Origin of the sequence: Pseudomonas sp. YL2, from assembly GCF_023063025.1 — a bacterium.
Classification (GTDB): Bacteria; Pseudomonadota; Gammaproteobacteria; order Pseudomonadales; family Pseudomonadaceae; genus Aquipseudomonas; species Aquipseudomonas putida_A.
Map to the genome: position 1 here is coordinate 1 of NZ_JAJSLU010000008.1, position 56072 is coordinate 56072.

Genomic DNA, 56072 nt, shown 5'->3' on the forward strand with positions numbered 1-56072 from the left:
TGACCGGGGATGCCCCCTGCCCCCCCGCCTCCGCGGCCACCCCCACCCCCACAGGGATTTTTGGCGTCTGAATGATCTCCGGATATGTCCTGGGTTGGGCCAACCGCCGCACCTGGCCTATGCTGCACCCCATCGCTTTCTTTCCCGGTCGATTTCATGGGTCGCACCTTTCTCTACATCCTGCTGCTGATCGCCCTGCCCGCCGCCGCGCAGATCTACAAGTACACCGATGCCAATGGCAACACGGTTTACAGCGATCACTCGCCGGACGGTGTTCAGGCGCAGCCGGTCGAGTTGCCGCCACTCAACCGTGTCGAGCCACAGGCACCGAGCGCGCCAGCGCCTTCAAGCACCGACACACGCCCCGCGGCACGCAGTGCCTACGAGGTGCTGGAGCTGACCGGCCTGCCCAGCGAAGAAGCGCTGCGGGCCAACAACGGCACCTTCACTGTCAATGTGTTGATCAAGCCGCGCCTGCAGGCGCCGCACCAATTAAGGCTGGTGCTGGACGACGCGCCTTACGGCCAGCCGAGCAACGTGCCGATCCTGCAATTGGTGAATGTCGATCGCGGCGAGCATCGTCTCGCGGTGCAGGTGATCGACGGCGAAGCGATCATCCAGCAGAGCCCGGCGGTGGTGTTCACCGTACAGCGGGTGCACAAGCCGTGAGAAATTTCTGGCTGATCCTGTGCCTGTTCGCCCTGCCCGTTTCGGCAGAGGTCTTCACCTATGTCGACGCGCAGGGCAATCGCGTCTACACCGACCAGCCGCGCGGCAACGCCAAGCGCGTGCCTATCGCCACCAGCAATCGCATGTCGGCCAACCCCACGGCTGCAGCACCGATCAGCGCTGTAAAAAAGGTCGCGGAACAACCACCGTTTCACTACGACATGCTGCGCATCCTGATCCCCGAGCCGGATGCGACCCTTCGCAGCAGCGCGGGCGAGGTGATCGTCAGTGTCACCAGCGAACCTGGCTTACAGCAGGGCCATCGCTATCGCCTGCTGCTGGACGGCCAGGCCACTGGCGAGCCGGGACTTAGTCCGGTATTCCCGCTGAGCAACATCGACCGCGGCAGTCACAACCTGTCGGTGGAAATCCTTGATGAGCAGGGTCGCACTGTCGAGCGCACCGCCAACCAGCCATTCCACATGCTGCGCATCTCGCTGGCGCAGAAACGCCAGGTCAAACCCTGCGTCAGCGAGGACTACGGCGTGCGCCCGGAATGTCCGCTGAAAGACAAACCCGCCGAAGAAAAAAACCCCTTCCTGCGCTTCTTCTAACGCCATTCAGCTTTACGCACTATATTGGTGCAATAGACTGCACCGTACCCAGATTCCAACCCATTTTGGTTCGAAACTTCCCGTTCGACCTGGCACCCTGCCACTCAAACGAGCGTCAAACGCCTGTTTCACGGGTTGAACGCTTCTTTTCGGAGCCTTGGTTTGGTTTTTGCATTTTCCGTTTAACGACGCCTGCTTCTTGCGCACGCTCCGCCCCCAAAAGAGGCTCCGATGACTATTAGCGACGCAATCCACCGTTTGCTGCTCGACAACCTGACCACCGCCACCATCCTGCTCGACGCCGAACTGCGCCTCGAATACATGAACCCGGCGGCCGAGATGCTGCTGGCCATCAGCGGTCAGCGCAGCCATGGGCAGTTCATCAGCGAGTTGTTCACCGAGTCCACCGAGGCGCTCAACTCGCTGCGTCAGGCGGTCGAACAGGCACACCCTTTCACCAAGCGCGAAGCGATGCTCACCGCCCTCACCGGCCAGACTCTGACCGTGGACTACGCAGTGACACCGATCCTCAGCAACGGCGCGACCATGCTTCTGCTTGAGGTGCACCCGCGTGATCGCCTGCTGCGGATCACCAAGGAAGAGGCGCAACTGTCCAAGCAGGAAACCAGCAAAATGCTGGTGCGTGGTCTCGCCCACGAGATCAAGAACCCGCTCGGCGGCATCCGGGGCGCCGCGCAGTTGCTGGCCCGCGAACTGCCGGAAGACAGCCTGCGCGACTACACCAACGTGATCATTGAAGAGGCCGACCGCCTGCGCAATCTGGTCGACCGCATGCTCGGCTCGAACAAGCTGCCGTCGCTGGCGCTGTGCAACGTCCACGAAGTGCTGGAGCGCGTCTGCCAACTGGTCGAAGCGGAAAGCCAGGGCTGCATCACCTTGGTGCGCGACTACGACCCGAGCATTCCCGACGTATTGATCGACCGCGAACAAATGATTCAGGCCGTGCTGAACATCGTGCGCAACGCGATGCAGGCGATCAGCAGCCAGAACGAGCTGCGTCTGGGCCGCATCAGCCTGCGCACCCGGACCATGCGCCAGTTCACCATCGGCCACGTCCGCCATCGCCTGGTGACCAAAATCGAGATCATCGACAACGGCCCGGGGATCCCTGCAGAACTTCAGGAAACCATCTTCTTTCCCATGGTCAGCGGCCGCCCGGACGGTACCGGGCTGGGCCTGGCCATCACCCAGAACATCATCAGCCAGCACCAGGGCCTGATCGAGTGTGACAGCCACCCCGGCCACACCACGTTCTCGATCTTTCTGCCACTGGAACAAGGAGCCACATCGACATGAGCCGTAGTGAAACCGTGTGGATCGTCGATGACGACCGTTCTATCCGTTGGGTTCTGGAAAAGGCCTTGCAGCAGGAAGGCATGACCACGCAGAGCTTCGACAGCGCCGATGGCGTGATGAGTCGTCTGGCCCGTCAGCAGCCTGATGTGATCATTTCCGACATCCGCATGCCGGGCGCCAGTGGCCTCGACCTGCTGGCACGTATCCGCGAACAGCACCCACGGCTGCCAGTGATCATCATGACCGCGCACTCCGACCTCGACAGCGCCGTTGCGTCTTATCAGGGCGGCGCTTTCGAATACCTGCCGAAACCGTTCGACGTCGACGAGGCGGTGTCGCTGGTCAAACGCGCCAACCAGCATGCGCAGGAGCAGCAAGGCCTGGAAGTGGTGCCGGCTCTCACCCGCACGCCGGAAATCATCGGCGAAGCGCCAGCGATGCAGGAAGTGTTTCGGGCCATTGGCCGCTTGAGCCATTCGAACATCACCGTGCTGATCAACGGTGAATCCGGTACCGGTAAAGAACTGGTGGCCCACGCCCTGCACCGCCACAGTCCGCGCGCGGCCTCGCCGTTCATCGCGCTGAACATGGCGGCGATCCCCAAGGACCTGATGGAATCCGAGCTGTTCGGCCACGAGAAAGGCGCGTTCACTGGCGCGGCCAACCTGCGTCGCGGCCGCTTCGAGCAGGCGGACGGCGGCACGCTGTTCCTCGACGAAATCGGCGACATGCCGGCCGACACCCAGACCCGTTTGCTGCGGGTGCTGGCCGACGGCGAGTTCTATCGCGTCGGCGGGCACGTGCCGGTCAAGGTCGATGTGCGGATCATTGCCGCGACTCACCAGAATCTGGAAACCCTGGTGCACGCCGGGAAATTCCGTGAGGACTTGTTCCACCGCCTCAACGTGATCCGCATCCACATTCCGCGCCTGTCGGACCGTCGCGAAGACATCCCGACCCTGGCCAAGCACTTCCTCAGCCGCGCCGCGCAAGAACTGGCGGTGGAGCCGAAGCTGCTCAAGAGCGAGACCGAGGAATACCTGAAGAACCTGCCATGGCCGGGCAACGTGCGGCAGCTGGAGAACACCTGCCGCTGGATCACCGTGATGGCCTCCGGGCGCGAAGTGCACATCAGTGACCTGCCGCCGGAACTGCTGAGCCTGCCGCAGGACTCGGCGCCAGTGACCAACTGGGAGCAGGCGCTGCGCCAGTGGGCCGATCAGGCGTTGGCCCGTGGCCAGTCTAGCCTGCTCGACAGCGCGGTACCGGCGTTCGAACGGATCATGATCGAGACTGCACTGAAGCACACGGCCGGTCGCCGTCGTGATGCGGCGGTATTGCTCGGTTGGGGACGTAATACCCTGACGCGCAAGATCAAGGAATTGGGGATGAAAGTGGACGGTGGGGATGATGATGAGGGGGATGAGGGCTGATCAACCACACCCTCTGTGAGAGTGGGCTTGCTCACGAAAGCGCTGCTCATGAAACGTATCAGTGACTGACGCGACGCCTTCGCGAGCAAGCCCGCTCCCACAGTGGTCCCGCCGTGCACCAACCTAATGCACTTTGACCCGTGATCGGGCATCGCAACCTGTGCAAAAACCATCCAGGCAAGACTGAAAAACCCAGCCAGTAAAAACACCAAAGCCCCGATTTTCGGGGCTTTGGTGCATTTGAGGGATTTTTCTGTTTCCAAATACTAAAACTGGCACGCCGCCTGCAACAACCCTCACAGGTGATTCGATTCACCACCCGTTTCGGGGACCTTGGTACAGGCAGGCCGGGGATTCCCCTCTTTACACCGGGTTCAAACCGCAACGCGGCGAACCCACCCTTTTGGGATCCTTGGTACAGGCAGGCCGGGGGTTCCCTCTTTACACCGGACCGACGCTCTCAGCGAAGTCCACCCCGTTTTGGGAACCCTGGTACAGGCAGGCCGGGGATTCCCGCTTTTATTGCTCCCGGAGATGGATCTCCAGCCGCCAGCGGTCATCGACCTTGCTCCCGGCCCACTCCCCTTGCAGCGGCCGCGCCGCCAGCACCGTCAGCAACAGCCCACCGTCACTCACGCGCGTTCGCCAGTTCACGTCCTTGCCGTTGAGCTTCAGCTGACCCTTTTGCGCCTTGCCCTCTGCCTGAAACAACAGGGCCACGGTGCCATCGATGATTTCACCGTGCAGCTTCGGTTCGTTGCTGAACCACACCACCAGGCCGTCACCGGTCACGTCGACCTGCTGCAGCACACTGGGGTCCGGCGTGGTCAGGCGACCGATCATCAAGCCGACCATCACGCCGACAATCGCCAGCGAACCGATCACCCGCGGGAATAGTTTCGAACGCGGGTCGGCTTGCGGCGTAGAATGCGCGTCATCTTTACCTTCGGAGCCGTGCATGTTTCACGTCATCCTTTTTCAACCAGAAATTCCGCCGAACACCGGCAACGTTATCAGGCTGTGCGCCAACAGCGGCTGCCACCTGCATTTGATCGAACCGCTGGGTTTCGAGATGGACGACAAGCGCTTGCGCCGGGCCGGTCTCGACTACCACGAATATGCCACGTTGCAGCGCCACGCCGACCTCGCCAGTTGCCTGGAAAGCCTCGGCAACCCACGGCTGTTCGCGTTCACCACCAAGGGCTCGCGGCCGTTTCACGACGCCGCGTTCGTCCCGGGCGATGCGTTCATCTTCGGCCCGGAAAGCCGTGGCCTGCCGGCGGAAGTGCTCGACGCCCTGCCCGCCGAACAGCGCCTGCGCCTGCCGATGCGTGAAGGCTGCCGCAGCCTGAACCTGTCCAACACCGTGGCGGTGGCCGTGTACGAAGCGTGGCGGCAGAACGACTTCAAATAACACCGGATAACAAATGTGGGAGCGGGCTTGCTCGCGAAGGCGTCGGATCAGATGACATTGATGTCGCCTGACACTGCGCTTTCGCGAGCAAGCCCGCTCCCACATTGGACTTGCGTCGTCGCTCAGATACTTACTGAACGGTCGGCGTCTCGCCAGCTTCCTGCATGCGCTGCAGCTCTTGCGCGTACAGGGCGTCGAAGTTCACCGGCGCCAGCATCAGGGCCGGGAAAGAACCACGGGTCACCAGGCTGTCCAGGGTCTCGCGAGCATACGGGAACAGGATGTTCGGGCAGAACGCACCCAGGGTGTGACTCATCGAAGCCGCGTCCAGGTTCTTGATCAGGAAGATACCGGCCTGTTGCACTTCAGCGATGAAGGCCACTTCGTCGCCGTTTTTCACGGTCACGGACAGGGTCAGTACCACTTCGTAGAAATCACCTTCCAGTTCTTTCTGACGGGTGTTCAGGTCCAGGCCGACGGTCGGGTCCCACTGCTGGCGGAAGATCGCCGGGCTTTTCGGGGCTTCGAAGGACAGATCGCGTACGTAGATGCGCTGCAAGGAGAATTGCGGTGCGGTTTCTTCTTCGCTGGCTGCAGTGTTCTGTTGGTCAGTCATCTCAGATCCTTTCTGATCTTGGGTCTTTTAGGGAGTGCTGTACGTGGGTGCAGCCGTTCAGGCCTTGAGCAGCGCGTCGAGCTTGCCGGCGCGCTCCAGGGCATACAAATCATCACAACCGCCGATGTGCTTTTCGCCGATCCAGATCTGCGGCACGGACGTGCGTCCGGCCTTCTGACTCATGGCAGCACGAATCTGCGGCTTGCCATCGACCTTGATCTCTTCGAAGGCCACACCTTTGTTCGCGAGCAATTGCTTGGCTCGCATGCAATAAGGGCAGTAGTCGCTGGAGTAGACGATGACTTCGCTCATATCACTTCACCAGCGGCAGGTTGTCGCCTTTCCAGCTGGAGATCCCGCCGGACAGCTTGGCGGCAGTGAAGCCGGACTTCATCAGCTCGCGAGCGTGGGTGCCAGCGGTCTGGCCCAGGGCGTCGACCAGAATGATGGTCTTGGCCTTGTGCTTTTCCAGCTCGCCGGTACGCGCAGCCAGTTTGTCTTGAGGAATGTTGATCGCGCCAACGATATGGCCGGCGGCGTAATCTTTCGCCGGACGGATGTCCACCACCACGCCTGCGTCCTTGTTGACCAGTGCGGTCAGTTCGCCGGTGCTCAGGCTTTTACCGCCGCCCTGCATCGTGTGCGCCAGCAGCAGAGCCAGCAGTACGACGAAGATACCGACAAGAATGTAGTGGTTAGTGGCAAATTCAATCAGGTGAGCAACCATCGAAGGAGGTTCCAGGGCGTTAAAATGTCGGCCAGTATACACAGCCACTATGGTGGGCCAAACCCCGTCCGGCGGTGACGTGGTCGGAACTAAGCATTAAACTCGCCACTCCCTTTTCCATCGCCCTCTTCTTTATTAGCCACGAGTGGATTCCATGACTACCACGCCTAAACCTTTGGTCCTGATGATTCTCGACGGCTTCGGTCACAGTGACAGCCACGAATCCAATGCCGTGTATGCGGCGAAGAAGCCTGTGCTCGATCGTCTGTGGGCCACGGTGCCGAACGGCCTGATCTCGGGCAGCGGCATGGACGTTGGTCTGCCGGACGGCCAGATGGGCAACTCCGAAGTCGGCCACATGAACCTCGGCGCCGGGCGCGTGGTGTATCAGGACTTCACGCGCGTGACCAAAGCGATCCGCGACGGTGAGTTCTTCGACAACCCGACCATCTGCGCTGCCGTGGATAAAGCCGTGGCCGCCGGCAAAGCCGTGCATTTCATGGGTCTGCTGTCCGATGGCGGCGTGCACAGCCACCAGGATCACCTGATCGCCATGGCCGAACTGGCCTTCAAGCGCGGCGCCGAGAAAATCTACCTGCACGCCTTCCTCGACGGTCGCGACACGCCGCCGAAAAGCGCCGCTTCGTCGATCGAACTGCTCGACGCGACCTTCCAGGCGCTCGGCAAGGGCCGCATCGCCAGCCTCATCGGTCGCTACTTCGCGATGGACCGTGACAACCGTTGGGACCGCGTATCTCAGGCCTACAACCTGATCGTTGACGGCAACGCCGAATTCAACGCCGCCACCGCTCAGGAAGGCCTCGACGCCGCCTACGCCCGTGGCGAGAGCGACGAATTCGTCAAAGCCACCACTATCGGCGAGCCGGTCAAGGTCGAAGACGGCGACGCCGTGGTGTTCATGAACTTCCGCGCCGATCGTGCCCGCGAGCTGAGCCGAGTATTTGTCGAAGACGATTTCAAGGAATTCGAGCGCGCGCGCCAGCCAAAAGTGCAGTACGTGGGCTTGACCCAATACGCCGCCAGCATTCCAGCCCCTGCAGCCTTTGCTCCGGGCAGCCTGGAAAACGTGCTTGGCGACTACCTGGCAAAAAACGGCAAGACTCAGCTGCGCATCGCCGAAACCGAAAAATACGCGCACGTGACCTTCTTCTTCTCCGGCGGCCGTGAAGAACCGTTCCCGGGTGAAGAGCGCATCCTCATCCCGTCGCCGAAAGTCGCCACCTACGACCTGCAACCGGAAATGAGCGCACCCGAGGTCACCGACCGCATCGTCGACGCCATCGAGCATCAGCGTTACGACGTGATCGTGGTCAACTACGCCAACGGCGACATGGTCGGCCACAGCGGCGTGTTCGACGCTGCGGTAAAAGCCGTGGAATGCCTGGACACCTGCGTCGGGCGCATCGTCGAGGCGCTGGAAAAGGTTGGCGGCGAAGCGTTGATCACCGCCGACCACGGCAACGTCGAAAAAATGGCCGATGAAGAAACCCATCAGGCGCACACCGCGCACACCACCGAGCCGGTGCCGTTCATTTATGTCGGCAAGCGTGACCTCAAGGTCCGTGAAGGCGGCGTATTGGCGGACGTCGCGCCGACCATGCTGATGCTGTTGGGCCTGGAGAAACCGGCGGAAATGACTGGTACCTCGATTCTGGTCTGACCGAATCCATCAAACGCCGCAAAACCCTGTAGGAGTGAGCCTGCTCGCGATAGCAATCTGACAGTCAACTACTCTGTTGAATGTGAGAACGCCATCGCGAGCAGGCTCACTCCTACATTGGTTTATGGTGGTTTCAAAGATTATTTGATGCTGTATCTCCAGCCAGTTATCACACAAGCCCAATTGGGCGTTTTTTTTGCAGCCTCGGGCGGGCATACTAGGCCGTCCATTACCCTGGTGCCGCCCGCCTCTATGCTCCGCGTCCTGATCGCCCTCGCTCTGACCTGCCTGCTCCAACCGGCCTTCGCTGACGAGCGCGCGCAAACCCAACAGCAGCTGGATGCCACGCGTCAGGACATTGCCGAGCTGAAAAAGCTGCTGGGCAAGCTGCAGGAAGAAAAATCCGGTGTGCAGAAAGAGCTCAAGGGCACTGAAACCGAGATGGGCAAGCTCGAGAAGCAGGTCGATGCCCTGCAGAAAGAGCTGAAGAAAAGCGAATCCGAGCTGCAGCGGCTCGATGCGGAGAAAAAAAAACTCCAGAGCGCGCGCACTGAACAGCAGCGACTGATCGCCATCCAGGCCCGCGCGGCCTACCAGAATGGCCGTCAGGAATACCTCAAGCTGCTGCTCAACCAGCAGAATCCCGAGAAATTCGCCCGCACCCTCACCTATTACGATTACCTGAGCCAGGCCCGCCTGGAGCAGTTGAAGAACTTCAACGAAACCCTGCGCCAACTGGCCAATGTCGAAAAAGACATCGCCATGCAGCAGGCGCAATTGCTGGTACAGAAAAGCAGCCTCGACACCCAGCGCGACGAACTGGAAAAGGTCCGCAAGGAACGCCAGCAAGTCCTCGCCAAGCTCAACGATGACGTAAAGGCCCGCGACCAGAAACTGGCCGCCCGCGAGCAGGATCAGGCAGACCTGTCTAAAGTCCTTAAAACCATTGAAGAAACCCTGGCCCGACAGGCCCGTGAGGCAGAAGAAGCGCGGCAGAAAGCGCTGATCGCCCAGCAGGAAGCGGAAAAAAAGCGTTTGCGTGAGGCGCAGGCTGACAACAGCGACGCCCCACGAAAACCCGTCAAATCAACCCCCGGCGCACTGGTGTCCAGCAGCGGCGAGACCTTCGGTGGCCCTTTTGCTGCAACCCGGGGAAAACTTCCATGGCCGGTTGATGGTCGATTGCTGGCACGCTTCGGCGAAAGCCGTGGCGACGATGCCCGCACCAAGTGGGATGGCGTGATGATCAGCGCCGCTGCCGGCAGCCAAGTGCATGCCGTGCATGGCGGGCGCGTGGTGTTCGCCGACTGGTTGCGTGGCGCCGGGCTGCTGGTGATCCTTGATCACGGCAATGGTTATCTGAGTCTTTACGGTCACAACCAGACACTGCTCAAGTCGGCCGGTGACGTGGTAAAAGCCGGTGAGTCGATCTCCACTGTGGGTAACAGTGGCGGTCAGGACACACCAGCGCTGTATTTCGCAATTCGTCAGCAGGGTCACCCGAGTGATCCGGCGCAATGGTGTCACGCGCAAGGATAAGCGCGTCGCCTAATTCAGGAGTTCGTTCGACATGCTGCATTTGTCCCGCCTTACCTCGCTGGCCCTGACGATCGCCCTGGTGATCGGCGCGCCTCTGGCGTTCGCCGCTCAACCGGCCCCGGCCGTCGCTCCGGCAGGCACTGCCGCGACCGCCAAGGCCCCGTTGCCGCTGGAAGAGTTGCGCACCTTTGCCGAGGTCATGGACCGGATCAAGGCGGCGTATGTCGAGCCGGTGGATGACAAGACCCTGCTGGAAAACGCGATCAAGGGCATGCTCAGCAACCTCGATCCGCACTCCGCGTATCTCGGCCCTGAAGACTTCACCGAACTTCAGGAAAGCACCAGCGGCGAATTCGGCGGCCTGGGCATCGAAGTCGGCTCCGAAGACGGTTTCATCAAGGTCGTCTCGCCGATCGACGACACCCCGGCGTCGAAGGCCGGCATTCAGGCCGGTGACTTCATCGTCAAGATCAACGGTGCGCCAACTCGCGGCCAGACCATGACCGAAGCCGTGGACAAGATGCGCGGCAAGATCGGTCAGAAAATCACCCTGACCCTGGTGCGCGACGGTGGCACGCCGTTCGACGTGACCCTGGCCCGCGCCGTGATTCAGGTGAAGAGCGTCAAGGCGCAGCTGCTGGAGTCGGGCTACGGCTACATTCGCATCACCCAGTTCCAGGTCAAGACCGGCGAAGAGGTCTCCAAGGCGCTGGCCAAGCTGCGCAAGGACAACGGCAAAAAGCTCAACGGCATCATCCTCGACCTGCGCAACAACCCGGGCGGCGTGTTGCAGGCGGCAGTGGAAGTGGTCGACCACTTCATCAAGAAAGGCCTGATCGTCTATACCAAAGGCCGGATCGCCAACTCCGAACTGCGCTTCTCCGCCACCGGCAAAGACGAAAGCGAAGCGGTGCCGATGGTCGTGCTGATCAACGGTGGCAGCGCCTCCGCTTCGGAAATCGTCGCCGGCGCCCTGCAGGATCAGAAACGCGCGGTAGTCATGGGCACCACCAGTTTCGGCAAGGGCTCGGTGCAAACCGTGCTGCCGCTGAACAACGACCGCGCGCTGAAGATCACCACGGCACTGTACTTCACGCCGAACGGCCGCTCGATCCAGGCCCAGGGCATCGTTCCGGACATCGAAGTGCGCAAGGCCAAGATCACCAACGAAGCGGACGGCGACTACTTCAAGGAAGCCGACCTGCAAGGTCACTTGGGCAACGGCAACGGCGGCGCAGACAAGCCGACCGGTTCCGGCACCAAGGCCAAGGCCATGCCGCAGGATGACGATTACCAGTTGGCCCAGGCCCTGAGCCTGCTTAAGGGCTTGAGCATCACGTCCGGCCGTTGAGGATGTCTTTGCGTTTGCTCTTCGTCCTGCTGTGCTATCTGGCGGGTGCTGCTCACGCAGAACCCGCCAGGACGCCACCGCCAAAAGCCTACCTGACGCTGATCATCGACGACCTGGGGCAGAACCTGCCCCGGGATCGCCGTGTGCTGGCTCTGCCCGGCCCAGTGACCACGGCGATCATGCCCGACACCCCGCACGCCACCGAATTCGCCCGCGAAGCCCATCGCGCCGGCAAGATCGTGATCCTGCACATGCCGATGGATCCGGCCACCGGTCCGTACGCCTGGCACCCCGAACTGCCGCTCGAAGAGCTGCAAAAGCGCCTCGACGCCGCGTTCAAAATGGTCCCCTACACGGCGGGCATCAACAACCACATGGGCAGTCGCATGACCGCCCAGCCGGTGGCGATGGCGTGGCTGATGGGCGAGTTGCAGCGTCGGCACAAGTTCTTCGTCGACAGCCGCACCAGCGCCCAGACCGTGGCGGCGCAGCAAGCACAGAAGATCGATCTGGCGAGTGTTTCGCGCGATGTGTTTCTCGATGACGAACGCACCGAAGCCGCCATTTTCAACCAGCTGCAGACGGCGATCAGCCTGGCCCGCAAGCAGGGCTCGGCAGTGATGATCGGCCACCCTTACCCGCAGACGCTGGCGGTGCTGGAACGTGAATTGCCGAAGCTCAAGGCGCAAGGCATCGAGTGGATCGATATCAAGCAGATGATCAGCGTGCGGAGTAACAAAGCGACAGCTGCACACGGGAAAAATGGAATTTATCGTTAAGCTATCAACTTATTAAATTCTCATAAGCCTCTACGTCCAAAATAAGCAGCAATAACTTATAGAACCGACTCAAACCTAACTGTCTTATTCTGCGCCAGTCTTACACCCATATATTAGCCAAGGACTGGCCATGAACTTTAAATATATCCACCCAAGCTTTTTATTACTGACTGCCTTCTCACTTCCTGCCTGTTCCAGCCCTGTCGATTACGGCAAGGGCGCTGAAAACTTCTCACCGTCGCAACACCTGACTAACAAAGATGGCGAAAATAACCACTGGATGGGAATCGGTGAGTACAAAAGCCGCGAGCACGGTTCCTGCACCGCCTTCCTGATCGACACTAACAGCTCTCGACCGTCCGATTCCGCCTATGCACTGACCAGCGCCCACTGCGTGGGCAAGGAAAACGGGGTCATGCGAATAGATGACCCTATCGAAGCCAGCATTACCTTCAACAACTTCATCGATACGACTGCTGCCTCCAGGACCGTTTCTCTGCAGAAAGTAGCCTGGAGCAGTATTCAGGGTGTCGACCTGGCTCTGTTGGAGCTTGGAGTGTCACAGGGTGAACTTCTGGCTCAGGGCATCACGCCCATGAAACTGGCCCGGCAGGCGCCGGCAGAAGATAGCGACATTCTGATTGTGCACAAACCCGTTGGCTCTCCATTACAAATGTCCGCCTGCACCCACATGCCCTCCCCGGCGATTTTCGAAAAGCCCTGGGTTTGGCGGCATACCGTCAGCAACCAATGCAAAGATATTGCTTCCGGAAGCTCGGGGAGTCCGGTCATCGTTCGAGCGACCAACGAGGTCTATGGCGTCCTCGGGACCTTGGCTCACCATCTGACGCCGCTGCCTGGATACGGTCAGATGCCGAGCGGCAGTTACGGCAGTCCCACCTCGGTTTTCAACAACTGCTTTTTCGATGGCAAACTCAATACGGATCCGCAGGTGTGCGAATTATTTCCGGCAGCCTCTATCAGACTGCCTGCCCAACTGCCAACGCATGCAAAGATCAGCGTAAGCGCTCAGGGCAACTACGTTTATCCAGAATGGAACTTCGAAATAACCGCCAGCACCCGGTTTATCCGGACTAAACGGACGGCTGACCCGGTCGACTGCGAAGTTCCGCAAGACTACAGCCAGCCAATCACCACCGGCACTGCGCCGACTCGATTAAATGTTCCGATGGGACCTGAAACCGGGCCTAGCAACCTTTGCATCATCGCCACAAACAGTACTGAGGACATATTACCCGCAGGCACTTATCGCAATGCCGTCACTGTTCCCACTTATCTGGTTGATGCGGGCCCGACGCCTGTTCCGACCATAGAGACTTCGTTTAACAAAGAGATAAACAGGGCACTGATTCTGTGGCCGGAACGCAAGAACGAGGGTCTTGATCGATACGAGGTAAAAGGCGGCCTTGCTGAAAAAGTCAGTTGCGAAGACCCGCAGGGTTATAGGCATGTGACCTCCAATTGGCTACGCCCGCAAAGCAACTTCCCCCTCAAACTCTGCGTTTACGCTGTCGACCCCAACAATCAGCGCTCAGAATTGAAGGAATACATCCTGGAATGGGAAGCGCTCAAAAACAGCGCCCCCTGAGCTGACCAGTAACGTCGGCCTTGTGCTTCTGCATCAATAGGCAAAACAGGAGCGCAAGGCTGCCCATGGCAAGGAACGGTTTTTTGGAAATAACTGGTCACGACGTCATACATAGTTACCGCCAGAGACCGGTTGCGATTACCGATAGTGAGACCTGCAACAGGTCGCGACCCCCTTGAGTCGCCGTTCAACTATCAGGAGTGACCATGACCATTCATGACCAGGCCGCAGCGCCATCCAGGCAAATCGAGCCGATCCGACACGACAATCTGCTGATCCATTTCACCACGGAATTTCACCGGATCTGGGACAGTACCGGCTCACGGGCTAAACCCGCGACCTTCTGGCGCCCGACTCCGGCGCCGGATGTATTGCCGGGCTATTTCCCGCTCGGCGACGTGTTCGTCGCCGGGCACGACAACATTAACGGCAGCACCGTGGTAGCTGTGGTTTGTGAAGCCGATGCACCCAGTGCAGATCCGGCCAGGGGCCCGGCATTAAGGCGCCCGGACGATTTCGAGCTGATCTGGAAAGATTCCGGCTCAGGCTCGAAGAAAGACGGGGCCGTATGGCGACCGATCGCCCCGCAAGGCTATGTGGCCATGGGCGCGGTCTGCTCCAATGATCACGAAAAACCTTCACTCAACGCGGTTCGCTGTGTACGCGCCGATCTGGTGATCGCCTCGGACGTTGGCGAACTGATCTGGAATGACAAGGGCAGCGGTGCCAGACAGAGTTTCAGCGCCTGGAGCGTCACGCCGACGAATGCGCCGCCGGGAGAGATTCATTTCGCACCAGGCACCTTTGTTGGGGCAAGCAGTTTCAACCGGCCAGAGAGCAATGTCGGTGCCTATTCACTACGGATGCAGATCGCGCCATTGATCCAGTCATCGCCACAGCTGCCGACGCTCTCCGCAGCGCGAGCCCCAGAGACCAAGGGAGTGGCTACGCTCGCCCAAGTCATCGAGCTGCCATGGTTCGTGGTCAAGGATGACTTGTCGCCAATTGATCAATTACGCACCACGCCGTTTTATCGTTTGGAAAGAACCGACCAGTACTATTTGGTTGGGAGCGGACACAACACAGGCGAGGAGGCACGGGCTTTCAAGTGGACTGCGCAGCGGCTGCAGAATCCGAAGACGCTGCGTCTGTTCACTCAACTTACTGCGATCAGTTTTGTGAGCCCGTGGGCAACGAAGGCAGACGCTCCTGTGTCACTCCCATTCTCGGCAAGACTGGACAGCCAGTTCACTCACAGCGAGACGTCAACCAGTGGTTGGCAGACTCCATTTGCTACCTATGTGATCGCCATGGCCGGCAAAGGCAAATTCGTCGCGGTGTATCAGCTGGAGAGTTTCTACGAGCTGCGTCGTGCTGACGGCTCGCAAGCGGGGATCAATCTGGCTTACACCCAGAACGATAACCTGAGTCTGCTGCAGTATCCGCCGCAAGAATGCACCCACCAGGCAACAGACAAGTCGTTGCCGACGGCTACAGATAGCGCCCCATGATCTCGTCGACAACCCCGTCCTTGCGCATCTGATCCAGCGCCGCCTGCAGCCTGGCGACCGTTGCGTCCGACACATCCTTGTTCAGCGCCAGATATAACTCGGCGCTGTTGAAGCGCAACACGGTCTTGAGTCCAGTGACCCCGTCCTGCCGCGCCAGATAACGCCCGGCAGGATCACCCGTGGCCCACAGGTCGATCTGGCCATTGACCAGTTTTTTCGCGTTGTCCTGATCGCGCAGAACGACCGAAGGCTTCAAGCCCTGCTTGGCCAGCGTCTCGGCAATCGCATCGCCTTTGTAGGCACCGATCTTGTATTTGCGTGCATCGTTGAGGGTGTCGAGGGTGATCTTGCTGTCGGCCCTGGCCAACATGATCCAGTCGTCCGGACCGATCGGACCGACCCATTTGAACAGGTTTTCGCGATCCGGCAGGCGGGCCATCACGAAGGCGCCATAACCGGGGTTTTCCAGCGCCAGTTTGTAGACGCGCTCCCATGGGAAGCGCAGGGTCAGGCTGTAGGTGAGCCCGGCGCGCTTGAACATTTCGCGGACGATGTCGGCGGCAATGCCGTTGATGTTCTCGCCCTTGGCGAAATTCTTGCCGTCTTTCGCCATGTTGTAGGGCGGAAAGTTTTCGGTGAGGAGCACCAGATCGGTGTCGGGACTGTTTTCGGCCCGCGCCGTGTTGAGCAACAACACAGAGGCACTGGCGAGAACAAGAAGCAGGCGTTTGATCATGTCGGGCTACCGGAATCCATGGCGTGCCCAAGAGTGCCTTGGGTACGCCATGCTGTCCACTGGCCTGTACGGTTTAGCGCATCACGATGCCGCGTTTAGCCATATACGCTTTCGCTTCCTGCACAGTGTATTCGCCGAAGTGGAAAATACTCGCCGCCAGTACCGCGCTGGCGTGGCCTTCGAGGATACCGTCGGCCAGATGCTGCAGGTTGCCGACGCCGCCGGAGGCGATCACCGGAATGCCCAGCGCATCGCTGATCGCGCGAGTCACGCCGAGGTCGAAGCCGTTTTTCATGCCGTCCTGATCCATACTGGTCAGCAGGATTTCGCCGGCACCCAGGCCTTCCATCTTCTTCGCCCATTCGACCGCGTCGAGGCCGGTCGGCTTGCGCCCGCCGTGGGTGAAGATTTCCCAGCGCGGGGTTTCGCCCGGGCCGGAGACCTTCTTCGCGTCGATGGCGACGACGATGCACTGCGAGCCGAAATGCTGCGCCGCTTCGCCAACAAACTCCGGATTGAACACCGCTGCGGTGTTGATCGAAACCTTGTCCGCACCAGCGTTGAGCAGGTTGCGAATGTCCTGCACGGTGCGCACGCCACCGCCGACGGTCAACGGGATGAACACCTGGCTGGCCATGCGCTCGACGGTATGCAGCGTGGTGTCGCGGCCATCGACGCTGGCGGTGATGTCGAGAAAGGTAATCTCGTCGGCACCCTGCTCGTCATAACGACGGGCGATTTCCACCGGGTCGCCGGCATCGCGGATGTTCTCGAACTTCACACCTTTGACGACCCGGCCGTTGTCCACGTCCAGGCAAGGGATGATGCGTTTGGCCAGCGCCATGGTCAGTCCTCAGCCTTGGTACGCATCGCAGAAAGCTTGCGCTTCGGCGACGTCGAGGGTGCCTTCGTAGATCGCCCGGCCAGTGATTGCACCGATGATGCCCGGCGCCTTGGCGTCGAGCAGCGACTTGATGTCACCCAGATTGTGGATACCGCCGGACGCGATCACCGGGATCTTCGTCGCTGCCGCCAGTGCAGCGGTGAACGGTACGTTGCAGCCCTGCATCATGCCGTCTTTGGCGATGTCGGTATAAACGATCGAAGACACGCCGTCGGCTTCAAACTGCTTGGCCAGGTCGATGACCTGCACGGTGCTGATTTCAGCCCAGCCGTCGGTGGCGACGAACCCGTCTTTGGCATCCAGGCCGACAATGATCTTGCCCGGGAACGCGCGGCAGGCCTCAGCGACGAACGCCGGATCTTTAACGGCTTTGGTGCCGATGATCACGTAGCTGACGCCCGCCTTGACGTAGTGCTCGATGGTTTCCAGCGAGCGGATACCGCCACCGATCTGGATCGGCAGGTTCGGGTAGCGTTTGGCGATCGCGGTCACCACTTCACCGTTGACCGGCTGGCCTTCGAACGCGCCGTTCAGATCGACCAGATGCAGACGGCGGCAACCGCCCTCCACCCACTTGGCAGCCATGCTCACCGGGTCATCGGAGAACACTGTGGAATCTTCCATGCGGCCCTGGCGCAGACGTACGCAGGCACCGTCCTTGAGATCGATAGCGGGAATAATCAGCATCTGGCAAACCTTCAAATTTGAATGTTCAGCTTGGCTCGGAAATCAGTTTTTCTCGAGCGCCCACAGGTCGCTTTCGATGCTTTCAAACCGCTCTTTGAGGTGGGTCTGCACATCGAAAATCGCCCTGTTGTAATAGTGCGGAGCAATTTCGCGGGTAAACAGCTCAAGAATTTCCGCCGCTTCGAACGAACCCAGGTCAAGTTCGAACCGATCCTCCATGAACCGCTGGATCTTGCGGTTGGCCTCGTTCTCCTGTTCGGGAGTGAGGGTCAGGATCGGCGGTTTGGACTTCTTGGCAGCCATTTACCAGCGACCGTCCCACGCGGCGAAGTTCTGCAGCAATTGCAGGCCATGGGTATGGCTCTTCTCCGGGTGGAATTGCACGGCGAAACGCGAGCCTTCGGCCAGCGCGGCAGCGAAATCGACTCCGTAATGACCGCTACCGACTACCTGCCGCGCATTGGCGGCAGCGATGTAGTAGCTGTGCACGAAGTAGAAACGCGCCATGTCCGGAATGTCGTGCCACAGCGGGTGACTGACCTTCTGCTGCACTTCGTTCCAGCCCATGTGCGGGACTTTCAGGTGCTCGCCGTCTTCATGCAGGTCTTTGCCGAAGAACTTCACGGCGCCCGGGAACAGGCCGATGCAGTCGACGCCGTCGTTCTCTTCGCTGCTGTCGAGCAGGGCTTGCATGCCGACGCAGATGCCGAGGAACGGACGATCCTGGCTGACTTCACGCACCAGCGCGTCGAAACCGAGACGACGGATCTCCGCCATGCAATCGCGAATCGCACCAACGCCGGGGAACACCACGCGGTCGGCTTCGCGGATCACGTCCGCATCGCTGGTGATCAGCACCTTGCCGGCGCCGACGTGCTCGAGGGCCTTGGCCACCGAGTGCAGGTTGCCCATGCCGTAGTCGATAACTGCAACCGTCTGCATTACAGAACGCCTTTGGTCGATGGCATTTGCCCGGCCATGCGCTCATCCAGCTCGACGGCCATGCGCAGCGCGCGGCCGAAAGCCTTGAACACGGTTTCGATCTGGTGGTGGGTGTTGGTGCCACGCAGGTTGTCGATGTGCAGGCTGACCAAGGCGTGGTTGACGAAGCCCTGGAAGAATTCCTGGAACAGGTCGACGTCGAAGCCGCCCACGGTGGCGCGGGTATACGGCACGTGCATCTGCAGGCCTGGACGGCCGGAGAAGTCGATCACCACACGCGACAGCGCTTCATCGAGCGGCACGTAAGCATGACCGTAGCGACGGATGCCTTTCTTGTCGCCGATGGCTTTGGCGAAGGCCTGGCCGAGGGTGATACCGACGTCTTCCACGGTATGGTGGTCGTCGATATGCAGATCGCCCTTGCATTCAATATCCAGGTCGATCAACCCGTGACGGGCGATCTGATCCAGCATGTGCTCAAGAAAAGGAACACCGATATCGAATCGGGCCTTTCCGGTGCCATCAAGGTTGATCGAGGCTTTGATCTGGGTTTCCAGAGTGTCGCGCTCGACAGACGCCTTACGTTCGGCCATCACCAGCTCCGCAAAATCATTGGGCGAAAAAGGCAGCCATTATAGGCACGCGAGGCCGAAACAGAAACACGCGACGTGAGATGGCTGACGGATAGAACGCCCGGCTGTCGCGGGTAGACATGTCCATACAAGCCATTACAGGCACCCCGAAAACAACTGTAGGAGTGAGCCTGCTCGCGATGAGGGCGTGACAGCCAACATTTCCGTGACTGTCAGACCGCTATCGCGAGCAGGGCTCACTCCTACAGGGGTACTAGGTTTTGTTTAGTGAAACAGTACCGCCGTCTTCTGCAGGGTCACCCACACGCCCCACGCCAACGGAATACCCACCACCAGCCATGCAGCGATTGCCAGCGGCTTGCTGCCCGGTGCGGCTTTCCACTCCAGCACGGTGCTGGCATCAGCACCTTTGTCGTGACCCAGCGCCTGTTCGGCGGCCAGTTCAGCGTCGGTCATGAAGTACTTGTCGGCCACCGGACGCACCATCAGGTTGCACAGGAAACCCAGCACCAGCAGGCCGGCGAGGATGTACAGGGTGATGTCGTAAGCGGCAGCGCGTTCAACGCCGATGCTCAACTGATACTCACGCAGGTAGTTCACCAGCACCGGGCCGAGCACGCCGGCGGCGGCCCAGGCAGTCAGCAGACGACCGTGGATCGCACCGACCATTTGCGTGCCGAACAGGTCGGCCAGATACGCCGGAACGGTCGCAAAACCACCGCCGTACATCGACAGGATGATGCAGAACGCCGCCACGAACAGCGCAACGTTGCCCAGATGGCCCATGTTCGGGATCAGCGCGTACAGGGCAAAACCGAGGGCGAAGAACACGAAGTAAGTGTTTTTGCGACCCAGGTAGTCCGAGAACGAAGCCCAGAAGAAGCGGCCACCGATGTTGAACAGGCTCAGCAGACCGGTGAAGCCGGCAGCGATCGCAGCGATCGAAGCCAGTTGCCCGGCATCCAGTTGACCGAACGGCACGTCAACGCCCAGCAACTTGCCGCCGAACACTTCCTGCAGCAGTGGCGAAGCCATGCCGAGAATGCCGATACCGGCCGACACGTTCAGGCACAGCACCAGCCACACCAGACGGAACTGCGGGGTTTTCCACGCCACATTCACGTGCACGTGACGGTGAGTGATCATCGCGTTCGAGGCTTTCTTTGCCGGAGCGGTCCAGCCTTCAGGCTTCCAGCCGGTTGGCGGCACGCGGTAAGCCAGGGCGCCACCGATCATGAACACGAAGTAGATCGCAGCCATGGCCACGAAGCTCTGCCACACGCCGACACCGGCAGGCGAAGCGAAGTGGCTCATCAGCGCAGTCGCCAACGGTGCACCGACCATCGCGCCGCCACCGAAACCCATGATCGCCATGCCGGTCGCCATGCCGCGCTTGTCCGGGAACCACTTGATCAGGGTCGAGACCGGCGAAATGTAGCCCAGGCCCAGACCGATACCACCGATCACGCCAGAGCCGATCCACATCAGCCAGATCTGGTGGGTGTAGATACCCAGCGCCGAGATCAGCAGACCGCCGCACCAGCACAGTGCCGATACCACACCGGCCTTGCGTGGTCCGGCGTGTTCCAGCCAGCCACCCCAGATCGCTGCCGAGCAGCCGAGGAAGATGAAGAACAGGGTGTAGATCCAGCCGAGCATGGAGATCGGCCAGTCGCATTGCGAAGAGAAGACCTGAGCGATGAAGCTCATGTCCGGTGCGCAAGCCACCGGAGCGGTGACGCCCAGCGCCTTGGACAGCGGCAACCAGAACACCGAGAAACCGTAGGCCATGCCGATGCACAGGTGGATGGCCAGAGCGGCCGGTGGAACCAGCCAGCGGTTGAAACCGGGCTTGGCGATGATGCGTTCCTTGGACAGGAACGCAGGCTGGTCGGCGCGAAGGCCGTCCGCCGTGATGCTCGTGCTCATTGTGTATCCCCCAATTATTAGTATGGTTCGCCAGCCACTGCTCACCCTCGGCCTTTATGCACGCAGGCATGACCGTTTTTTCGGGTGAAGCTCCTTGAAGGCGCGACGTTAAGTCGCAGAAGGACGGACGAACCGGCGAAGGTTACCATTTGCACGTGACAGAAAAACCAAACTGATATCACCTTTTTCGTGTCATCTGATCTCGTCCCCACAGGAAAAAGCCATGCCGATCGCTGTCCAAGCGCTGAACGATGCCAGTTACCAGGATCAACAGGACCTGCAAAAAATCTATCGTGACGCTCCGCAATGGCTGTTCGCACCGTATTCCGGGGACGCTCAACTGATCGAAAACAGCCTGGCTGACGGCTCTTTGATTGCAGGACGTTTCAACGATCGCCTGCTCGGTGCAGCACGCCTGACAAGGCACGACAGGATTTGGTACTTGTCACATTTGTGTGTACGAAAAGTCACCCGGCGCCGTGGGGTAGCCGAGAGACTGGTGAACCAAGCACAGAAAATGGCGTCGCAAGCGGGTGCCCAACTGCGCCTGCTGGCACCGGCCGGACACCTTGAAATCCAGGCGCTGGCCGCCAGATTGCAATTGCCGCTGGACGTGATCGCGACATGACAGCGCCCCGAACCGGGCGGATGCAGCGCTATACTCCCCGGCTAAATTACGAATTCGACTAACTACAAGGACTCGCCCATGAAAGCGTTCGGCAAAATCCTGGGTCTGGTACTTCTCGGGCTGTTGCTGATCATTGTGGCGGCGGGCTTCGCCCTGACCCACCTGTTTGATCCCAACGACTACAAAGACGAGATCCGCCAGATAGCCCGCGACAAGGCCCACATCGAGCTGACGCTCAATGGCGATATCGGCTGGAGCCTGTTCCCGTGGCTCGGCCTGGAACTGCATGAGGCCAGCATCGCCACCCTGATCAACCCGACCGAACCGTATGCCGACCTGCAGATGCTCGGCCTGTCCGTGCGCGTGCTGCCGCTGTTGCGCCGCGAAGTGCAGATGAGCGATGTGCGCGTCGAAGGCCTGAACCTGCGCCTGAAACGCGACAAGAACGGCCACGGCAACTGGGAAGACATCGGCAAGCTGCCACCTCCCGCCACGCCTGCCGGCAGCCCGACACCTGCCAGCCCGCCTGTTGCAGAGGCCCCCGTCCAGCCGGAAAAACCGCCGCAGCCGATCCGCCTCGACATCGACAGCCTGACCGTCAACAACGCCCGGGTTGAATACACCGACGAGCAGACCGGCAAGCAGTACAGCGCCGAAAGCATCCAGCTGAGCACCGGTGCAGTACACGACTCGACCAACATTCCGCTGAAAGCCACGGCGTTCCTCAGCACCAATCAGCCTGTGCTGCGGGTGCGCACCGAGCTCAACGGCGAGCTGCGCATCGAACGCGCCCTGCAACGTTACAAGTTCGAAGACATGAAACTGTCCGGCGAACTGACCGGCGACCCACTACAGGGCAAGGCCATGACCTTCTCCGCCCAAGGCCAGATTTCCCTGGACAAGGCGGCGAACGTCGCCGAATGGACCGGGATCAAGATCTCCGCCAACCAGTTGCGTGCCCTCGGTGAGCTGAAAGCCAACGACCTCGACAAGACCCCGCAGATCACCGGCGGGATCTCGATCGCCCAGTTCGATCTGGCGAAATTTGTCGACAGCATCGGCCAGACGTTGCCAGCCATGGCGCCCGGCAGCCTGAGCAAGGTCGAACTGGTCAGCCGCGTGGCCGCCACGCCAACCAGCGTCGCCTTCGACAACATCAACCTGAAACTCGACGACAGCAGCTTCAGCGGGCGCATTGCCGTGGAAGATTTCGCCAAGCAGTCGCTGCGCGCGATCCTCAAGGCTGACACGTTCGACGTCGACCGCTACCTGCCGCCGAAATCGGAAAAAGCCAAAAACGCCACGCAAGTGCGTCAGGCCGAAGTCGCCAGCACCGAAGCCGATGCCATGGCCGGCGCCGGCAGCACACCGTTGCCGGACAAACCAAGCAAAAGCGCCTGGAGCACCGAGCGTCTGCTGCCGGTCGAGCGTCTGGCCAAACTCGACGTCGATGCCGACCTGACCTTCGGCCAGCTGACCCTCGACAAACTGCCGATCCAGAACGCCGCGCTCAAAGCCACTGGCCAGGGCGGCCTGCTGACTCTGGAAAACCTGCGCGGCGGGCTGTACAACGGCGACTTCGAAGCCAAGGGCACCCTCGACGTACGCCCAAGTGCGCCGGTGCTGAACCTGCAAACCAGGATCAACCGCGTGCCGGCCGAGAAAATCCTCGAAAGCCAAGGCAAGAATCCGCCGGTCAAAGGCCTGGTCACACTGACCAGCAGCCTCACCGGCAGCGGCAACAGCCAGCAGGCGCTGATCGAAACCCTCAACGGCAACGCCAGTTTCGTGATCAACAACGGCGTGCTGCTCAACGCCAACCTTGAACAGCAACTGTGCAAAGGCATCGCCACCCTCAACCGCAAAACCCTCAGCGGCGAGCCACGGGGCAAGGACACGCCGTTCCAGGAACTCAAGGGCAACCTGACCTTCCGCAACGGTATCGCCAGCAACCCCGACCTGAAAGTGCGCATCCCCGGCATGACCGTCAACGGCGATGGCGACATCGACCTGCGGGTGCTGGGCATGGATTACCGCGTCGGCATCATCGTCGAAGGCGACACCAGCGCGATGCCGGATCCGGCCTGTCAGGTCGGCGAGAAATTCGTCGGCATCGAGTGGCCCCTGCGTTGCCGTGGCCCACTGGAGCTGGGCGCCAAGGCCTGCCGTGTGGATAACGAACGTCTCGGCCAGGTCGCGACCAAAATGGCCGGCGACAAACTCAGCGAGAAGATCGATGAAAAACTCGGCGACAAGGTCAGCCCGGAATTGAAAAACGCATTGAAGGGGCTGTTCAAGCGATGACAGCGGAGCAGTTTTCCACGGCGGTGCTGGAATGGTTCGACCGCCACGGCCGCCACGATTTGCCTTGGCAGCAAGACATCAACCCGTATCGGGTGTGGGTGTCGGAGATCATGTTGCAGCAGACCCAGGTCAGCACCGTGCTCAATTACTTCGACCGCTTCATGACCGCGCTGCCAACGGTGCAAGCTTTGGCCGAAGCGCCGGAGGACGAAGTGCTGCACCTGTGGACCGGGCTCGGTTACTACACCCGCGCGCGCAATTTGCAGAAGACCGCGAAGATCGTCGTCAGCCAGTACGGCGGTGAATTTCCGCGAGACGTCGAAAAGCTGACGGATCTGCCGGGGATCGGCCTGTCCACCGCCGGCGCCATCGCCAGCATCAGCATGGGCCTGCGCGCGCCGATCCTCGATGGCAACGTCAAACGCGTTCTCGCGCGTTTCACTGCGCAAGAGGGTTACCCGGGTGAACCGAAGGTCGCCAAACAGCTGTGGGCCAACGCAGAGCGTTTCACGCCGCACGATCGGGTCAATGCCTACACCCAGGCGATGATGGATCTCGGCGCCACGCTGTGTACGCGCAGCAAACCGAGCTGTCTGCTGTGCCCGCTGGAAAAGGGCTGCGAGGCGCACATGCTCGGGCTGGAGACGCGCTACCCGATCCCCAAACCGCGCAAGGCCATCCCGCAGAAACGCACGCTGATGCCGCTGCTGGCCAACGGCGAAGGCGCAATTCTGCTTTATCGCCGCCCGTCCACGGGGCTTTGGGGCGGCTTATGGAGCCTGCCGGAACTCGACGATCTCGACGACCTGCAACATCTGGCCGACCAGCACTCGCTGACCATGGGCGAGCAGCAGGCGCTGCCAAGCCTCATCCACACCTTCAGCCATTTCCAGCTGTCCATCGAACCCTGGCTGGTTCAGGTGCAGGAGGCCGGTCAGCACGTGGCCGAGGCCGACTGGCTCTGGTATAACCTCGCCACCCCGCCGCGCCTGGGCCTTGCCGCCCCGGTCAAAACCTTGCTCGAGCGCGCGGCCGCCGTATTGAACGCAGGAGAGTCGTCATGACCCGCACCATCATGTGCCGCAAGTACAAAGAAGAACTGCCCGCGCTGGAACGCGCTCCTTTCCCGGGCGCCAAAGGTCAGGATATTTTTGACCACGTCTCGGCCAAGGCTTGGGCTGACTGGCAGAAACACCAGACCCTGCTGATCAACGAAAAGCGTTTGAACATGATGAACGCCGAAGACCGCAAATATCTGCAGGGCGAAATGGACAAGTACTTCTCCGGCGAGGAATACGCCAAGGCGGAAGGCTACGTTCCGCCTGCGGAGTAAACCCGCAAAATCGGGGGGCGGATCGTAAGCGACGGAATTAATTTAAGAAATTTTAAAAAAGTCGTTGACGTAAATCCGAAAAACCCTTTTAATGCGCCCCGTTGCCCAGATAGCTCAGTCGGTAGAGCAGGGGATTGAAAATCCCCGTGTCGGCGGTTCGATTCCGTCTCTGGGCACCAAATACCGAAAACCCTGAATCGCAAGATTCAGGGTTTTTTTATGCCTGCGATTTGATGGCGGCTCAATCCAGTCTTTTTTCTGGGCTGCGCAAATGCGCGACGGGTTTCGAACAAAGACGATCCGCGCTACTTTGGCCGCACCTTATGGAAGAGGGTCATCCGCTCGATGAACCAGAAAAGAACCCGCGTGCCCCTGCCCCATCCGCCCCCCTATCGCCAGAGTCGGGTTGCATTCTGGCTGACGGTGCTGGTCGGCGTATTGATCGCCTTCCTAATCGCCGCGTCGACTTATCTGATCATCCACAGCTTGATCAGCGGATCCATCACTACCTGGAACCGAACCGGCCCGCGCCATACCTACACCCTCGCGCAGCAACCCCGAATGTTCTGGTTCGAGATCGTGTCGCAATGCATCGGCACCGTATTCCTGATAGCCGTCGGCTGGATCGGACTATGGATTCACCGAATGGCGCGCGAGCCCAGTGACAAGCAGCAGGCCAAGCGTACGCGGGGATAAAGGAAGGCGCGGGATACCCGCGCCTCGATTCCTCAATGCACCCGAGGTTATCCAGCGTCATTCCAATGGAACACCAGATTGCGTGCAGTGCCGCTGCCAACGTCTGTCACGTCACGCCGTGTTTCGCCATTGCGCGTGGCGACCACGGTGTACTTACCGGGTGGCAGTTGCACGTACACCAGCGGCCCCGTTTGGGTGAGAGTCAGCACGGTTTGCCCCGGCGACTTTTGAATCACCACATCGACATCAGCGGTGTACTGGTCTTGCGCGCCCACCGCGAACGTCATGTGCAGGTTGTAGCCAGAGGCTTGCTGAATGGCTTTTGACTCGTCCAGGCCGATCCCGCCGGACAGGTAGTTGATGCCGTTTTGCTGTTGTTGCTGGACTTGCACGCCGGCACTGTCGACCGGATCCAGGTTGGCGGCCTGGGACATGCCAGGCAACAGCAGCCAACCGACAGCAGCGAGCGGCAGCATGAATGAACGAATGTTTTTCATGATGGCGACTCCCGGGTTCTGAAGAACCCAATCGTTACCCTTTTTTAGATTTGGCACCGCAAGGCTTGTTTTAGATTGATTGGTACTTGGCGCATGTACGAAATGGACTACAGACCATTGCTATCAATACGCCTTTTGCCGGCAACGTCCTGCACTACCCATCCCGCCTTCCTGCTGACTTCACAGGCTCGCCCGACATCGCCGAGCGGTGAATCCCGGCATGCTTTTGCGTCTGTTTCCAATGACGCGGAAGACTCGATGAACCCGTTAAAACCTGATGATGCGCAAGACCCGAAAATCGATTCATTGCTGGGAGAGTTGGGCGAACTGATCCGCCAGGCGCGGCAAAAAGTGCTGCGTGCGGTTGATACGATTCAAGTCCAGACCTGTTGGCAGATCGGCCGGCATATTGTCGAGTTTGAACAGCAAGGGGCGCAGCGGGCGGGGTATGGCAAGCGGTTGCTGGCCTTGTTGGCAAAGGATCTGACGGCGCAGTTCGGGAGGGGGTTTGATGATCGAAATCTGCGCTATATGCGGAGTTTTTATCAGTTGTTTCCCATTTGGAACGCAGTGCGTTCCGAATTGAGTTGGACACACTATCGGCGGCTTTTGGGCGTCACCAGTGACAAGGCTCGTCATTGGTACATGGAAGAATCTGCCAACCTGAACTGGTCCAGCCGCGCCCTTGATCGCCAGATCAATACGCTCTACTACGAGCGACTGTTGATGAGTCGGGACAAGGCCGATGTGATCGAAGAAGCCACCACCAACATTGCAGCCATGAAACCCCATCCGCGCGAGTTCATACGTGATCCCGTCATGCTTGAATTCCTTGGGCTACCGTCGGCTGGCAAAGTCAGGGAGAGTCGTCTCGAACAGGCTCTCATCGACCACCTGCAGGGCTTTCTCCTGGAACTTGGCAAAGGCTTTTCCTTTGTCGCTCGACAACAACGCATCAGCACCGATGGTGACGATCTGTACATCGACCTGGTGTTCTACAACTACGTACTCAAATGCTTCGTGATCATTGACCTCAAGCGCGGCAAGCTCAGCGCTCGCGACGTCGGACAAATGGACATGTACGTGCGCATGTACGACGAACTCAAGCGCAGCGAAGGCGACAAGCCAACAGTCGGGATCATTCTGTGTGCAGAGAGCAATGACTCGGTCGCGCGTTACTCAATGCTCAAGGGCAATGAGCAACTGTTCGCCAGCAGTTACAAAACCATACTGCCGAGTGAGGAAGAGCTGCGCGCCGAACTCAATCGGGAACAGGCTCTGATCGAAGAACGCCTGCTCCTGCAATCCGCTGAATAGAAACGGCGGATTGTTCCCGTGTGGCGCGAAGGCTATTGTTGACAGCTCCTCGAAAGGGTCGAAAGCGATGAGCTGTCAGGATGCGCCAGCAACGCAAGACATGCAGTCACTGTCACCGGCGTTGACAGGCAAACAAGGTGAGGCATTCAAGGAAGTCGCCGCCGATGGCTTTGTGCTCGACGGTTTCACCTGGCGGCACACCCTGCCTGACCCGCAACGCCCGGTGGTCATCATCAACGCTGCCACCTCGGTACGCTGCCGACACTATTCACGCTTCGCCGATTACCTATTCACCAACGGCTTCGACGTGATCACCTACGACTACCGAGGCATCGGCGAATCGCGTCCTGCAACCCTGAAAGGCCTTGAGGCTTCATGGACCGATTGGGGCGCGCTGGATTTCGAAGCGATGCTCAAGCGCGCTCAACGGGAATTCACCGGCCAGCCAATCGATGTGGTCGGCCACAGTTTCGGCGGTTGCGCGGCTGGGCTCGGCGAGTCCGGGCAGGTCATTCGTCGACTGGTGACAGTCGGCGCGCAGTTCGCTTACTGGCGCGACTATGCGCCGGCACAGCGCTGGCGCATGTTTGGTAAATGGCATTTGCTGATGCCGCTGCTGACGCGGCTCTGTGGCTATTTCCCGGGCAAACGCCTCGGCTGGCTCGAGGATACGCCAGCAGGCGTCGTACGCGACTGGAGCACGCCTGCCGCGCGCTACGAGCAGCGTCCGAGCGGCCGCCGACTGCTGAAAGCAAGCGGTCGCCTGCCCTTCGCCAATGTCCGCGCAAAGACCTTGGCGATCAGCATCAGCGACGACCCGTACGGCACGATCCCGGCCATCGAACGCCTGCTCGGCTACTTCAGTCATGCGCACAAAACCCACTTGCGCATCGAGCCGCAGGACATCGGCGAACAACAAGTCGGACATTTCGCCTTTTTTCGCAGCGCATACCAAGCCACACTATGGCCCATTGCTCTGACCTGGCTGCAAACCGGCGAGCTGGCCCCCGACACACCCGGATGGCCAGTGCCACGCAGCTAAGCCCTTTCAACGTACGACGGAACACACCATGGCCTCCGCCAACAAGCAGCAAAAACGCGCCGCCCGGGCCAAGACCAAGGCCAAGCAGAACCGCACCAAACGCGCCGAGGCGCCGGTCGAACTGGACCCGAACGATGACCGCATCGACTTCGAGTCGGTGGACCTGACCGAGCTGTTCAAGAAAATGATCGACGCCGAGAAGATCAGCCAGCAAGCCATGTGCACCGCGTTCCTCGAAGACCCGCTGCTGGAACTGGTCTACGAGCAGGAAGGCGAAGAAGGCGCGATGGATTTCATCCTCGCCGCGCTGATCGAGTATCGCCAGTGGTCCCAGGAAACCGACGAAGCCGGCGCCCTGGCGTGGATCGAATCCCCGGCCTTCCAGGCCGACTATGTGGCGGCGTCCGACGCGATCGCCGCACAAACCCAACAGAAGAACTGAGTTCCCATGGCATCTCTGAACAAGCAACAGAAACGCGCCAAACGCGCCAAGGCCAAAGCCAAACACATCCGCATGGTCGGCCGTAAGCCGCTGGACCAGGACGACAGCCTCGGACATCTGGACGAGCCGATCCCGGAATACACCCTGGCGATGTTCAGCAAAATGCGCGAAGCCGAAGCCGTCAGCCGCAACGAAATGCTGCTGACCCTGCTGCGCGAACTGGCGTTCATCATCGTTGACCATCCAGAGCTGCTGGATATGGAAAATGCCGAGAACGAAGGCATGGCCGCCACTCACCTGGCCGCCGACATGCTGATCGACTACCGCATGTGGGCCGACGGCATGGACATCGAAACCGCCCAGGCCTGGCTGACCGAGCCACAGTTCATCACCGATTTCGGGATTGCGCTGGATACTTACGGCAAGTCGCTGGACACCCAGGAAGACAAGGGCGAATAAACCCCGCGCATAAACAAAAACGGCCGCTCGTCATCACTGACAGCGGCCGTTTTGCATTACGCGTTACGGATCAGTTCAACACCACCGCACCACGGTTTTCCAGCTTGCGGCGGCGCGCCACCAGCAGGCCTGCGGCAACGACCATGAGGCTCAGCAGGCCGGTTGCGAGGATTTCCACGCGGTGGGCTTCCTGGAACAGCATGATAGTCAGGGCCGCGACGATGAAGATGATCACCGCGTAGGTCAGGCCCGGGAACAGCCACATGCTGAAGACGATTTTCTCGCCGCGGGCCATGCGTTGTTTACGCATGCGCAGTTGCGAGAACGCGATCACCAGGTACACCAGCAGCGCGATGGCGCCGGAGCTGGCCAGCAGGAATTCGAACACGGCAGCCGGGGCCACGTAGTTGGCGAAGGTGCAGAGGAACGCCGCGCCGGTCGACAGCATGACAGCCCAGTAAGGCGTACCGCTTTTGTTGACCCGAGTCGACATCGCCGGTGCATCACCGCGCTTGCCGAGGGAGAACAGCATGCGCGACGAGGTGTACAGCGCCGAGTTCAGACAGCTGGTTACCGCGACCAGCACCACGATGTCGACGATCATTTTCGCGTTCGGAATGCCCATGCGCTCAAGCACGGTCTGGTAGGAACCGAGGTTGGCCAGCGTAGGATCGTTCCACGGTACCAGGGCCACAACGATGAAGATCGATACGAGGTAGAACAGGCCGATCCGCCAGATCACCGAGTTGGTGGCCTTGGAAATCTGCTTGCCCGGGTTCTTCGATTCCGCAGCCGCGATGGTCACGATTTCGGTACCCATGAACGAGAACATGGTGGTCAGGATTGCACCCAGCACCGCGCCCATGCCGTTTGGCAGGAAGCCGCCGGAATCAAACAGGTGCGAAACACCGCTGACCTGGCTGTTCGGCAGGAAGCCGAAAACGGCCGCAAGACCCAGCGCGATGAAGCCTATGATCGCCAGGACTTTGATCAAGGCAAACCAGAATTCGAATTCACCGTAGTTTTTCACGCTGAACAGGTTGGTGACCGTCAGCAGCATGGTGATGATCAGTGCAAACGCCCAGATCTCGATCCCCGGGAACCAGGCATGGAGGATGGTCGCGGCGGCGTTGGCTTCCAACGGAATCACCAATACCCAGAACCACCAGTACAACCAGCCGATGGTGAAACCGGCCCAGTGCCCGATGGCACGGTCGGCGTATGTCGAGAACGAGCCGGTGTCGGGCGAGGCGACAGCCATCTCACCGAGCATGCGCATCACCAGCACCACCAGGGTACCGGCGGCGGCGTAGGCCAGCAGCACGGCGGGGCCGGCGGCAGCGATCGCGTGGCCGGAGCCAACGAACAGACCGGCGCCGATAACACCGGCGATCGACAACATGGTCACATGACGCGGTTTGAGCCCCTGTTCGAGGCCATTGGAGCTTGGGGTACTGCTCATCGGAACTACCTTTGCGAGGAAAGCGATTGCGTCCGTCCTGTCTGGTTTTCCTTCTCGTAAAAAGAAACCAACAGGGCGTTCCAGATTCTGCACGCAATAAATGCGCCAAAATGTTTCAAACTCTTCTGGGCCGCGGCTTTCAGCGAGACCGGACAGTCATCGCAAGTCATTGGAATGAATGGCAATTCGCCAGAGCGTTACCCTGCGACTCACTTTTCAGACGATTCAGCGCACCAGAAACACACTGAAAAAGTGTGGGATGCACAATTAGAGGGCGAATCGTGTACGTTCAGCCGGATAGCGCTTCCAACACCCCGCCAAAGCTGGCAACATCGCGCCTTTTTTTACGCAACACCCACGGGTTTGCACGTTCAAACACCCGTTCGGTTGTTGATGTGGCGACAGTCTGCTGTGCCGATGCGACAACCTGCCACACGCCATCCGCTTACCGCTCGTAGCGCTGTTGGCTGCCATTGAAACGCTATGCTAGCTTGGCCGCCTCGCCAGGAAGGCCCGCCAACAGCAGGAGCGCAACATATATGAGGAACGCACATGGCTGAGGCCACGCCCGCGCTTGAAATCCGCAACTTGCACAAACGCTACGGACAGCTTGAGGTGCTCAAAGGTATCTCGCTGACCGCCCGCGACGGCGATGTGATCTCGATCCTCGGTTCCTCCGGTTCCGGCAAGTCCACGTTCCTGCGTTGCATCAACCTGTTGGAAAACCCGCACCAGGGTCAGATTCTGGTGGCCGGGGAAGAACTCAAGCTCAAGCCCGCCAAGAATGGCGAACTGGTTGCCGCTGATGGCAAACAGATCAATCGCCTGCGTTCCGAGATAGGTTTTGTATTTCAAAACTTTAATCTGTGGCCGCACATGAGTGTGCTCGACAACATCATCGAGGCCCCGCGCCGCGTGCTCGGCCAGAGCAAGGCCGAGGCGATCGAAGTCGCCGAAGCGCTGCTGGCCAAGGTCGGTATCGCCGACAAGCGCCACGCCTACCCGGCGCAACTGTCCGGCGGTCAACAACAACGCGCGGCGATTGCCCGCACGCTGGCGATGCAGCCGAAGGTGATTCTGTTCGACGAGCCCACCTCCGCCCTTGACCCGGAAATGGTTCAGGAAGTACTTAGTGTCATCCGCGCACTGGCCGAAGAAGGCCGCACCATGTTGTTGGTGACCCACGAAATGGGCTTTGCCCGTCAGGTCTCCAGCGAAGTGGTGTTCCTCCACCAGGGGCTGGTGGAAGAGCAAGGATCGCCTCAGCAGGTGTTCGAAAACCCGCTTTCGGCGCGCTGCAAACAATTCATGTCCAGCAACCGCTAACGGAGCAACATGCATGCAGAATTTTAAAAAGGTCTTCCTGGCCGCCGCCGTCACCCTCGCGTTCAGCGCCGGTGCCATGGCCGAGACTCTGAAGATGGGCATCGAAGCGGCTTACCCGCCGTTCAACAACAAAGACGCCAGCGGCAACGTGGTCGGCTTCGACAAAGACATCGGCGACGCCCTGTGCGCCAAGATGAAAGTCGAGTGCAGCGTGGTCACCTCCGACTGGGACGGCATCATTCCTGCGCTGAACGCCAAGAAGTTCGACTTCCTGGTCTCCTCGCTGTCGATCACCGAAGAGCGCAAGGGCGCGGTAGATTTCACCGACCCGTACTACTCGAACAAGCTGCAGTTCATCGCGCCGAAAGATAAAGACTTCAAAACCGACAAGGATTCGCTCAAAGGCAAGATCATCGGCACCCAGCGCGCCACCCTCGCTGGCACTTGGCTTGAGGACACCTACGGCAGCGATATCGAAGTCAAACTCTACGACACCCAGGAAAATGCCTACCTGGACCTGACCTCCGGTCGTGTCGACGCCATCCTGGCCGACAAGTACGCCAACTACGATTGGCTGAAAAGCGACGCCGGCAAGAACTATGAGTTCAAGGGCGACGCGGTCGTGGAAAGCGACAAAATCGGCATCGCCGTGCGCAAAGGTGATCCACTGCGTGAGAAGCTGAACGCCGCGCTGAAGGAAATCGTCGCTGACGGTACCTACAAGAAGATCAACGACAAGTACTTCCCGTTCAGCATCTATTGATCTGACCTGCGGGACCGGCACCGTGATCCGACGGCGCCGGCTCCCGGCCTTGCCTGCCGCGATTTGAAAAGAAATCCATGATTATCGACCTCTACGGATTCGGCCCGGCCCTCGCCGCCGGTGCGCTGATGACCGTCAAACTGGCGCTGACGGCCCTGTGCCTGGGACTGGTGCTCGGCCTGCTCGGCGCCTTGGCCAAGACTTCCCCGTACAAGCCGCTGCAATGGCTTGGCGGCACTTATTCGACGCTGGTGCGTGGCGTCCCGGAATTGCTCTGGGTGCTGTTGATCTACTTCGGTACGGTCAACCTGATGCGCAGCCTCGGTGAGTTTTTCGGCAATCCCGACCTGCAACTCAGCGCCTTCGCCGCCGGCGTGATTGCGCTGGGCCTGTGCTTCGGCGCCTACGCCACGGAAGTGTTCCGCGGCGCGATCCTTGCCATTCCCAAAGGCCATCGCGAAGCGGGTGTGGCGCTGGGCCTGTCGAAATGGCGGATCTTCACCAAGCTGATCATGCCGCAGATGTGGCGCATCGCCCTGCCCGGCTTGGGCAACCTGTTCATGATCCTGATGAAAGACACCGCGCTGGTGTCGGTGATCGGCCTGGAAGAGATCATGCGTCACGCACAGATCGGCGTGACCGTGTCGAAACAACCGTTCACCTTCTATCTGGTGGCGGCGGTCATGTACCTGGGCCTCACCGTGCTGGCGATGACCGGCATGCACTTCCTGGAAAAACGCGCCGCTCGCGGCTTTGCGAGGAGCGCTTCATGAACTGGGAAGTGATCATCAAGTGGCTGCCGAAACTGGCGCAGGGCGCGACCCTGACCCTGGAACTGGTGGCGATTGCCGTGATTGCCGGCCTGTTGCTGGCCATTCCGCTGGGCATCGCCCGCTCCTCAAAGCTGTGGTATGTGCGCGCCTTGCCCTACGCCTACATCTTCTTTTTCCGTGGCACGCCGTTGCTGGTGCAACTGTTCCTCGTCTACTACGGCCTGGCGCAGTTCGATGCGGTGCGCAACAGCGCACTGTGGCCGTACCTGCGCGATCCGTTCTGGTGTACCACCGCGACCATGACCCTGCACACGGCGGCGTACATCGCCGAAATTCTGCGCGGCGCGATCCAGGCGATTCCGCCCGGCGAAATCGAGGCGGCGCGGGCTTTGGGCATGTCCAAACCCAAGGCAATGTTCTACATCATGCTGCCGCGAGCGGCGCGCATCGGCCTGCCGGCCTACAGCAATGAAGTGATCCTGATGCTCAAGGCCAGCGCGCTGGCGAGTACCGTGACCCTGCTGGAACTGACCGGCATGGCCCGCACGATCATTGCCCGCACCTACCTGCCGGTGGAAATCTTCTTCGCCGCCGGCGTGTTCTATCTGCTGATGTCCTACGTGCTGGTGCGCGGCTTCAAGCTGCTGGAGCGCTGGCTGCGCGTCGATGCCTGCCAAGGGCGTTGAAACTTCCCACGTGCTGACGGGCGAGGCCCTACTCGCCCGCTTCACCGCGCTGGATGCTTTTCTGATTGAGCATCAGGCGCTGTGGAAACCTCGTCCGTTCACCTATCTTTCGATTGCATGGGAAACCGCCTACCCCGAATTGGCTTCGTGGCTACGCGGACGATCGCTGGAAGATGCAGAGCTTGTGCATAACCACCCTGCCGATCTCATCGATGCGCCGGAGCCGTTCGCTTCATTGGCGGCGTTGTCGGCTGAGCTGAGCGCAGTCGGAGAGTTGCCGGAACATGCGCTGGAAACCTCAGGCCATCGATTGAATGTCGATGTGCCGGGGCGCAAGTGGCAGCAGATCGAGGCGTTCGCCAGTCGCTTGTCTTTTGCCTCGCAGCCGACGCACTGGCTGGACTGGTGTTCCGGCAAGGGACATCTGGGCAGACGCCTATTGAGTACGGGGCAACAACTGACTTGTATCGAATACGATCCAGCGTTGGTCGCCAGCGGTCAGGCCCTGAGTCAGCGTCATCATTTGCACGCCCTGCATGTCGAGCAGGATGTGCTGGCGGCAGACGCAGCAAGCGTTATAAGTGCTCAGCACACCGCGGTCGCCCTGCATGCCTGCGGCGATCTGCATGTGCGCTTGATGCAACTGGCGAGCGCGGCCGGATGTCAGCAGATGGCCATCGCCCCGTGCTGTTACAACCGGATTGATCGCAGCGAGTATCAGGCCTTGTCCTGCGCCGGCATGCGATCCGCCCTACAACTCTCGCTTGAAGACCTGGCACTGCCCATGAGCGAAACCGTCACCGCCGGCGCACGGGTCCGACGTCAGCGCGACACCTCCATGGCCCGACGTTTGGCCTTTGATCTGCTGCAACGACAAGTGCGCGGAGTAGACGAATACTTGCCCACCCCGTCCCTGCCCAGCGCCTGGCTGGACAAACCTTTCGCCGATTACTGCCGCGATCTGGCAGCGCTGAAAGAGTTATCCACAATCGGCACGCCAGACTGGCAGGCACTGGAAGCCGCCGGTTGGCAGCGGTTGGCCGAAGTTCGCAACCTGGAATTACTGCGCGGACTGTTCCGACGACCGCTGGAGCTTTGGCTGAATCTTGATCGAGCCATTTTCCTCGCTGAACAGGGATACGTCGTACGCCTCGGCACCTTCTGCGACGCACCGCTGACTCCGCGTAATTTCCTGCTGTTGGCCGAGCGCGCTTGAAATCTTTACAGCCTGTGGATAACTCTGTTGATGGTTTTCCCGTGGATCCAATATTCACGGCCGTTAGACCGCTTAAACAGCATTGGTCATTTTTTGTTCATACTGATAAAAAACCTGTAAAACAGGGATTTGCGCACAAAATGAGAACGTGTCCACAAAATCCCCTGCAATACTGCAGTTGCGTCGATCCGTTGTGCATAAGCTTCCAATCAAAACGACATAAACGGGTGAAATGGGTGCTTGAACGGTGCAGAAATCCTGCCCTCACGCTCATTCTGGCTTGATCGCATAGCACCTCGGTTTTGCGGCTAAAAACTCGGCGACACCGCTCACGCCAAGCCTGATCCAGCGCCTGCGTAAAAATAGTCTGAATTCAGGGGTTTACAGAACCAACCCAATCGCTATAATCGTCGCCCACACGCCGGTATAGCTCAGTTGGTAGAGCAACTGACTTGTAATCAGTAGGTCCCGGGTTCGACTCCTGGTGCCGGCACCATACAAAACAAAGCCCCTGCAGAAATGCAGGGGCTTTGTTGTTTCTGGTACGTCCACATTACGTCCACACTGCCTCAAGCCTGTGAAGCCCCAAATCGTCATTGATCTGGATGGCTCGTTATCGAGGGATGTGCTTCTGCCGGTGCGGGGCGCGGCACCTTGGTTACACGTACAGCTTTACCGGCCTTCATCTGACGTACAGATTCCAGCAAATCCCTCCGGAATTGTTCCAATTCATTGAGCATTAATGAGTTTTCTCATTCGGTTGCTCAGGTCGGCTACGAGCAGGCTGTCGAATAAGATCGCGCTTCAAACCTGACTGATCTCAAACACAAACGAAATCCTGCGTTGACTCGCACTCCACACATAACGCAGATGTTTGCCCTGCTTCGGAATCGACACCGCTGGCGGCCGGAAAGCGGCGACACATTCGTGGCCCGGCAGGCGAACGCTGTTGTAGAGCATCCCCCACGATTCAGACTCGCGAAGTTGTCGGGCAAATGCCTGGGATGGGCCGTAGGCTTCCGGATCGGGTTGATGCAAATGTGCAAAACCATCACGAACATCGTGCAGCGGCTTAACCACATGATTGACGTAAGTACGCATGGTCAACTCAAGGTCCGCTTCGTTGGTGGCCGCGAGGAAACGCTCCTGGTGATAGCAGGTTTCGGCGATGGCCGCGGCCTGGCTGCTGGCGGCGTAGTAGACGCCGAAGGTGCCATCGGTGAAGCGGCTGCTTTTGCCGATGTGGGTAAACGCCGCCATCACCGGAGTTGAACCGGGGCCGGAGAGCCGGTCTTCGGGACGCACGCGGGCGAGAACGCCGGCCTGTTCGATCAGGCGATCGTTGGTCAGCGCTTCCAGCGCGTAGGCGATTTCCAGGTCTTCGGGGTCGAGCACGTCTTCAAATAGTGCAATCGGCGGGAAGCTGCTGTTGACGATCCGGTAGGCCTTGGGCCATTGCGGATCGGCCAGTGGCGGGGCCTTCAACCGCGCACCCCGTCGAGGTAGCGGCGCACGTCGGCGATATCGACCACCCTCCCCGCCAGCATGTAATCCAGCGCGGTCCGGCCATTGAATGGCGCCGCCGTGTTCGGGCTGCTGACCCATGTGTAGGCGCGCTCGCGGCTGTTGCTGAAGATGATGCTCAATGCCTTGTGAATGCCCATCAGGTACGAGATACGCTCCAGCGTGTCGTGTGGCAGGCGAATGTTCGGCGGCAGGTGTTTGTACTTGTAGAACGTGGTGTTGCCGACGCCGCCCAGCAGCGTGCGCTGCTGCTCGGCATTGCAGCCCCAGCGTTCCATGAGGTTGAAGAAGAACTTCAGCGCGACGCGCCCGGCTTCGGGGACGTCGAGTTGTTCACGCGGGGTGAGGGCTGGGGATGAGGTAGGCATGATTGTCCTTCTTCGCAGGTCCGCAAGCTGAGCGTAGTACAGATATGAATATTTTCAATAGAGTTATTCATATACGAATGAAAATCCTCAAAACCCAGGTTGACATCTCAATGCTCGGTGGCAGAGAATCCGGCTCAAGAGCGCGAAACCGACTGCCTTCAGGTGGCAATAGTCGGCGTTAGGAACCCCGTTGATGACCTGAAAATCAGCGCTCGGGTGAGACCTCTTCTCCCCTGCTTGAGGGAGCACAATATCAAGCAACATTCATGTGAAGGGCAGCCTGAGAAGGCTGCCCTTTTTCGTTTGAGCTACCGGTAACGTCGATACAACAGCTCACCATGCCGATGCTTGTTCAAGCCTTTCTTGTCACAATTCATGAAATTCCAGAGTACGTTGCCGCGCTCAACATGAACCACCACCAGCATTTGGTATCTCGCGTTGTAAGCACCGATGAAAGAGAGTCGAAACGAGGCGTCATCGTAGGAAACCCGCCATATCTCTAACGGCCTCGTCAGGGTATCTCGCGCAAATTCGGTGAACCGCTCACGGGCATTCGGGCGCTTTTCCACCGTATGAAGCAAATGCTCGCGCTTCACCAAAATCGGCACATATGGCGTTTCGATCAGAACAGCATCAAGACCATGATCAAGTCCGAAGACTCTGGCAACCTGCTCCCACGCTGCATTAAGACTCAGTTCACCTGGCAGCTCTCTAACCGCAGAAATCAGAAGGCCGGGGTCAATATCGCGAATATCCGGCAGGCCCAGATCTTTCCAGTTTTTTTGATCGGGTAACGCCCTGCTCCCCTGCAAACTCATGGCATCGACTCGCTAGCTTCGCGGATGCCGGCATTGCCTGGAAATCCATGGCCTCGGACTAGAAGTCCCGAAAATAACTACCTGATATTTCAGCCACTTGTGCATGGGCGGTAAATAAGCCCGTTCGCTCTTTTCTATAGGAGGCTTCCGACAACGGTGCAAAACAGTGGCGTTTCGGTGTGGGAAACATTCAAAAAAGCTGTAGTCCGAGGCGTAAAAAAAGTGCCCGACTCGTCCGAATCGGGCACTTTTCTTGACCCCAATCACCCCCACGTCATCAAAAATCCCGATCCTGTGTCAGCTTCCAGCCATCGGCGGGGACATCAATTCGCTACTAAACCCGCGACAACTATGCTCAGGTGCTGGAATATAGCCGGCATATGACGCCGGATCGGCAGTCTCGTAAACAACAATACCCAGCCCACTTCAGAGGGCATTACCCATGGATAGCAGAACCTTACGCAACCTCATGCGCATCGTGCAGACCGGCTCGTTGTCGGCCGCAGCCGAGCATTCGTGCCTGACTGTGCAGGCCCTGGCCGCGCAGTTGAACAAGGTCGAAGAGCAGTTCGGTTTCCGCTTGTTTCGACGTTCCAACAAAGGGCTGACGCTGACGCCGCAAGGCACGGAGCTGACGCCCTACATGGACAAAGTGCTGATTGCCACGCGACAGATGGAAGAAAAGGTCGAGGCGCTCAAGGTGCCGGGCCAGCGCACATTGAAGGTTGCGTTGAACAACACGTTGTCGTCTGACTTCAACCGGCGAATGATCGGACGCCTGATCGAGGTGTTTCCCGATTACCAGATGGAATTCAGCTACGCCGAGTCGATGGAGAACCTCAGCAAGCTGAAGAATGAAGACTTTGATCTTGCGGTGTTGATCGGCCCGCAGCGGCCGGGTTTGCCGAGCATTGTTTTGCCGGATGTGCAGGTGCAGGTGGTCGGTGCGCATTGCGGGCAGGAAAACGATCCACTGACATTGCTGGGCAACAAGTTTCAGGTGCGTCCTGCGGAAGATTGTCCGTATTCCCACAGTTTCCTGCGTTTTCTCGACGCCGGACTGGGCAATCACGAGAACGGTCAACGCATGGTCTATTCCTGCAGCGAAACCCTGACCCTGTCGCTGATCACGCAGATGGACGCGGTGGGCATGGTTTCTCGTGAGGCCGCGCAAAAGAACGGCCTGACGATTTTCCCCGGATTCGAGGATTTCCTCGAAGTGCGTCTGGCGGTGAACAACCCGAACCTGTCGGGGCAGGCCCTGAATGACGTGGTCGATCTGCCGCTACATGAACGAGCCGAGCGCAATGTACGCAGCCGTCCCAACCGCCACACTGAGAAAGAGGTTTTTGCTGAAATACGCACATAACAACGTCGGAATGGCTGCATAAAATTCCGGGCGATCGAGCTGTAGGTGCTGATCCTTGATCAACAAGGGTGTCAGGCTGATCGCAGCGACGATCGCCACCGGCAGGTACTCCAGCGCCCGCGCCACGAACGGCGGCCAGTGCTCGGTGTTGACTTGCAGTGGCAGCGCGCGTGGCAGGAAGGTCACGGCCATCATCAGCGCGACCACCAGAATCAGGAACGTTTGGTCAGGCATACACCCACTCCGCAGCCCACGAACGTGGCGATGAAAACGTTGAACGGCGAAGTACCGACCAGGCTCAGCGCGCCCATGCAGACGACGGCAGCCGCGGCGGCGATGAGTTTGTTGCGGGTGTTGCACAGCGACACCAGCACGTAGAGCATCATCGCGGTCAGTGCGTAGTCGAGCTGATATTTGATCAGGTGCGATGCATATTGCGCGCAGACGGCGCCCAACAATCCACCCAGCACCCAAGAGGTGTGGCAGAACAGGTTGAAGCCGATCAGGTAACGAATGTTGACCGGCGCGCCGGTGCCCAGTTTGACGCTGTGGAACGCGAAGGACTCGTCGGTCAGACCACCGGCGTAAGCCCAGCGCTCCATGCGGCTGAGCCCCAATGCGCGCAAGGCCTTGGCCATGTACACCGACATCAGCATGTGCCGCGCATTGATCAGGAAGGTGGTCAGCACGATGGTGGTCAGCGAAGCGCCGCTGGAGATCAGCGCCAGTGCGGCGAATTGCGAAGCGCCGGCGTAGACGAACAAGCACATCGCCACCGGCAGCCACATCGGCAGCCCGGCGTTGACCGCCATCAGCCCGAACACGAACGACACCGTGAAGTAACCGGCCACCACCGGGCTGGCTTCGGCAAACGTGCGCGATGGCTGATGAGCAGCCATCAGCGGCGCACTGCCGGACGTTTCATTCATAGATCCCTCTCAAATGTCCGCTCGCCGTGGGGTTCGCAAAAACCCTGGGCAGTCCAGAATCGCTTGCCCGCGAGGTTAGCATCGTCGACGAACAGAAACATCCGTAATACACCGACCCGTTTCATGTCGGATGACGCCGCTTCCACCAACCGCTGGCCGACGCCCTGACTGCGATAGCGTGGGCTGACCGCCAAGTGGTTGATGGTGCCGCGACTACCGAGCATGCCGCCGAGCACCGCACCGACGATTTCGCCTTCGACGTCGAAGGCCAGATAGGCCGTGGTGGTCTTCTGGATCAATACACCGCGCAGGCATTTGGCGTCCTGCCATTCGCAGAACGACACTTCGTCGAACTGCCGGAAGAAGCGCTCCATGCGCTGCGCGTCCTTGGCGGTGGCGCGTCGCAGCACCACCGGCGTCGAGCACTCGACGCCATCGATTGGGGTGATCTGATTAGCGAACAATGTCGAAAGCGGTCCCGGGCCGCGAGAAGGAAATCGCCAGAATCTGCCGGTACGCCATGGCATGCGTGTGGGTGTTGCGCGCCGGAGTCACGTAATGGCGCATGTCGCGATCAAGAAAGTACGTGGTGTCGAGGATTTCCTTGTAGGTGGTCGACGCCAGTTGATGCTCGTGAACATCGTACAAACGGCTTTCCGCGCCCTCGACGTTGTTGCGCCCCCAGAAGTGCACACCACTGAACGGATAGCCGTCGCAGTGAATCCCTTCCGGGGTGATTTCCAGTTGCTTGCCGGGTTTGATCTCGATGCGGATCTGATGAATCTGGCACTGCCAAATCTCATCGTGCAATTCTTCCGGCAACACGCTTTTGTACACTTCAAAATCGGTGTCGATCAGGCTGCGCATTACCGGCGAAGTGATCACTTCATCAGAGAAGTCCTGAAAGTGCCGCACAACACCGCCCACGTAGGCGTTGTTCTCTTTCGACTGCACGTACGCGCGATGCTCGAGTTGCTTCAATTCACGTGTTTTCGGGTTGTACTCAAAGTCGCTGTAACGACGGTAACGCATGCCGGCTTCGGCCTGACCGTAGTAACTGTCTGGCTCCATGTTTTCCCAACTTTTGGTCAGTCTGACGAAGTCGGCAAAATGACCGTAGAGATTGAAGTCACCACCCTGGACGTTGACATATTTGTCGCGCCGTAGCGATTCGCCCACTTCTCTGTTCAAAACGATCATTACCAAATTCTCCGCTGCGTTGAGCGGCCTAATCTATTAGGTGGAGAATTTGCGTCCATGAGAAAGAATTTCAGGCATTTAAAGCCCTGCTTGAAACGGAACTTGAAGACGCTTCAAAACAACTTTTACGTGACAAAAACACGGGTTTTTTACGGTTTTTGCGAAAAAGACGTCGAAAAAAAACCCCGAGCCAGTCGGGGTTTTCTCATGTTTCTTACACCGGATCGTTCATCAGAAGATGTTGATCGGGTAGTCCACGAACACACGCACTTCGTTGCCGCTGCTGTTGTAGTCGGCGGATTTCTGCGACACGCGCAGAATCGAGCTGCGCAGTTTCACGCTAAGGTCTTTCGCCGGACCGCTTTGCACGACGTATTTGACCTGGTTGAAGATCTCACGCTCGGTGCCACCACTGCTGGTGTCGGTGGTGATGTTGTCGCCACGCACGTAAGCAAAGTTGTAGCTCAGGCCAGGTACGCCAAAGGCACCGAAGTCCAGGCCGTAGCCCAGTTGCCAGCTGCGCTCGTCTTCAGCGTTGAAGTCCGACCAGTACGAGTTGGCCAGGTAAATGGTGTTGCCACCGTCGCCCTGACGACGACCATCGTTCTGATAACCGCCGTACGGATAACCCAGGTTGCTGTCACCGGTACTGCGCTGGTGCGCCACGGTGAACGAGTGCGGGCCGGTGGCGAATGTGGCCGCCAGGCTCCAGATCTTGTTGTCCTGGCCGCCGGTGTTCTTGATGTCGGCATAGGACTTGTCGAGCTTGGTGCGATAGCCGTTGAAGTCCAGGGTCAGGGACTGATCCTTGTCGATCGGGAACACGTAGTTGGCGTTCACGTACTGCTTCTTCATGACGTCTTCAACGTCGGAAGCGTACAACGCCGCCTTGAACTGTTCGGTGAACTGGTAGCTACCGCCCAACACGTTGATCGACTTCAGACCACCGCTGTCACGGCCTTCAGCGCTTTTACGCGATTCGGCAGTGAAACGACCGGCGTCCAGTTGCAGGCCTTTGATCTCTTTGGAGGTGATCAAGGTACCGGTGTAGCTTTCCGGCAGCAGACGCGAGTTGTCGTAGTTCAGCACCGGCAGGGCCGGCATCTGGTCGCCGTACGTCAGCACGGTGTTGGACACGCGGAATTTGACCGCAGCGCCACCCTTGGACAGGTCGTCAGCCGCATTGCCGCTGTCACCCTGTTTGAAGAAGTCGATACCACCGGCGCCGCTGCGGCCCTTGCCGCCATCCAGACGCAGTGCGTAAAGACCGAAAGCATCGACACCCACACCAACGGTGCCTTGGGTGAAGCCGGAAGAGAACGTACCGATGGCCGCCTGGCCCCACTCGGCTCTGTCCGGATTGCCGTCTTTGTAATCACGATTGATGTAGGCATTGCGCAGCAGCACTTTCAGGCTGCTGTCTTCTACAAAACCCTTGGACTCGGCCTGGCCGTCAGCCATTGCCGAAGTGGCACTCAACATCCCCAGTGCGATCAGACTGATTCGCTTGTTCAACATTTTGTTTTCCTTATTACGGGTTGAAACGCGCTGTGTCGAACGGCTGAAACGGCGCTATTGCACTCTTTTTTCACCCCGAAACAAAAAGACCCGCCCACGGCAAAACCGTGTCGGGCCCTTTTATTATTTTTGAGTCATGGCGGTTGGCCACAGGCGTTGGGCCGAATCGTAGCCGCGCCCTCAATAATGTGTCAATTTCAAGAATCGTCTTTAAATAGGTAAAAATCGTCTAAGAATCGTAAATTTTGCGATAGCGTATTGCTCGGAAATGCGCTCAGCCAGTGAATCCAGTGCGATTACGCGCAACCGTCGAGACCGCATTGCGCGGGGGATTGCCCCGACTCAACAGTGACAACCGCTTGCCCCAACCAGTCGGCGAAGGCCTGCGGTTTGCCAAGCCATGGGCTGATGTCGATCAAGGTGAATTGCCCGTCCCGCTCCAGCGCCAATGTCGGAAATCCCTGGCCGCCCAGTTGTGCCAAGAGTTCTCGGCTGGCTTTTACATGCGCTGTCGTATCAACGGATTTAAACGCAGCCGCAAAGGTGTCCTCGGTGTAGCCCAACTCCCAGGCGAGTTCGAAAAGTACGGATTCATCGGCAATCCGCCGTCCTTCCACGTAATGCGCCGTCTGCAAACGTCCGAGCATCTGCAAACCGCGACCGTCGATGGACTCTGCCGCCATCACCGCCGCGATCGGCGGCGTCGAATCGAAAACCGCCGAGTGATCACGCAGCAGACCCTCGAAATACGCTTCGCCAAAGGGTTGTCCGGTGTATTCGGCAATGCGCCGATCGTGGGGCATGACGTAATCGCGCAATTGCGGCGAAACTTGCTGGCGATTCGCACCGCTCATCATTCCGCCCGCATGGACAACGACCGGCAACACTTGCTGCGCCGCTTGCACCAGCGGTTTGGCACCGTAGCACCAGCCGCACAATGGATCGTAAATGTAGTGAAGGATCATGGGAGAACTCCGGCAGCAAAGTAGAAAAATTCGATGCCGGCAGACTATTCCTACGCGTATTGGGGAAAAACGCCGGATTGGCTCTCAGACTGTTTCGAGAATCGGTCGAATGGATCGACCGGTCAGGATGTGTCGAAATCGACATAAATTGAAACAATCTGACAGGGGAACTTCTCGGGAATAAATTACGGGAGCAAATGCAAAGCATTACCATTCGCGCGTTTGAATTTCCTTACCCTTTCGGATGCGCTTTTCCATGCCTGCCCCGTTCCGCCTCACGCCTGTCACCCTTGGATTGTCTGCCTTTCTGTCCAGCGGTTTTGCTTACTCCGCCACCGAACTGCCCGCCACCGCGATCAGCGCCGAAGAACAAGCCGAGGACCCGCGCGTCAAGATCAGCAACACCGCGACTCGCACCTCCACCCCGGTGCGTTACGTGCCGCAGGCCATCGACTCGATCAAGACCACGAACGTCGCCGACTACGGCACCAATGACATCGGTGACGCCCTGAGCGGGATTCCCAACGTCAGCAGCAGCGCCGACACGCGCTTCGACAGCCTGCGTATCCGCGGCTTCGACGCCAGCAACGACTTCTATCTGGACGGCATTCGCGACGACAGCCAGTACAAGCGCGACCTGCACAACATCGAACGGGTCGAAGTGCTCAAAGGTCCGGCGGCGGTACTTTACGGCCGTGGCAGCCAGGGCGGGATCGTCAACCGCGTGAGCAAGCTGCCCGAGTTCGGTCGTCGTTCGACCATCGAGGCCCAGGGCGGCAGCGACGACCTGCGCAGCCTGTACGCCGACCTCAGCACCGACCCCAGCGAAAACCTCAGCCTGCGCCTGAACATGGGCAACATGGATGAAAACAGCTTCCGCGACGGCGTCAGCGGCAACCGCCAGCTGTTCGCGCCGTCGATGAGCTGGCAACTGACCCCAGACTTGAACTGGCTGGTGCAATACGAATACAGCCGCTACAACCGCACACCGGATCGCGGCATTCCCGGTGTGAATGGCCGCCCGGCGGATGTCGGTCGCGACACCACCTACGGCAACGATCACGATTTCATCGACGACAAGGCGCAGTCCCTGCGCTCGAAACTCACCTACGAGATCAACGACAACTGGCAGCTGCGCCAGACCTTGGGGATATTCAAGCTCGACAGCGATTTCGACAACACCTACCTGACCAGCTTCGACCCGAAAACCAACAAGGTTGCGCGCCAGCACTGGCAGCAGGATCTGACCACCCGCAACGTCTACAACAACCTTGAGCTGGAAGGCGGTTTCGATACCTTTGGTCTTGAGCATCGCCTGCTGACCGGCGTCGAGATCGGCAGCCAGCGCCGCGATCCGAAGTTGTACAACGCCGCGACCGGCAGGACCCCAGGCGCACAACCGGTGCCGTCACTTGACCTGTTCAACCCCAACCGCGAGCTCCGTCATACCGGCAGCATGCAGGTGTTCAGCGACAGCCACACCGAAGTCGAAAGCCGCGCGGTGTACGTGCAGGATCAGTTGCGTCTGAACGATCAATGGCAACTGCTGGCCGGCTTGCGCTACGACACGTTCGATATCGAGTCGACCAACCAGCTCAAGAGCCTCACTGAGGATCGTGACAGCCACAGCACCAGCCCGCGCTTCGGGATTGTCTGGACGCCACTGCAGAATCATTCGTTCTATGCCTCGTGGTCGAAGACCTTCTCGCCCGTTGGCGGCGGCCTGATCGGCATCACCCCGGGGGCTGCCGGCAATAGCAACGACTTGAGTCCGGAGCTTACCAAACAGAAAGAAATCGGCGTGAAAAGCGACTGGCTGGATGATCGCTTGAGCACCACGCTGGCGGTTTACGACCTGGAACTCTACAACCGCCGCACCAGCGACCCGAACGATCCGACCCTGACCGTCATGACCGGTCTTCAGCGCTCACGGGGTGTGGAGCTGACCGCCACCGGCAAACTGGTCGGCAACTGGTACATACGCGGTGGCGTCGGCGTGCAGGACACCACCATCGAGAAGGACAACAACGGCCTGGAAGGCAAACGCGTCAACAACGTGGCCAAACACAACGGCAGCCTGTTCCTGACCTGGAAACCGGAGATGGGCTGGTACGGCGAAACCGGTCTGACCCTGGTCGGCCAGCGTTATGCCGACAACGCCAACACCACCGTGCTGCCGGGTTACGGTCGCTGGGATGCGCTGGTCGGCTACCGTTTCAAGGACTGGGACTTGCGCGCGGCACTGAACAACATCACCGACCGCGAGTATTACGCCTCGGCCACCAGCCAATATCAGATCCAGCCAGGCGCACCGCGCAGTGTGGTGATGACCGGTACCTACAGTTTCTGAATGCACACAAATCCTGTGGGAGGGGGCTTGCTCCCGAAGGCGTCGTGTCAGGCAACACCATCGTCACTGACTGATTGCATTCGGGAGCAAGCCCCCTCCACAGGTTCAATGTTCGCAATGGTTTCCATCGTGCATAAAAAAGCGCCGCCATCCCGGCAGCGCTTTTACCAATCCCTGTTGTTTTTCTTATCCTTCCATCACAGCCCATAACGCTTCCAGTTCGGCCTCGCTGAACAGGCCAGCGGGGTAGCGCTCGATCATCATCCGGCGCGGATCAGGTTCCCTGATCTGACGCGTTCCATTGGACTTCAAAAAGTGCGCGACAATCTGGAGCGATTCGCCGTTGACGGCCATGGGATGCAAAGTCCGCTCGCTGACTACGTTCACTTCGGCGTTCATTTCAGCGCTCTCTCCCCGTTCGTGAGCGGCTAAGTTATCCAAGGTATATGACAGAACTGTTGAAGTTCCCCCCTCTCCCTAGTGCACTTTGTCCGATACAAGAGCTATGCCAAGGTTTCCGATTTGTCGACAGGCGGATACAAACAAGCCCGCGGTCCAACAGGGCCGCGGGCTTGTTTGAATGTGTAGCAAGCTAATCTTTGCCTGGCCGATTTATGAATCAACTCAAGCTGTTACGTCTCAACTCACTCTTTGTGCGGGGCTGGCTGTTGTTGGGTAAGGCAGTGGATATTGCCGCCGCCCAGTAACAGTTCACGGCCCGGCACCATCACCACTTCGTGTTGCGGGAACAGCTTCTGCAGGATTTCCCGCGCAGGCGCGTCCATCGGATCGTCGAAGCTCGGCGCGATGATGCCGCCGTTGACGATCAGGAAGTTCACGTAGGAACCGGCCAGGCGCACGGAAGGGTTGCGCTCCTGCGTACCGTCGACCGGATCGACACCGGCGCACTCCTCTTCGGTCGCGTACAGCGGCCCCGGAATCGGCATCTTGTGCACCGTGAACGGGCGCCCCTTGGCATCGGTGCTGCTTTGCAGCACGTTCATCGCCGCCTGGCAGCGCGGGTAGTTCGGATCCTGCGGATCGTCGCTCCACGCCAGCAGCACTTCGCCCGGGCGCACGTAGCAGCAGAAGTTATCCACATGACCGTCGGTTTCGTCGTTGAACAGACCATCCGGCAGCCAGATGATCTTATCCACAGACAGATTGTCGCGCAGCACCGCTTCGATCTCTTCGCGGCCCAGGTGCGGGTTGCGGTTGTGGTTGAGCAGGCACTCTTCGGTAGTGATCAGCGTGCCTTCGCCGTCGACGTGAATCGAGCCGCCTTCCAGCACGAAACCTTCGGTGCGATAACGCGGGCTGCGCTCGATTTCGAGAATCTTGCCACCGACCTGCGAATCACGGTTCCACGGCGAATACAGACCGCCTTCAAAACCACCCCAAGAGTTGAAGTCCCAGTTCACACCGCGCACTTCGCCGCTGTTGTTGATGACGAATGTCGGGCCGGTGTCACGTACCCAGGCATCATCGCTGGACATCTCGACCACGCGGATATTCGGCACGTCGAGGCGTGCGCGAGCGTTCTCGTACTGACCGGCCGACACGGCAACCGTCACCGGTTCAAAACGGGCGATGGCCTTGGCCACTGCAACATGCGCGGCCTGCGCCGGCTTGCCACCCAGGCGCCAGTTGTCCGGGCGCTCTGGCCAGATCATCCAGGTCTGGGTCTGCGGCGCCCACTCGGCCGGCATGTAGAAGCCATCGTCACGCGGGGTACTTTTCAAAGTGGTCATCGGAACAGGACTCCTGGGAACCGTAGAAGGGTTGCAAAGCGATGGCGACTTTATAACCGATAAATATCGTATTTTAAATGCTTTAAAATGACTCTCGTCTAAAAAAAACAGTTAAATACCGATACAAATCGAATTAGCACATGCCCCCATGTGGGAGCGGGCTTGCTCGCGAAGGCGGCACATCCGTCGATATCACCTTTGAATGAAGAACCGTATTCGCGAGCAAGCCCGCTCCCACAAAAGCAGCGTTTACAGACCTTCTTCGAGTACCCGATCCAGCATGTCGACAAAGAAGTCGACACTGCCGCGCGAGGTGACCATCGGCGGTTTGATCTTGAGAATATTCAGGTCATCCCCGGTCGGTTGCATGAAGATTCCCAGCTCGCGCAGGCGATCGCACAACAACGTGGTCTCCTCGGTGGCCGGCTCCAGCGTCTCACGGTTGCGGATCAGCTCTACCCCCAGATAGAACCCGGAACCATGCACCGCGCCCACCAGCGGGTGTTTATCGATCAACGCCTCCAGCCGCGTCTTGAAATGCCCGCCAACCACCTGGGCGTTTTCCCAGAGCTTTTCTTCTTCCATCACATCCAGCACCGCCATGCCGATCTGGCAGCTCACCGGACTGCCGCCGGCCGAAGAGAAGAAATAGCCTTCGGCCTCCAGCGCTTCGGCGATTTCCCGACGCGTAATGACGGCGCCCAGCGGCTGGCCGTTGCCCATGCCCTTGGCCATGGTGATGATGTCCGGCACCACGCCTTGCTCTTCGAAGCCCCAGAAAAAGTGACCCATGCGCCCGTAACCGACCTGGACTTCGTCGGCGATGCACACCCCGCCTTGGGCCCGCACCAATGCGTAAACCTGCTTCAGATAACCGGGCGGCAGGGAAATCCCGCCGGCGTTGCCGTACACCGGTTCACAGATGAAACCGGCCAATTGGCGCTCCTGCGCGGCGATATGCGCCAGTTGCGCTTCGACGCTGCGCACATAGTCCGGCGCAGAATCCAGGCCACGGAATTGGCCACGATAAATATTCGGCGCGGTCACCGGGTGCACCCAGTCCGGGCGGCTTTCCAGCGCGCGCGGGTTGTCGGCAACCGAGGTCGACACCGCATCGGCGCCGACCGTCCAGCCGTGATAAGCCTCCAGCACGCTGAGCATGTCGCGCCCGCCGCTGTAGGCCCACGCCAGACGGATCGCCAGATCGTTGGCCTCGCTGCCACTGTTGACCAGAAACACCCGATCCATGCCTTCCGGCGCCAGCTTCAGCAAGCGTTCGGAGAACTGCGCCACGGCTGCATAGTTGAAGCGCGAGTTGGTGTTGAGCAGCGACCACTGTCGCGCCGCCACCTGAGCCATGCGCGGATGACCATGGCCGAGCACTGCAACGTTGTTGAGCATGTCGAGATAGGAACGGCCCTGCATGTCGATCAGGTGATTGCGCCAGCCACGCTCGATGCGCGGCGGGTCGACGTAATAATGTTTTTGCGTGCGGGCGAAACTGGCGTCGCGCCGTTCGAGCAAGGTTTTGGCGTCCAGCTCCGGCTCGGCATCGCAGGCCAGCCCCAGCAGTGCTGCCGGCGACGGGCACAACGCCTGCCACGCGGCAGCGCGCGAAGGACTGCAGAACAACGGCGCATCCAGCGATGCGACGCGGCTCAACTGCACAATCAACGGGCCTCTGACCGCACCCAGCACCTGACCTTTGACCAGCGCCGCGCCGCTGTGCAGCGAGGCGTTCACGCCCCTCAGCCGCACGCTGAGCTGCGGTCCGTCGAGTTGCACCACACCATCCGCCGCGTGATGCAGCACACCGGCAAACGGCGCTTCCACCGCCGAGCCCTGCGGCACGCGCAACTCAACGTGCAGCGGGAACGTCTCCGGTTCGACCGCGCTGTCCACTCGCGTCTGCGACAAGCGGTATTGCCCGTAACGACTGGCCGCCAGGCCATGCGTGGCAGCGGCTTCAGTCAGCAGTCGTTGATCGATACCCTCCTGCTCCCAGTTGCCTGCCTCAAAATGCGGACTCAGGACGCCAAGATCGATCAGCGCAAATTCACGCCCGACCAGCTCTGGCAACAGTGGCGCAAAACCCTCGCTGCCGACCGTCGGCAGACGCTGGCCGACTGACGTGAGGATCGCCGCTTCCATCAGCGCCAGGGGTACAGAAGTGGCCACGTGGAAAATTTCCCATTCGTGGCCAAGGTTGTCGCGGCTATAGGTATTACCCGGGTCGATGCTGACCTGTTGCTCGCCACTGAGCACCAGCACCGCCGCCCGCGCCACGATCAACGGCCACAACGCCAGCAATTCCTCATGTTGCAGTGGATTGACCGCGTGATAGGCCTGCACCGCCGGCAGAATCACAAACGGATCACCGCCGGCATGGTGCAGCAGCGCCGCGCACGTCACCGACAGATCGGTGATACGCCAGGTGCGCACCAGATCACCGAAGTCGATCACGCCCTGCAATTGCCAACGACGCTTGGCATCGCGTTGCCAGACAGCGTTATCGTCGGTGATGTCCATGTGGATCGCCTGCACCGGCAGCTTGTCCTGCAACGGCTGCAAGCGACGTTCGGCCTGTTCGGCGGCGTGCGCGATCAAGGCGCGCTGGCCCTCATCCCGAATCACCGGCAGCAGGTGGCTGATCAGCGCACTGGCGTGGCGCGCGTCCCATTGCAGCGTGCGCTGAAGGCCCGGGTGATCGAAGCCGGCCAGCGCCAGGTCCATCTCGCCACACAACTGACCGAATCCAGCCACTACGTCATGGCCCAAATGCTCAAGATGAGTCAGCGGCTGACCTTCGATGTAGTCCAGCAACCGCACGTGCACTGGCTCGCCGTCGGTTTCCAGCGACAGCAGATCCTCACCATTACTGGCCGGGATCACTCTGGGCACTTGCACCGACGAGTGCTCGGCAAGGTACTTGAGGCCTGCATGCTGAGCCTGCAACTCCACAAGTGCATAATCGCCGCGGCAGATTTTCAGGACAAAGCGCCCACGTTCAGTGTCGACCCGATAATTCAGGTCCTGCTGACTGCCCAGCGCCAGTAGCGTGCCGCTGAGCCCGTAATGCTCGGCCAACCACTGCCGGGCCTGCGCTTCAGAAACCTGCGGGCTGGGCAAACTGGCGCGATGAATCAACGTGGCGAGCGGCATGGGACGACCCCTGAGATTTTATTAGGTGCCTATATCGCCATTGCTGCAGTGGATGCGCAACCCCCGATCGCGGTTATTCCAGCGCTCGCATCCGTCGGGGCTTTGCGCAAGAATGTCGGCCATCCACACCTATCCGGAAACCCCTCATGAATGTAATCACCACCGATCTGCCCGGTGTTCTGATCATCGAACCCAAGGTATTTGGTGACGAGCGCGGCTTCTTCTACGAGAGTTTCAACGCCAAGGCATTCCAGGATGCAACCGGTCTGGACACTCAATTCGTTCAGGACAACCATTCGCGCTCGCAGAAAGGCGTGCTGCGCGGCCTGCATTACCAGCTGCAAAATACCCAGGGCAAACTGGTTCGGGTGACCGCCGGTGAAGTGCTTGATGTAGCCGTGGATATCCGTCGCAGTTCGCCAAATTTCGGCAAATGGACGGCTGTACATCTCTCCGCCGAAAACTACCGTCAACTGTGGATCCCGAAAGGTTTCGCCCATGGTTTCGTAGTGCTGAGCGAGTTCGCCGAATTCCTCTACAAGACCACCGACTACTACGATCCATCGTCGGAACGATGCATTCGCTGGGACGACCCTGCTCTGGGCATTGACTGGCAACTTGACGAAGCGCCGAAGCTGTCGGCCAAGGATCAGGTCGGCGCGCTGCTCAAGGACGCTGACGTCTTCGCCTGAGCCTAGGCATAATGCGCCTGTCACCACAGGCGCATCCGGCTCATGAAACCATCTCTCCCCCGCAGACCCCGCTGGCGCAGCCTCGCCCTGCTGGCGCTGTGCCTGGCGCCGCTGCTGTGGCCGCTGGAGCATCTGGCCGAGCGCTATTACCGCAGTGAACTGGCCGGACAAAACCGCCAGACCCTCGACCTCTACGTCGCCAACCTGCTGGGCACCCTGCACCGTTATGAAGTGTTGCCGCAGATCCTCGGCGACCTGCCGGCCCTGCGCGCCGTGCTCGGTGCACCGGACGACGGTGTCACACAGGGCAACGCCAATCGCCTGCTGAAAAACATCGCCGCACAGACCGGCGCCGAAGTCATGTACCTGATGGACACCAGCGGCCAGACTCTCGCGGCGTCGAACTGGGACAAACGTGACAGCTTTGTCGGGCGCAATTTCGCTTTCCGTCCGTATTTCAGCGAAGCGATGGCCGGACGTCTGGGGCGTTTCTTCGGCCTCGGTACCACTTCGGCCAAACGCGGTTATTTCTTCGCCGCGGCAGTGCGCAACGGCGAAAAAATCATCGGCGTGCTAGTGATCAAAGTCGACCTCGATCACACCGAAAGCCTGTGGGGCAAAACCCCGGAACAACTGTTGGTGACCGACCACAACGGCGTGGTGATTCTCACCTCGCGCCCGGAATGGCGCTTTCGTTCAACCCGCATTTTGAGCGACACCGAGCGCTCGGCAATCACCGCCATCCTGCCTTATCCGACCCGCGAGCCACGTCCGCTGAACCTCAGCGACAGCGCCTGGCTGACCCAAACCGTCGATATCGCCGAAACCGGCTGGAGCGTCAGTATTCTTGCCCCGCGCACGCTGATCGATCGTCCGGTGCGCACCGTGGTCGCAATCGGCGGCGCCACGCTGTTGGTGGTGATGCTGTTGCTGGGGCTGATGATGCAGCGTCGCCGGCATTACCTGGAACGCATCGCCTTCGAAGCCAAGGCCCGTCGTGAACTGGAAGGTCGGGTGGCCGAGCGGACCAGCGATCTGGAAGGCCTCAACCGCCGCCTGAAGCAGGAAGTGCTGGAGCGTGAACAGGCTCAGCAGGAGCTGGTCCGCGCCCAGGACGATCTGGTGCAGGCTGGCAAACTCTCGGCGCTGGGCACCATGTCGGCGAGCATCAGCCACGAGCTCAACCAGCCGCTGGCGGCGATTCGCAGTTATGCGGAAAACGCCGAAGTGCTGCTCGATCATCAACGCACCGACGACGCCCGTGGCAATCTCAAACTGATCAGCGAGCTGACCGGGCGCATGGCCTCGATCATCGCGCACCTGCGCGCCTTCGCCCGCCGTGATCGCCACGCCCCGGAAAGCGTGGCTCTGCAACCGGCGCTGGACGATGCGCTGGCATTGCTCGCCAAACGGCGCCGCAGCATGGAAGTCGAGCTGATCCGCGACCTGCCCGCCGCCACGCTGTGGGTCGAGGCCGGGGAAACCCGTCTGCGCCAGGTGCTCGGCAATCTGCTGGCCAACGCCCTCGATGCGCTGACCGAAAAAGGCCCGCCGCGCAAACTGTGGCTGAGTGCCGAATCCACCGCCGAGGGCGTCAATCTGTACATTCGCGACAACGGCCCGGGCTTTTGCATGGAAGCCCTCGGCCGCGCCAGCGAGCCCTTTTACACCACCAAGACCCGCACTCAGGGCCTTGGCCTGGGGCTGGCGATCTGTGAAACCCTGATGCGCGCCTTCGGTGGTGAACTGTCGTTCGCCAACCACAAGCAAGGTGGCGCCTTGATCACCCTGCGGCTGCGCGCCGGCGCGCCCGGGGTCAGCCTGCAACCGTCCGAGGATCGAAGTGCATGACCATCGACAATCGCATTCAGGTGGTGTTGATCGACGACGATCCGCACCTGCGTCAGGCCCTCGGCCAGACCCTGGACCTGGCCGGGCTGAAAATCCTTCCGCTGTCCGAAGCCAAAGGTCTGGCCGGGCAACTGGAGCGTGACTGGCCCGGCGTGGTGGTCAGCGACATCCGCATGCCGGGCATGGACGGCCTGGAACTGTTAAGCGAATTGCACGCTCAGGATCCGGAGCTGCCGGTGCTGCTGATCACCGGCCACGGCGACGTGCCGTTGGCGGTGCAGGCGATGCGTGCCGGCGCCTATGACTTTCTGGAAAAACCGTTCGCCAGTGACGCGCTGCTCGACAGCGTGCGCCGCGCCTTGGCCCTGCGCCGGCTGGTACTGGACAACCGCAGCTTGCGTCTGGCCCTGAGCGATCGCAACGAACTGAGCGCGCGACTGGTCGGCCACTCGGCGCCGATGCTGCGCCTGCGCGAGCAGATCGGCGCGCTGGCGGCGACCAAGGCGGATGTGTTGATCCTCGGTGAAACCGGCGCTGGCAAAGAGGTCGTGGCCCGTGCGCTGCACGATTTGTCGAGCCGGCGCAACGGCCCGTTCGTGGCGATCAACGCCGGGGCGCTGGCCGAATCGGTGGTCGAAAGTGAGTTGTTCGGGCATGAGCCGGGCGCGTTTACCGGCGCGCAGAAACGCCGGATCGGCAAGTTCGAATTCGCCAACGGCGGCACGCTGTTCCTCGATGAAATCGAAAGCATGAGCATGGACGTGCAGGTGAAACTGCTGCGCATGCTGCAAGAGCGTGTGGTCGAACGGCTGGGTGGCAATCAGTTGATCCCGCTGGACATCCGCGTCATCGCCGCGACTAAGGAAGATCTGCGTCAGGCTGCCGATCAAGGGCGTTTTCGCGCCGACTTGTACTATCGATTGAACGTTGCACCGCTGCGCATTCCGCCACTGCGCGAACGCGGCGAAGATGCGCTGGTGCTGTTCCAGCATTACGCCGACGAAGCCAGCGCCCGACATGGCTTGCCACCGCATGAACTGCAGCCGGCGCAACGCGCCTTGCTGTTGCGCCACACCTGGCCGGGCAACGTGCGCGAACTGCAGAACGCTGCCGAGCGCTTCGCCCTCGGTCTGGAACTGGCGCTGGATAACAGTGGAAGTGAAGGCGGCGGCACCGCTGTGGAAGTCATCAGTGGTGGCCTGAGCGAGCAAGTGGAAAACTTCGAGAAGTCGTTGATTGCCGCCGAGCTGGCGCGCTCGCACAGTTCGGTGCGCAGCCTCGCCGAAGCCCTGGGTATTCCGCGCAAGACCCTGCACGACAAACTGCGCAAGCACGGCTTGAATTTCGCCGACAGTAACGCCCATGGAGACGAAGCCGAATGAGCCGCGACAGTCACTATCTGGAATCGGTGCTGCATCACGACATTCCCCTGACGCGCGAGATGGGCCTCAAGGTCCTCGCCTGGCACGAGCAACAGCTGAGTCTGCACTTGCCGCTGGAGCAGAACGTCAATCACAAGAGCACCATGTTCGGCGGCAGTCTCTACTGTGGCGCGGTGCTGGCGGGTTGGGGCTGGCTGC

The 56072-nt window shown here is 59.8% G+C and carries 56 protein-coding genes, 2 tRNA genes and 1 pseudogene (1 of these 59 running past the window's edge); 33 read left to right on the top strand and 26 right to left on the bottom strand.

Features of this window, described 5'->3' with window-relative positions; translation table 11 throughout:
* Positions 1–156 precede the first annotated feature (156 nt).
* The 4 genes from LVD08_RS13335 to ntrC all read left to right on the top strand — a co-directional run bounded on the left by LVD08_RS13335 (position 157) and on the right by ntrC (position 4033).
* A complete protein-coding gene (locus LVD08_RS13335; RefSeq protein WP_027611268.1) occupies positions 157–669 on the top strand; it encodes a DUF4124 domain-containing protein in 513 nt (170 codons plus the stop codon).
* Positions 666–1283: a DUF4124 domain-containing protein gene (locus LVD08_RS13340; protein WP_103368314.1), complete on the top strand. Its 618-nt coding sequence runs from the start codon at positions 666–668 to the stop codon at positions 1281–1283. Before LVD08_RS13335 ends, LVD08_RS13340 begins: the two co-directional genes overlap by 4 nt.
* Before the next feature lie 231 nt (positions 1284–1514).
* Positions 1515–2600 (top strand): nitrogen regulation protein NR(II), encoded by a 1086-nt coding sequence (gene glnL, locus LVD08_RS13345; protein ID WP_007961730.1) that lies wholly within the window; start codon positions 1515–1517, stop codon positions 2598–2600.
* A complete protein-coding gene (gene ntrC, locus LVD08_RS13350; protein WP_007961729.1) occupies positions 2597–4033 on the top strand; it encodes a nitrogen regulation protein NR(I) in 1437 nt (478 codons plus the stop codon). Before glnL ends, ntrC begins: the two co-directional genes overlap by 4 nt.
* Positions 4034–4552: 519 nt before the next feature.
* Here ntrC and LVD08_RS13355 read toward each other — a convergent pair.
* Positions 4553–4993 (bottom strand): hypothetical protein, encoded by a 441-nt coding sequence (locus tag LVD08_RS13355; protein WP_247268367.1) that lies wholly within the window; start codon positions 4991–4993, stop codon positions 4553–4555.
* On the opposite strand from LVD08_RS13355, the gene trmL reads away from it, so the two are divergent.
* Positions 4992–5447: a tRNA (uridine(34)/cytosine(34)/5-carboxymethylaminomethyluridine(34)-2'-O)-methyltransferase TrmL gene (trmL, locus tag LVD08_RS13360; protein WP_027611265.1), complete on the top strand. Its 456-nt coding sequence runs from the start codon at positions 4992–4994 to the stop codon at positions 5445–5447. The two genes, LVD08_RS13355 and trmL, sit on opposite strands and share 2 nt — an antisense overlap.
* Before the next feature lie 130 nt (positions 5448–5577).
* On the opposite strand, the gene secB is transcribed toward trmL, so the two are convergent.
* The 3 genes from secB to LVD08_RS13375 are packed head-to-tail and all read right to left on the bottom strand — an operon-like array spanning position 5578 to position 6790.
* Positions 5578–6063, bottom strand: coding sequence for a protein-export chaperone SecB (gene secB, locus LVD08_RS13365; protein WP_027611264.1), 486 nt, complete (start codon positions 6061–6063; stop codon positions 5578–5580).
* Positions 6064–6120: 57 nt separating this feature from the next.
* Complete coding sequence (gene grxC / locus LVD08_RS13370) at positions 6121–6375, bottom strand: glutaredoxin 3 (RefSeq protein WP_003220774.1); 255 nt, start codon at positions 6373–6375, stop codon at positions 6121–6123.
* 1 nt (position 6376) lies between these two features.
* A complete protein-coding gene (locus LVD08_RS13375; RefSeq protein ID WP_007961724.1) occupies positions 6377–6790 on the bottom strand; it encodes a rhodanese-like domain-containing protein in 414 nt (137 codons plus the stop codon).
* 154 nt (positions 6791–6944) lie between these two features.
* Between LVD08_RS13375 and gpmI the strand changes: the two genes are divergently transcribed.
* The 6 genes from gpmI to LVD08_RS13405 all read left to right on the top strand — a co-directional run bounded on the left by gpmI (position 6945) and on the right by LVD08_RS13405 (position 15260).
* Positions 6945–8471, top strand: a complete 1527-nt coding sequence (gpmI, locus tag LVD08_RS13380) for a 2,3-bisphosphoglycerate-independent phosphoglycerate mutase (protein WP_202370820.1) — start codon at positions 6945–6947, stop codon at positions 8469–8471.
* A 252-nt stretch (positions 8472–8723) separates the two neighbouring features.
* Positions 8724–10010: a murein hydrolase activator EnvC family protein gene (locus LVD08_RS13385; protein WP_027611262.1), complete on the top strand. Its 1287-nt coding sequence runs from the start codon at positions 8724–8726 to the stop codon at positions 10008–10010.
* Positions 10011–10041: 31 nt separating this feature from the next.
* Positions 10042–11361 (top strand): S41 family peptidase, encoded by a 1320-nt coding sequence (locus tag LVD08_RS13390; RefSeq protein WP_027611261.1) that lies wholly within the window; start codon positions 10042–10044, stop codon positions 11359–11361.
* Between the two features lie 2 nt (positions 11362–11363).
* Entirely contained in the window at positions 11364–12140 is a 777-nt protein-coding gene (locus LVD08_RS13395) for a divergent polysaccharide deacetylase family protein (RefSeq protein ID WP_247268368.1), read from the top strand.
* Positions 12141–12270: 130 nt separating this feature from the next.
* Positions 12271–13749, top strand: coding sequence for a S1 family peptidase (locus tag LVD08_RS13400; RefSeq protein ID WP_247268369.1), 1479 nt, complete (start codon positions 12271–12273; stop codon positions 13747–13749).
* A 206-nt stretch (positions 13750–13955) separates the two neighbouring features.
* Positions 13956–15260, top strand: a complete 1305-nt coding sequence (locus LVD08_RS13405) for a Vps62-related protein (RefSeq protein WP_247268370.1) — start codon at positions 13956–13958, stop codon at positions 15258–15260.
* Here LVD08_RS13405 and LVD08_RS13410 read toward each other — a convergent pair.
* From LVD08_RS13410 to LVD08_RS13440, 7 genes are all read right to left on the bottom strand, one after another.
* A complete protein-coding gene (locus LVD08_RS13410) occupies positions 15241–15996 on the bottom strand; it encodes a substrate-binding periplasmic protein (protein WP_247268371.1) in 756 nt (251 codons plus the stop codon). The two genes, LVD08_RS13405 and LVD08_RS13410, sit on opposite strands and share 20 nt — an antisense overlap.
* A gap of 73 nt (positions 15997–16069) precedes the next feature.
* The gene (gene hisF, locus LVD08_RS13415; protein WP_007909211.1) at positions 16070–16840 is read right to left on the bottom strand and encodes an imidazole glycerol phosphate synthase subunit HisF; all 771 of its coding nucleotides are present in this window, start codon (positions 16838–16840) and stop codon (positions 16070–16072) included.
* Between the two features lie 9 nt (positions 16841–16849).
* Positions 16850–17587 (bottom strand): 1-(5-phosphoribosyl)-5-[(5-phosphoribosylamino)methylideneamino]imidazole-4-carboxamide isomerase, encoded by a 738-nt coding sequence (hisA, locus tag LVD08_RS13420; protein WP_097086957.1) that lies wholly within the window; start codon positions 17585–17587, stop codon positions 16850–16852.
* 42 nt (positions 17588–17629) lie between these two features.
* Complete coding sequence (locus tag LVD08_RS13425; protein ID WP_003220751.1) at positions 17630–17890, bottom strand: DUF2164 domain-containing protein; 261 nt, start codon at positions 17888–17890, stop codon at positions 17630–17632.
* Positions 17891–18529 carry an imidazole glycerol phosphate synthase subunit HisH gene (gene hisH / locus LVD08_RS13430; protein WP_027611254.1) on the bottom strand — a complete coding sequence of 213 codons (639 nt, stop codon included), beginning with the start codon at positions 18527–18529 and terminating at the stop codon, positions 17891–17893.
* Positions 18529–19122, bottom strand: a complete 594-nt coding sequence (hisB, locus tag LVD08_RS13435) for an imidazoleglycerol-phosphate dehydratase HisB (RefSeq protein ID WP_007909204.1) — start codon at positions 19120–19122, stop codon at positions 18529–18531. The genes hisH and hisB overlap by 1 nt, the downstream gene beginning before the upstream one ends.
* A 264-nt stretch (positions 19123–19386) precedes the next feature.
* Positions 19387–21051, bottom strand: a complete 1665-nt coding sequence (locus tag LVD08_RS13440; protein ID WP_096796694.1) for an OFA family MFS transporter — start codon at positions 21049–21051, stop codon at positions 19387–19389.
* A 223-nt stretch (positions 21052–21274) separates the two neighbouring features.
* Between LVD08_RS13440 and LVD08_RS13445 the strand changes: the two genes are divergently transcribed.
* The 6 genes from LVD08_RS13445 (at position 21275) to LVD08_RS13470 (ending at position 26012) form a co-directional block, all read left to right on the top strand.
* Entirely contained in the window at positions 21275–21679 is a 405-nt protein-coding gene (locus tag LVD08_RS13445) for an acetyl-CoA sensor PanZ family protein (protein WP_096796695.1), read from the top strand.
* 78 nt (positions 21680–21757) lie between these two features.
* Entirely contained in the window at positions 21758–23983 is a 2226-nt protein-coding gene (locus tag LVD08_RS13450; protein WP_223008810.1) for an AsmA family protein, read from the top strand.
* The gene (gene mutY, locus LVD08_RS13455) at positions 23980–25047 is read left to right on the top strand and encodes an A/G-specific adenine glycosylase (RefSeq protein WP_247268372.1); all 1068 of its coding nucleotides are present in this window, start codon (positions 23980–23982) and stop codon (positions 25045–25047) included. Before LVD08_RS13450 ends, mutY begins: the two co-directional genes overlap by 4 nt.
* Entirely contained in the window at positions 25044–25316 is a 273-nt protein-coding gene (locus tag LVD08_RS13460) for an oxidative damage protection protein (protein ID WP_008024947.1), read from the top strand. The genes mutY and LVD08_RS13460 overlap by 4 nt, the downstream gene beginning before the upstream one ends.
* A 103-nt stretch (positions 25317–25419) precedes the next feature.
* Positions 25420–25495 (top strand) — tRNA-Phe (locus LVD08_RS13465).
* A 166-nt stretch (positions 25496–25661) separates the two neighbouring features.
* Entirely contained in the window at positions 25662–26012 is a 351-nt protein-coding gene (locus LVD08_RS13470; protein ID WP_247268373.1) for a hypothetical protein, read from the top strand.
* A 47-nt stretch (positions 26013–26059) separates the two neighbouring features.
* On the opposite strand, the gene LVD08_RS13475 is transcribed toward LVD08_RS13470, so the two are convergent.
* Positions 26060–26509 carry a carboxypeptidase regulatory-like domain-containing protein gene (locus tag LVD08_RS13475; RefSeq protein WP_247268374.1) on the bottom strand — a complete coding sequence of 150 codons (450 nt, stop codon included), beginning with the start codon at positions 26507–26509 and terminating at the stop codon, positions 26060–26062.
* A gap of 258 nt (positions 26510–26767) precedes the next feature.
* Here LVD08_RS13475 and LVD08_RS13480 point away from each other — a divergent pair, with 258 nt between their 5' ends.
* From LVD08_RS13480 to LVD08_RS13495, 4 genes are all read left to right on the top strand, one after another.
* Positions 26768–27826 carry a PDDEXK nuclease domain-containing protein gene (locus LVD08_RS13480; RefSeq protein WP_027611247.1) on the top strand — a complete coding sequence of 353 codons (1059 nt, stop codon included), beginning with the start codon at positions 26768–26770 and terminating at the stop codon, positions 27824–27826.
* Between the two features lie 67 nt (positions 27827–27893).
* Positions 27894–28868 (top strand): alpha/beta hydrolase family protein, encoded by a 975-nt coding sequence (locus LVD08_RS13485; protein ID WP_431061410.1) that lies wholly within the window; start codon positions 27894–27896, stop codon positions 28866–28868.
* 28 nt (positions 28869–28896) lie between these two features.
* Complete coding sequence (locus LVD08_RS13490) at positions 28897–29310, top strand: hypothetical protein (RefSeq protein ID WP_042608625.1); 414 nt, start codon at positions 28897–28899, stop codon at positions 29308–29310.
* A 6-nt stretch (positions 29311–29316) separates the two neighbouring features.
* Positions 29317–29769: a hypothetical protein gene (locus tag LVD08_RS13495; RefSeq protein ID WP_096796703.1), complete on the top strand. Its 453-nt coding sequence runs from the start codon at positions 29317–29319 to the stop codon at positions 29767–29769.
* Positions 29770–29839: 70 nt separating this feature from the next.
* Here the strand turns inward: LVD08_RS13495 and gabP are convergent, their stop codons facing one another.
* Positions 29840–31231: a GABA permease gene (gene gabP, locus LVD08_RS13500; RefSeq protein WP_027611243.1), complete on the bottom strand. Its 1392-nt coding sequence runs from the start codon at positions 31229–31231 to the stop codon at positions 29840–29842.
* Positions 31232–31783: 552 nt separating this feature from the next.
* On the opposite strand from gabP, the gene LVD08_RS13505 reads away from it, so the two are divergent.
* The 6 genes from LVD08_RS13505 (at position 31784) to LVD08_RS13530 (ending at position 36491) form a co-directional block, all read left to right on the top strand.
* On the top strand, positions 31784–32557 hold the full coding sequence (locus LVD08_RS13505; protein WP_007961695.1) for an ABC transporter ATP-binding protein: 774 nt from the start codon (positions 31784–31786) through the stop codon (positions 32555–32557).
* A 13-nt stretch (positions 32558–32570) separates the two neighbouring features.
* On the top strand, positions 32571–33320 hold the full coding sequence (locus tag LVD08_RS13510) for an ABC transporter substrate-binding protein (RefSeq protein ID WP_027611242.1): 750 nt from the start codon (positions 32571–32573) through the stop codon (positions 33318–33320).
* 77 nt (positions 33321–33397) lie between these two features.
* Complete coding sequence (locus LVD08_RS13515; RefSeq protein ID WP_007961693.1) at positions 33398–34093, top strand: ABC transporter permease; 696 nt, start codon at positions 33398–33400, stop codon at positions 34091–34093.
* Positions 34090–34779: an ABC transporter permease gene (locus tag LVD08_RS13520; protein WP_007961692.1), complete on the top strand. Its 690-nt coding sequence runs from the start codon at positions 34090–34092 to the stop codon at positions 34777–34779. Before LVD08_RS13515 ends, LVD08_RS13520 begins: the two co-directional genes overlap by 4 nt.
* Complete coding sequence (locus LVD08_RS13525) at positions 34760–35995, top strand: methyltransferase (RefSeq protein ID WP_247268376.1); 1236 nt, start codon at positions 34760–34762, stop codon at positions 35993–35995. The genes LVD08_RS13520 and LVD08_RS13525 overlap by 20 nt, the downstream gene beginning before the upstream one ends.
* 420 nt (positions 35996–36415) lie before the next feature.
* Positions 36416–36491: transfer RNA gene (locus LVD08_RS13530), tRNA-Thr, on the top strand.
* A 118-nt stretch (positions 36492–36609) separates the two neighbouring features.
* On the opposite strand, the pseudogene LVD08_RS13535 reads toward LVD08_RS13530, so the two are convergent.
* The 4 genes and pseudogenes from LVD08_RS13535 to LVD08_RS13550 form a co-directional block, all read right to left on the bottom strand.
* A pseudogene (locus tag LVD08_RS13535) lies at positions 36610–36735 on the bottom strand (helix-turn-helix domain-containing protein); the annotation flags it as partial.
* A gap of 64 nt (positions 36736–36799) precedes the next feature.
* Positions 36800–37480, bottom strand: coding sequence for an RES family NAD+ phosphorylase (locus LVD08_RS13540; RefSeq protein WP_247268377.1), 681 nt, complete (start codon positions 37478–37480; stop codon positions 36800–36802).
* On the bottom strand, positions 37477–37887 hold the full coding sequence (locus LVD08_RS13545) for an MbcA/ParS/Xre antitoxin family protein (protein WP_007961687.1): 411 nt from the start codon (positions 37885–37887) through the stop codon (positions 37477–37479). The genes LVD08_RS13540 and LVD08_RS13545 overlap by 4 nt, the downstream gene beginning before the upstream one ends.
* Before the next feature lie 308 nt (positions 37888–38195).
* The gene (locus LVD08_RS13550) at positions 38196–38705 is read right to left on the bottom strand and encodes a PBECR2 nuclease fold domain-containing protein (protein WP_159988108.1); all 510 of its coding nucleotides are present in this window, start codon (positions 38703–38705) and stop codon (positions 38196–38198) included.
* Positions 38706–39147: 442 nt separating this feature from the next.
* Between LVD08_RS13550 and LVD08_RS13555 the strand changes: the two genes are divergently transcribed.
* Entirely contained in the window at positions 39148–40074 is a 927-nt protein-coding gene (locus LVD08_RS13555) for a LysR family transcriptional regulator (protein WP_007961685.1), read from the top strand.
* On the opposite strand, the gene LVD08_RS13560 is transcribed toward LVD08_RS13555, so the two are convergent.
* From LVD08_RS13560 to LVD08_RS13585, 6 genes are all read right to left on the bottom strand, one after another.
* A complete protein-coding gene (locus LVD08_RS13560) occupies positions 39991–40308 on the bottom strand; it encodes an AzlD domain-containing protein (RefSeq protein WP_003220702.1) in 318 nt (105 codons plus the stop codon). The two genes, LVD08_RS13555 and LVD08_RS13560, sit on opposite strands and share 84 nt — an antisense overlap.
* Positions 40287–41003: an AzlC family ABC transporter permease gene (locus tag LVD08_RS13565; RefSeq protein WP_027611235.1), complete on the bottom strand. Its 717-nt coding sequence runs from the start codon at positions 41001–41003 to the stop codon at positions 40287–40289. The genes LVD08_RS13560 and LVD08_RS13565 overlap by 22 nt, the downstream gene beginning before the upstream one ends.
* Positions 41000–41377 carry a GNAT family N-acetyltransferase gene (locus LVD08_RS13570; protein ID WP_003220700.1) on the bottom strand — a complete coding sequence of 126 codons (378 nt, stop codon included), beginning with the start codon at positions 41375–41377 and terminating at the stop codon, positions 41000–41002. The genes LVD08_RS13565 and LVD08_RS13570 overlap by 4 nt, the downstream gene beginning before the upstream one ends.
* 79 nt (positions 41378–41456) lie before the next feature.
* Positions 41457–42203, bottom strand: a complete 747-nt coding sequence (locus LVD08_RS13575) for a 2OG-Fe dioxygenase family protein (protein ID WP_003220699.1) — start codon at positions 42201–42203, stop codon at positions 41457–41459.
* A 231-nt stretch (positions 42204–42434) separates the two neighbouring features.
* A complete protein-coding gene (locus LVD08_RS13580; RefSeq protein WP_225137109.1) occupies positions 42435–43721 on the bottom strand; it encodes an OprD family porin in 1287 nt (428 codons plus the stop codon).
* A gap of 296 nt (positions 43722–44017) precedes the next feature.
* Positions 44018–44686, bottom strand: coding sequence for a DsbA family protein (locus tag LVD08_RS13585; RefSeq protein ID WP_247268378.1), 669 nt, complete (start codon positions 44684–44686; stop codon positions 44018–44020).
* Positions 44687–44942: 256 nt separating this feature from the next.
* Here LVD08_RS13585 and LVD08_RS13590 point away from each other — a divergent pair, with 256 nt between their 5' ends.
* The gene (locus LVD08_RS13590; protein WP_247268379.1) at positions 44943–47036 is read left to right on the top strand and encodes a TonB-dependent receptor; all 2094 of its coding nucleotides are present in this window, start codon (positions 44943–44945) and stop codon (positions 47034–47036) included.
* A gap of 186 nt (positions 47037–47222) precedes the next feature.
* Here the strand turns inward: LVD08_RS13590 and LVD08_RS13595 are convergent, their stop codons facing one another.
* The 3 genes from LVD08_RS13595 to LVD08_RS13605 form a co-directional block, all read right to left on the bottom strand.
* Entirely contained in the window at positions 47223–47435 is a 213-nt protein-coding gene (locus tag LVD08_RS13595) for a hypothetical protein (RefSeq protein WP_007961849.1), read from the bottom strand.
* A gap of 245 nt (positions 47436–47680) precedes the next feature.
* Positions 47681–48787 (bottom strand): agmatine deiminase, encoded by a 1107-nt coding sequence (aguA, locus tag LVD08_RS13600; protein WP_247268380.1) that lies wholly within the window; start codon positions 48785–48787, stop codon positions 47681–47683.
* Positions 48788–49036: 249 nt separating this feature from the next.
* Positions 49037–51949, bottom strand: coding sequence for an aminotransferase (locus LVD08_RS13605; RefSeq protein WP_247268381.1), 2913 nt, complete (start codon positions 51947–51949; stop codon positions 49037–49039).
* Between the two features lie 146 nt (positions 51950–52095).
* On the opposite strand from LVD08_RS13605, the gene rfbC reads away from it, so the two are divergent.
* The 4 genes in view from rfbC to LVD08_RS13625 are tightly spaced (at most 42 nt apart) and all read left to right on the top strand, a layout consistent with a single transcriptional unit that may run on beyond the window.
* The gene (gene rfbC, locus LVD08_RS13610; RefSeq protein ID WP_247268382.1) at positions 52096–52641 is read left to right on the top strand and encodes a dTDP-4-dehydrorhamnose 3,5-epimerase; all 546 of its coding nucleotides are present in this window, start codon (positions 52096–52098) and stop codon (positions 52639–52641) included.
* Between the two features lie 42 nt (positions 52642–52683).
* Entirely contained in the window at positions 52684–54492 is a 1809-nt protein-coding gene (locus LVD08_RS13615) for a sensor histidine kinase (protein ID WP_247268383.1), read from the top strand.
* The gene (locus LVD08_RS13620; RefSeq protein WP_027611226.1) at positions 54489–55874 is read left to right on the top strand and encodes a sigma-54-dependent transcriptional regulator; all 1386 of its coding nucleotides are present in this window, start codon (positions 54489–54491) and stop codon (positions 55872–55874) included. The genes LVD08_RS13615 and LVD08_RS13620 overlap by 4 nt, the downstream gene beginning before the upstream one ends.
* Positions 55871–56072 carry the 5' portion of a YiiD C-terminal domain-containing protein gene (locus LVD08_RS13625; protein WP_247268384.1) on the top strand. It continues 254 nt past the right edge of the window, so 202 of the gene's 456 nt are visible here — the first part of the coding sequence; the start codon lies at positions 55871–55873; its stop codon lies beyond the right edge, outside the window. Before LVD08_RS13620 ends, LVD08_RS13625 begins: the two co-directional genes overlap by 4 nt.

Coding starts and splice junctions, on each gene's coding strand:
- LVD08_RS13335 (WP_027611268.1), top strand. CDS start 157: ATGGGTCGCACCTTTCTCTACATCCTGCTGCTGATCGCCCTGCCCGCC.
- glnL (WP_007961730.1), top strand. CDS start 1,515: ATGACTATTAGCGACGCAATCCACCGTTTGCTGCTCGACAACCTGACC.
- ntrC (WP_007961729.1), top strand. CDS start 2,597: ATGAGCCGTAGTGAAACCGTGTGGATCGTCGATGACGACCGTTCTATC.
- trmL (WP_027611265.1), top strand. CDS start 4,992: ATGTTTCACGTCATCCTTTTTCAACCAGAAATTCCGCCGAACACCGGC.
- LVD08_RS13355 (WP_247268367.1), bottom strand. CDS start 4,993: ATGCACGGCTCCGAAGGTAAAGATGACGCGCATTCTACGCCGCAAGCC.
- secB (WP_027611264.1), bottom strand. CDS start 6,063: ATGACTGACCAACAGAACACTGCAGCCAGCGAAGAAGAAACCGCACCG.
- grxC (WP_003220774.1), bottom strand. CDS start 6,375: ATGAGCGAAGTCATCGTCTACTCCAGCGACTACTGCCCTTATTGCATG.
- LVD08_RS13375 (WP_007961724.1), bottom strand. CDS start 6,790: ATGGTTGCTCACCTGATTGAATTTGCCACTAACCACTACATTCTTGTC.
- gpmI (WP_202370820.1), top strand. CDS start 6,945: ATGACTACCACGCCTAAACCTTTGGTCCTGATGATTCTCGACGGCTTC.
- LVD08_RS13385 (WP_027611262.1), top strand. CDS start 8,724: ATGCTCCGCGTCCTGATCGCCCTCGCTCTGACCTGCCTGCTCCAACCG.
- LVD08_RS13390 (WP_027611261.1), top strand. CDS start 10,042: ATGCTGCATTTGTCCCGCCTTACCTCGCTGGCCCTGACGATCGCCCTG.
- LVD08_RS13395 (WP_247268368.1), top strand. CDS start 11,364: ATGTCTTTGCGTTTGCTCTTCGTCCTGCTGTGCTATCTGGCGGGTGCT.
- LVD08_RS13400 (WP_247268369.1), top strand. CDS start 12,271: ATGAACTTTAAATATATCCACCCAAGCTTTTTATTACTGACTGCCTTC.
- LVD08_RS13405 (WP_247268370.1), top strand. CDS start 13,956: ATGACCATTCATGACCAGGCCGCAGCGCCATCCAGGCAAATCGAGCCG.
- LVD08_RS13410 (WP_247268371.1), bottom strand. CDS start 15,996: ATGATCAAACGCCTGCTTCTTGTTCTCGCCAGTGCCTCTGTGTTGTTG.
- hisF (WP_007909211.1), bottom strand. CDS start 16,840: ATGGCGCTGGCCAAACGCATCATCCCTTGCCTGGACGTGGACAACGGC.
- hisA (WP_097086957.1), bottom strand. CDS start 17,587: ATGCTGATTATTCCCGCTATCGATCTCAAGGACGGTGCCTGCGTACGT.
- LVD08_RS13425 (WP_003220751.1), bottom strand. CDS start 17,890: ATGGCTGCCAAGAAGTCCAAACCGCCGATCCTGACCCTCACTCCCGAA.
- hisH (WP_027611254.1), bottom strand. CDS start 18,529: ATGCAGACGGTTGCAGTTATCGACTACGGCATGGGCAACCTGCACTCG.
- hisB (WP_007909204.1), bottom strand. CDS start 19,122: ATGGCCGAACGTAAGGCGTCTGTCGAGCGCGACACTCTGGAAACCCAG.
- LVD08_RS13440 (WP_096796694.1), bottom strand. CDS start 21,051: ATGAGCACGAGCATCACGGCGGACGGCCTTCGCGCCGACCAGCCTGCG.
- LVD08_RS13445 (WP_096796695.1), top strand. CDS start 21,275: ATGCCGATCGCTGTCCAAGCGCTGAACGATGCCAGTTACCAGGATCAA.
- LVD08_RS13450 (WP_223008810.1), top strand. CDS start 21,758: ATGAAAGCGTTCGGCAAAATCCTGGGTCTGGTACTTCTCGGGCTGTTG.
- mutY (WP_247268372.1), top strand. CDS start 23,980: ATGACAGCGGAGCAGTTTTCCACGGCGGTGCTGGAATGGTTCGACCGC.
- LVD08_RS13460 (WP_008024947.1), top strand. CDS start 25,044: ATGACCCGCACCATCATGTGCCGCAAGTACAAAGAAGAACTGCCCGCG.
- LVD08_RS13470 (WP_247268373.1), top strand. CDS start 25,662: ATGAACCAGAAAAGAACCCGCGTGCCCCTGCCCCATCCGCCCCCCTAT.
- LVD08_RS13475 (WP_247268374.1), bottom strand. CDS start 26,509: ATGAAAAACATTCGTTCATTCATGCTGCCGCTCGCTGCTGTCGGTTGG.
- LVD08_RS13480 (WP_027611247.1), top strand. CDS start 26,768: ATGAACCCGTTAAAACCTGATGATGCGCAAGACCCGAAAATCGATTCA.
- LVD08_RS13485 (WP_431061410.1), top strand. CDS start 27,894: ATGAGCTGTCAGGATGCGCCAGCAACGCAAGACATGCAGTCACTGTCA.
- LVD08_RS13490 (WP_042608625.1), top strand. CDS start 28,897: ATGGCCTCCGCCAACAAGCAGCAAAAACGCGCCGCCCGGGCCAAGACC.
- LVD08_RS13495 (WP_096796703.1), top strand. CDS start 29,317: ATGGCATCTCTGAACAAGCAACAGAAACGCGCCAAACGCGCCAAGGCC.
- gabP (WP_027611243.1), bottom strand. CDS start 31,231: ATGAGCAGTACCCCAAGCTCCAATGGCCTCGAACAGGGGCTCAAACCG.
- LVD08_RS13505 (WP_007961695.1), top strand. CDS start 31,784: ATGGCTGAGGCCACGCCCGCGCTTGAAATCCGCAACTTGCACAAACGC.
- LVD08_RS13510 (WP_027611242.1), top strand. CDS start 32,571: ATGCAGAATTTTAAAAAGGTCTTCCTGGCCGCCGCCGTCACCCTCGCG.
- LVD08_RS13515 (WP_007961693.1), top strand. CDS start 33,398: ATGATTATCGACCTCTACGGATTCGGCCCGGCCCTCGCCGCCGGTGCG.
- LVD08_RS13520 (WP_007961692.1), top strand. CDS start 34,090: ATGAACTGGGAAGTGATCATCAAGTGGCTGCCGAAACTGGCGCAGGGC.
- LVD08_RS13525 (WP_247268376.1), top strand. CDS start 34,760: ATGCCTGCCAAGGGCGTTGAAACTTCCCACGTGCTGACGGGCGAGGCC.
- LVD08_RS13545 (WP_007961687.1), bottom strand. CDS start 37,887: ATGCCTACCTCATCCCCAGCCCTCACCCCGCGTGAACAACTCGACGTC.
- LVD08_RS13550 (WP_159988108.1), bottom strand. CDS start 38,705: ATGAGTTTGCAGGGGAGCAGGGCGTTACCCGATCAAAAAAACTGGAAA.
- LVD08_RS13555 (WP_007961685.1), top strand. CDS start 39,148: ATGGATAGCAGAACCTTACGCAACCTCATGCGCATCGTGCAGACCGGC.
- LVD08_RS13560 (WP_003220702.1), bottom strand. CDS start 40,308: ATGCCTGACCAAACGTTCCTGATTCTGGTGGTCGCGCTGATGATGGCC.
- LVD08_RS13565 (WP_027611235.1), bottom strand. CDS start 41,003: ATGAATGAAACGTCCGGCAGTGCGCCGCTGATGGCTGCTCATCAGCCA.
- LVD08_RS13570 (WP_003220700.1), bottom strand. CDS start 41,377: ATGGAGCGCTTCTTCCGGCAGTTCGACGAAGTGTCGTTCTGCGAATGG.
- LVD08_RS13575 (WP_003220699.1), bottom strand. CDS start 42,203: ATGATCGTTTTGAACAGAGAAGTGGGCGAATCGCTACGGCGCGACAAA.
- LVD08_RS13580 (WP_225137109.1), bottom strand. CDS start 43,721: ATGTTGAACAAGCGAATCAGTCTGATCGCACTGGGGATGTTGAGTGCC.
- LVD08_RS13585 (WP_247268378.1), bottom strand. CDS start 44,686: ATGATCCTTCACTACATTTACGATCCATTGTGCGGCTGGTGCTACGGT.
- LVD08_RS13590 (WP_247268379.1), top strand. CDS start 44,943: ATGCCTGCCCCGTTCCGCCTCACGCCTGTCACCCTTGGATTGTCTGCC.
- LVD08_RS13595 (WP_007961849.1), bottom strand. CDS start 47,435: ATGAACGCCGAAGTGAACGTAGTCAGCGAGCGGACTTTGCATCCCATG.
- aguA (WP_247268380.1), bottom strand. CDS start 48,787: ATGACCACTTTGAAAAGTACCCCGCGTGACGATGGCTTCTACATGCCG.
- LVD08_RS13605 (WP_247268381.1), bottom strand. CDS start 51,949: ATGCCGCTCGCCACGTTGATTCATCGCGCCAGTTTGCCCAGCCCGCAG.
- rfbC (WP_247268382.1), top strand. CDS start 52,096: ATGAATGTAATCACCACCGATCTGCCCGGTGTTCTGATCATCGAACCC.
- LVD08_RS13615 (WP_247268383.1), top strand. CDS start 52,684: ATGAAACCATCTCTCCCCCGCAGACCCCGCTGGCGCAGCCTCGCCCTG.
- LVD08_RS13620 (WP_027611226.1), top strand. CDS start 54,489: ATGACCATCGACAATCGCATTCAGGTGGTGTTGATCGACGACGATCCG.